At 71.9% G+C, this 54,913-nt stretch carries 56 protein-coding genes (2 of these 56 only partly in view); 20 read left to right on the top strand and 36 right to left on the bottom strand.

Going from position 1 to position 54,913, the window contains the following annotated elements; genetic code table 11:
* The 4 genes in view from IQ210_RS35625 to narI are tightly spaced (at most 1 nt apart) and all read left to right on the top strand, a layout consistent with a single transcriptional unit that may run on beyond the window.
* A protein-coding gene (locus IQ210_RS35625; protein ID WP_194083344.1) for a nitrate reductase subunit alpha crosses the window boundary here: on the top strand, window positions 1-3,374 show its 3' portion. It extends 310 nt beyond the left edge of the window; only the last 3,374 of its 3,684 coding nucleotides appear in the window; the start codon falls outside the window, past its left edge; its stop codon occupies window positions 3,372-3,374.
* A gap of 1 nt (window position 3,375) precedes the next feature.
* Window positions 3,376-4,983, top strand: a complete 1,608-nt coding sequence (narH, locus tag IQ210_RS35620) for a nitrate reductase subunit beta (protein WP_194083343.1) — start codon at window positions 3,376-3,378, stop codon at window positions 4,981-4,983.
* The gene (gene narJ, locus IQ210_RS35615) at window positions 4,983-5,471 is read left to right on the top strand and encodes a nitrate reductase molybdenum cofactor assembly chaperone (RefSeq protein WP_194083342.1); all 489 of its coding nucleotides are present in this window, start codon (window positions 4,983-4,985) and stop codon (window positions 5,469-5,471) included. The genes narH and narJ overlap by 1 nt, the downstream gene beginning before the upstream one ends.
* Window positions 5,471-6,193 (top strand): respiratory nitrate reductase subunit gamma, encoded by a 723-nt coding sequence (narI, locus tag IQ210_RS35610; protein WP_194083341.1) that lies wholly within the window; start codon window positions 5,471-5,473, stop codon window positions 6,191-6,193. Before narJ ends, narI begins: the two co-directional genes overlap by 1 nt.
* Here narI and dnaK read toward each other — a convergent pair.
* The 4 genes from dnaK to IQ210_RS35590 all read right to left on the bottom strand — a co-directional run bounded on the left by dnaK (window position 6,190) and on the right by IQ210_RS35590 (window position 11,273).
* Window positions 6,190-8,055 (bottom strand): molecular chaperone DnaK, encoded by a 1,866-nt coding sequence (gene dnaK, locus IQ210_RS35605; protein ID WP_194083339.1) that lies wholly within the window; start codon window positions 8,053-8,055, stop codon window positions 6,190-6,192. The two genes, narI and dnaK, sit on opposite strands and share 4 nt — an antisense overlap.
* A gap of 150 nt (window positions 8,056-8,205) precedes the next feature.
* Window positions 8,206-8,634 (bottom strand): OsmC family protein, encoded by a 429-nt coding sequence (locus IQ210_RS35600; RefSeq protein ID WP_194083338.1) that lies wholly within the window; start codon window positions 8,632-8,634, stop codon window positions 8,206-8,208.
* 74 nt (window positions 8,635-8,708) lie between these two features.
* The gene (locus IQ210_RS35595; protein ID WP_194083336.1) at window positions 8,709-10,784 is read right to left on the bottom strand and encodes a phage holin family protein; all 2,076 of its coding nucleotides are present in this window, start codon (window positions 10,782-10,784) and stop codon (window positions 8,709-8,711) included.
* Window positions 10,785-10,871: 87 nt separating this feature from the next.
* The gene (locus IQ210_RS35590; protein ID WP_059195269.1) at window positions 10,872-11,273 is read right to left on the bottom strand and encodes a hypothetical protein; all 402 of its coding nucleotides are present in this window, start codon (window positions 11,271-11,273) and stop codon (window positions 10,872-10,874) included.
* A gap of 83 nt (window positions 11,274-11,356) precedes the next feature.
* Between IQ210_RS35590 and IQ210_RS35585 the strand changes: the two genes are divergently transcribed.
* Together IQ210_RS35585 and IQ210_RS35580 are read left to right on the top strand one after the other, a co-directional pair.
* Window positions 11,357-12,130, top strand: a complete 774-nt coding sequence (locus IQ210_RS35585; protein WP_194083335.1) for an MBL fold metallo-hydrolase — start codon at window positions 11,357-11,359, stop codon at window positions 12,128-12,130.
* Between the two features lie 2 nt (window positions 12,131-12,132).
* Window positions 12,133-12,759 (top strand): DedA family protein, encoded by a 627-nt coding sequence (locus IQ210_RS35580; protein ID WP_194083408.1) that lies wholly within the window; start codon window positions 12,133-12,135, stop codon window positions 12,757-12,759.
* A gap of 2 nt (window positions 12,760-12,761) precedes the next feature.
* On the opposite strand, the gene IQ210_RS35575 is transcribed toward IQ210_RS35580, so the two are convergent.
* From IQ210_RS35575 to IQ210_RS35555, 5 genes are all read right to left on the bottom strand, one after another.
* Complete coding sequence (locus IQ210_RS35575; RefSeq protein ID WP_194083333.1) at window positions 12,762-13,178, bottom strand: ankyrin repeat domain-containing protein; 417 nt, start codon at window positions 13,176-13,178, stop codon at window positions 12,762-12,764.
* 50 nt (window positions 13,179-13,228) lie between these two features.
* A complete protein-coding gene (locus IQ210_RS35570) occupies window positions 13,229-14,311 on the bottom strand; it encodes an MBL fold metallo-hydrolase (RefSeq protein ID WP_194083332.1) in 1,083 nt (360 codons plus the stop codon).
* A complete protein-coding gene (locus IQ210_RS35565; protein ID WP_194083330.1) occupies window positions 14,308-15,555 on the bottom strand; it encodes an aminotransferase class I/II-fold pyridoxal phosphate-dependent enzyme in 1,248 nt (415 codons plus the stop codon). The genes IQ210_RS35570 and IQ210_RS35565 overlap by 4 nt, the downstream gene beginning before the upstream one ends.
* 163 nt (window positions 15,556-15,718) lie before the next feature.
* Window positions 15,719-16,327 (bottom strand): hypothetical protein, encoded by a 609-nt coding sequence (locus IQ210_RS35560; protein WP_194083329.1) that lies wholly within the window; start codon window positions 16,325-16,327, stop codon window positions 15,719-15,721.
* A 191-nt stretch (window positions 16,328-16,518) separates the two neighbouring features.
* Window positions 16,519-17,313, bottom strand: a complete 795-nt coding sequence (locus IQ210_RS35555; RefSeq protein WP_194083327.1) for an RNA polymerase sigma factor SigF — start codon at window positions 17,311-17,313, stop codon at window positions 16,519-16,521.
* A 241-nt stretch (window positions 17,314-17,554) separates the two neighbouring features.
* Between IQ210_RS35555 and IQ210_RS35550 the strand changes: the two genes are divergently transcribed.
* A complete protein-coding gene (locus tag IQ210_RS35550) occupies window positions 17,555-19,351 on the top strand; it encodes a thiamine pyrophosphate-requiring protein (protein ID WP_194083326.1) in 1,797 nt (598 codons plus the stop codon).
* A gap of 10 nt (window positions 19,352-19,361) precedes the next feature.
* Here the strand turns inward: IQ210_RS35550 and IQ210_RS35545 are convergent, their stop codons facing one another.
* Window positions 19,362-20,339 carry an ABC transporter substrate-binding protein gene (locus IQ210_RS35545; protein WP_194083324.1) on the bottom strand — a complete coding sequence of 326 codons (978 nt, stop codon included), beginning with the start codon at window positions 20,337-20,339 and terminating at the stop codon, window positions 19,362-19,364.
* A 121-nt stretch (window positions 20,340-20,460) separates the two neighbouring features.
* Window positions 20,461-20,601, bottom strand: coding sequence for a hypothetical protein (locus tag IQ210_RS35540; protein WP_194083322.1), 141 nt, complete (start codon window positions 20,599-20,601; stop codon window positions 20,461-20,463).
* Window positions 20,602-20,732: 131 nt separating this feature from the next.
* Between IQ210_RS35540 and IQ210_RS35535 the strand changes: the two genes are divergently transcribed.
* The 5 genes from IQ210_RS35535 (at window position 20,733) to IQ210_RS35515 (ending at window position 25,455) form a co-directional block, all read left to right on the top strand.
* The gene (locus IQ210_RS35535) at window positions 20,733-21,107 is read left to right on the top strand and encodes a DUF2795 domain-containing protein (RefSeq protein WP_194083321.1); all 375 of its coding nucleotides are present in this window, start codon (window positions 20,733-20,735) and stop codon (window positions 21,105-21,107) included.
* Between the two features lie 509 nt (window positions 21,108-21,616).
* Window positions 21,617-22,120 (top strand): CBS domain-containing protein, encoded by a 504-nt coding sequence (locus IQ210_RS35530; RefSeq protein ID WP_194083320.1) that lies wholly within the window; start codon window positions 21,617-21,619, stop codon window positions 22,118-22,120.
* Window positions 22,117-22,773 carry a diguanylate cyclase gene (locus tag IQ210_RS35525; RefSeq protein ID WP_194083318.1) on the top strand — a complete coding sequence of 219 codons (657 nt, stop codon included), beginning with the start codon at window positions 22,117-22,119 and terminating at the stop codon, window positions 22,771-22,773. Before IQ210_RS35530 ends, IQ210_RS35525 begins: the two co-directional genes overlap by 4 nt.
* Window positions 22,774-22,816: 43 nt before the next feature.
* Entirely contained in the window at window positions 22,817-23,359 is a 543-nt protein-coding gene (locus IQ210_RS35520) for a type 1 glutamine amidotransferase domain-containing protein (protein ID WP_194083317.1), read from the top strand.
* Complete coding sequence (locus tag IQ210_RS35515; protein ID WP_194083316.1) at window positions 23,359-25,455, top strand: catalase; 2,097 nt, start codon at window positions 23,359-23,361, stop codon at window positions 25,453-25,455. The genes IQ210_RS35520 and IQ210_RS35515 overlap by 1 nt, the downstream gene beginning before the upstream one ends.
* 38 nt (window positions 25,456-25,493) lie before the next feature.
* Here the strand turns inward: IQ210_RS35515 and IQ210_RS35510 are convergent, their stop codons facing one another.
* Window positions 25,494-25,772 carry a DUF6158 family protein gene (locus IQ210_RS35510; protein ID WP_194083314.1) on the bottom strand — a complete coding sequence of 93 codons (279 nt, stop codon included), beginning with the start codon at window positions 25,770-25,772 and terminating at the stop codon, window positions 25,494-25,496.
* A gap of 67 nt (window positions 25,773-25,839) precedes the next feature.
* Here IQ210_RS35510 and IQ210_RS35505 point away from each other — a divergent pair, with 67 nt between their 5' ends.
* A complete protein-coding gene (locus IQ210_RS35505) occupies window positions 25,840-26,946 on the top strand; it encodes a baeRF2 domain-containing protein (protein ID WP_194083312.1) in 1,107 nt (368 codons plus the stop codon).
* 13 nt (window positions 26,947-26,959) lie between these two features.
* On the opposite strand, the gene IQ210_RS35500 is transcribed toward IQ210_RS35505, so the two are convergent.
* Window positions 26,960-28,579, bottom strand: coding sequence for an ABC-F family ATP-binding cassette domain-containing protein (locus IQ210_RS35500; RefSeq protein ID WP_194083311.1), 1,620 nt, complete (start codon window positions 28,577-28,579; stop codon window positions 26,960-26,962).
* Window positions 28,580-28,663: 84 nt separating this feature from the next.
* Window positions 28,664-29,329 (bottom strand): histidine phosphatase family protein, encoded by a 666-nt coding sequence (locus IQ210_RS35495; RefSeq protein WP_194083309.1) that lies wholly within the window; start codon window positions 29,327-29,329, stop codon window positions 28,664-28,666.
* Between the two features lie 68 nt (window positions 29,330-29,397).
* Between IQ210_RS35495 and IQ210_RS35490 the strand changes: the two genes are divergently transcribed.
* The 3 genes from IQ210_RS35490 (at window position 29,398) to IQ210_RS35480 (ending at window position 32,040) form a co-directional block, all read left to right on the top strand.
* The gene (locus IQ210_RS35490; protein WP_194083307.1) at window positions 29,398-30,891 is read left to right on the top strand and encodes a bifunctional phosphatase PAP2/diacylglycerol kinase family protein; all 1,494 of its coding nucleotides are present in this window, start codon (window positions 29,398-29,400) and stop codon (window positions 30,889-30,891) included.
* A gap of 114 nt (window positions 30,892-31,005) precedes the next feature.
* Complete coding sequence (locus tag IQ210_RS35485) at window positions 31,006-31,827, top strand: class I SAM-dependent methyltransferase (RefSeq protein WP_194083305.1); 822 nt, start codon at window positions 31,006-31,008, stop codon at window positions 31,825-31,827.
* 42 nt (window positions 31,828-31,869) lie between these two features.
* Window positions 31,870-32,040 (top strand): hypothetical protein, encoded by a 171-nt coding sequence (locus IQ210_RS35480; RefSeq protein ID WP_059195288.1) that lies wholly within the window; start codon window positions 31,870-31,872, stop codon window positions 32,038-32,040.
* A 1-nt stretch (window position 32,041) separates the two neighbouring features.
* On the opposite strand, the gene IQ210_RS35475 is transcribed toward IQ210_RS35480, so the two are convergent.
* The 13 genes from IQ210_RS35475 to IQ210_RS35415 form a co-directional block, all read right to left on the bottom strand.
* A complete protein-coding gene (locus tag IQ210_RS35475) occupies window positions 32,042-32,326 on the bottom strand; it encodes a gas vesicle protein K (RefSeq protein ID WP_059195289.1) in 285 nt (94 codons plus the stop codon).
* Window positions 32,323-32,511: a gas vesicle protein gene (locus tag IQ210_RS35470; RefSeq protein WP_194083303.1), complete on the bottom strand. Its 189-nt coding sequence runs from the start codon at window positions 32,509-32,511 to the stop codon at window positions 32,323-32,325. The genes IQ210_RS35475 and IQ210_RS35470 overlap by 4 nt, the downstream gene beginning before the upstream one ends.
* A complete protein-coding gene (locus IQ210_RS35465) occupies window positions 32,508-33,263 on the bottom strand; it encodes a GvpL/GvpF family gas vesicle protein (RefSeq protein ID WP_194083301.1) in 756 nt (251 codons plus the stop codon). Before IQ210_RS35465 ends, IQ210_RS35470 begins: the two co-directional genes overlap by 4 nt.
* Window positions 33,263-33,589 carry a gas vesicle protein gene (locus tag IQ210_RS35460; RefSeq protein ID WP_194083300.1) on the bottom strand — a complete coding sequence of 109 codons (327 nt, stop codon included), beginning with the start codon at window positions 33,587-33,589 and terminating at the stop codon, window positions 33,263-33,265. Before IQ210_RS35460 ends, IQ210_RS35465 begins: the two co-directional genes overlap by 1 nt.
* Complete coding sequence (locus IQ210_RS35455) at window positions 33,586-34,680, bottom strand: SRPBCC family protein (protein ID WP_194083299.1); 1,095 nt, start codon at window positions 34,678-34,680, stop codon at window positions 33,586-33,588. The genes IQ210_RS35460 and IQ210_RS35455 overlap by 4 nt, the downstream gene beginning before the upstream one ends.
* Window positions 34,677-35,327 (bottom strand): DNA primase, encoded by a 651-nt coding sequence (locus IQ210_RS35450; RefSeq protein ID WP_194083298.1) that lies wholly within the window; start codon window positions 35,325-35,327, stop codon window positions 34,677-34,679. Before IQ210_RS35450 ends, IQ210_RS35455 begins: the two co-directional genes overlap by 4 nt.
* Window positions 35,324-35,587 (bottom strand): gas vesicle protein GvpG, encoded by a 264-nt coding sequence (locus IQ210_RS35445; protein ID WP_194083297.1) that lies wholly within the window; start codon window positions 35,585-35,587, stop codon window positions 35,324-35,326. Before IQ210_RS35445 ends, IQ210_RS35450 begins: the two co-directional genes overlap by 4 nt.
* 9 nt (window positions 35,588-35,596) lie before the next feature.
* A complete protein-coding gene (locus IQ210_RS35440; protein ID WP_194083296.1) occupies window positions 35,597-36,367 on the bottom strand; it encodes a GvpL/GvpF family gas vesicle protein in 771 nt (256 codons plus the stop codon).
* Window positions 36,364-36,795 carry a gas vesicle structural protein GvpA gene (locus IQ210_RS35435; protein ID WP_194083295.1) on the bottom strand — a complete coding sequence of 144 codons (432 nt, stop codon included), beginning with the start codon at window positions 36,793-36,795 and terminating at the stop codon, window positions 36,364-36,366. Before IQ210_RS35435 ends, IQ210_RS35440 begins: the two co-directional genes overlap by 4 nt.
* 61 nt (window positions 36,796-36,856) lie before the next feature.
* Window positions 36,857-37,210 carry a gas vesicle protein GvpO gene (locus IQ210_RS35430; protein WP_194083294.1) on the bottom strand — a complete coding sequence of 118 codons (354 nt, stop codon included), beginning with the start codon at window positions 37,208-37,210 and terminating at the stop codon, window positions 36,857-36,859.
* Window positions 37,211-37,296: 86 nt separating this feature from the next.
* Complete coding sequence (gene ligD, locus IQ210_RS35425; protein ID WP_194083293.1) at window positions 37,297-38,226, bottom strand: non-homologous end-joining DNA ligase; 930 nt, start codon at window positions 38,224-38,226, stop codon at window positions 37,297-37,299.
* A complete protein-coding gene (locus IQ210_RS35420; RefSeq protein ID WP_194083292.1) occupies window positions 38,223-40,070 on the bottom strand; it encodes a transketolase in 1,848 nt (615 codons plus the stop codon). Before IQ210_RS35420 ends, ligD begins: the two co-directional genes overlap by 4 nt.
* Entirely contained in the window at window positions 40,067-41,857 is a 1,791-nt protein-coding gene (locus tag IQ210_RS35415; RefSeq protein WP_194083291.1) for an NAD(P)/FAD-dependent oxidoreductase, read from the bottom strand. Before IQ210_RS35415 ends, IQ210_RS35420 begins: the two co-directional genes overlap by 4 nt.
* A gap of 139 nt (window positions 41,858-41,996) precedes the next feature.
* Here IQ210_RS35415 and IQ210_RS35410 point away from each other — a divergent pair, with 139 nt between their 5' ends.
* Together IQ210_RS35410 and IQ210_RS35405 are read left to right on the top strand one after the other, a co-directional pair.
* Window positions 41,997-42,956 carry an LLM class F420-dependent oxidoreductase gene (locus tag IQ210_RS35410; RefSeq protein ID WP_194083290.1) on the top strand — a complete coding sequence of 320 codons (960 nt, stop codon included), beginning with the start codon at window positions 41,997-41,999 and terminating at the stop codon, window positions 42,954-42,956.
* Between the two features lie 2 nt (window positions 42,957-42,958).
* Window positions 42,959-44,050, top strand: a complete 1,092-nt coding sequence (locus IQ210_RS35405; protein ID WP_194083289.1) for an enolase C-terminal domain-like protein — start codon at window positions 42,959-42,961, stop codon at window positions 44,048-44,050.
* 96 nt (window positions 44,051-44,146) lie between these two features.
* Here the strand turns inward: IQ210_RS35405 and IQ210_RS35400 are convergent, their stop codons facing one another.
* Window positions 44,147-45,175 carry an SDR family oxidoreductase gene (locus tag IQ210_RS35400; protein WP_322657446.1) on the bottom strand — a complete coding sequence of 343 codons (1,029 nt, stop codon included), beginning with the start codon at window positions 45,173-45,175 and terminating at the stop codon, window positions 44,147-44,149.
* Between the two features lie 6 nt (window positions 45,176-45,181).
* Entirely contained in the window at window positions 45,182-45,727 is a 546-nt protein-coding gene (locus IQ210_RS35395; RefSeq protein WP_194083287.1) for a phage holin family protein, read from the bottom strand.
* Window positions 45,728-45,853: 126 nt separating this feature from the next.
* On the opposite strand from IQ210_RS35395, the gene IQ210_RS35390 reads away from it, so the two are divergent.
* Together IQ210_RS35390 and IQ210_RS35385 are read left to right on the top strand one after the other, a co-directional pair.
* Window positions 45,854-46,402 carry a hemerythrin domain-containing protein gene (locus IQ210_RS35390; protein WP_194083286.1) on the top strand — a complete coding sequence of 183 codons (549 nt, stop codon included), beginning with the start codon at window positions 45,854-45,856 and terminating at the stop codon, window positions 46,400-46,402.
* 82 nt (window positions 46,403-46,484) lie between these two features.
* The gene (locus IQ210_RS35385) at window positions 46,485-46,832 is read left to right on the top strand and encodes a VOC family protein (protein WP_059195306.1); all 348 of its coding nucleotides are present in this window, start codon (window positions 46,485-46,487) and stop codon (window positions 46,830-46,832) included.
* A 13-nt stretch (window positions 46,833-46,845) separates the two neighbouring features.
* Here the strand turns inward: IQ210_RS35385 and IQ210_RS35380 are convergent, their stop codons facing one another.
* The 7 genes from IQ210_RS35380 to IQ210_RS35350 form a co-directional block, all read right to left on the bottom strand.
* Window positions 46,846-48,756, bottom strand: coding sequence for a DUF5107 domain-containing protein (locus tag IQ210_RS35380; RefSeq protein WP_194083285.1), 1,911 nt, complete (start codon window positions 48,754-48,756; stop codon window positions 46,846-46,848).
* 40 nt (window positions 48,757-48,796) lie between these two features.
* Window positions 48,797-49,696 (bottom strand): arginase family protein, encoded by a 900-nt coding sequence (locus IQ210_RS35375; RefSeq protein ID WP_194083284.1) that lies wholly within the window; start codon window positions 49,694-49,696, stop codon window positions 48,797-48,799.
* Between the two features lie 8 nt (window positions 49,697-49,704).
* Window positions 49,705-50,259 (bottom strand): GNAT family N-acetyltransferase, encoded by a 555-nt coding sequence (locus IQ210_RS35370; protein WP_194083283.1) that lies wholly within the window; start codon window positions 50,257-50,259, stop codon window positions 49,705-49,707.
* Window positions 50,260-50,278: 19 nt separating this feature from the next.
* On the bottom strand, window positions 50,279-50,521 hold the full coding sequence (locus IQ210_RS35365; protein WP_194083282.1) for a LapA family protein: 243 nt from the start codon (window positions 50,519-50,521) through the stop codon (window positions 50,279-50,281).
* 60 nt (window positions 50,522-50,581) lie between these two features.
* The gene (locus IQ210_RS35360) at window positions 50,582-52,321 is read right to left on the bottom strand and encodes a CocE/NonD family hydrolase (protein ID WP_322657441.1); all 1,740 of its coding nucleotides are present in this window, start codon (window positions 52,319-52,321) and stop codon (window positions 50,582-50,584) included.
* Between the two features lie 117 nt (window positions 52,322-52,438).
* Complete coding sequence (locus IQ210_RS35355) at window positions 52,439-53,362, bottom strand: S66 peptidase family protein (protein ID WP_194083280.1); 924 nt, start codon at window positions 53,360-53,362, stop codon at window positions 52,439-52,441.
* Window positions 53,359-54,913, bottom strand: the 3' portion of a protein-coding gene (locus tag IQ210_RS35350; protein ID WP_194083279.1) for a prolyl oligopeptidase family serine peptidase. The gene runs 410 nt beyond the window's last position; the window shows 1,555 of its 1,965 coding nt (coding positions 411-1,965); the start codon falls outside the window, past its right edge; it ends in the stop codon at window positions 53,359-53,361. The genes IQ210_RS35355 and IQ210_RS35350 overlap by 4 nt, the downstream gene beginning before the upstream one ends.

The raw sequence follows: 54,913 nt of genomic DNA, 5'->3' as shown, positions 1-54,913 counted from the left end.
CCCGGGGCGCCGCGTTCTCCTGGTACACGTACTCCCCCACCCGGGTGCGCTACCCGTACGTCCGCGGTGTCCTCCTCGAGCTGTACCGCGAGGCGCTCGCGAGGACCGGAGACCCGGTCCTGGCCTGGGCGGACATCCAGAGCGACCCCGAGCGCCGCCGCCGCTACCAGCAGGCCCGCGGCAAGGGCGGCCTGGTCCGCGCGACCTGGGACGAGGCGGTCGAGATCGTCGCCGCCGCGCACGTCCACACCATCAAGACGTACGGCCCCGACCGCATCGCCGGCTTCTCCCCGATCCCGGCGATGTCGATGGTGTCGCACGCGGCCGGAGCGCGCTTCCATTCGTTGATCGGCGCCCCGATGCTGTCGTTCTACGACTGGTACGCCGACCTCCCCGTGGCCTCCCCGCAGGTCTTCGGCGACCAGACGGACGTCCCCGAGTCCGGCGACTGGTGGGACGCCGCGTATCTGATGATGTGGGGCTCGAACGTCCCTGTGACGCGGACGCCGGACGCGCACTGGATGGCGGAGGCCCGCTACCGGGGCCAGAAGGTGGTCGTGGTCGCCCCCGACTACGCGGACAACGCCAAGTTCGCCGACGAATGGCTGCACCCGCACCCCGGCACGGACGGCGCGCTGGCCCTGGCGATGGGGCACGTCATCCTCAAGGAGTTCTTCGTCGACCGTGAGACACCGTTCTTCACGGACTACGTCAAGAAGTTCACCGACCTCCCGTTCCTGGTCACCCTCACCGAGAAGGACGGCGCGCACGTCCCCTCGAAGTTCCTGCGCGCCACCGACCTCGGCCAGGAAGGCGAGGGCGCGGAGTGGAAGACGGTCGTACTGGATGCGGCGAGCGGCCGCGCGGTCGTCCCGAACGGTTCCCTGGGCTTCCGCTGGACCGAGTCGGGCAAGGGCCGCTGGAACCTCGAACTCGGCGCTGTCGAACCGACGTTGACCCTGCACGGGCAGAACATCTCGAGCGGCGTCGAGGTCCTGCTCCCCCGCTTCGACACCGAGGGCGGCGAGCACGGCCAGGGCCGCGGCGACGTGGTACGCCGTGGCGTACCGGCGACCCGGCTCGGCGGTCCGGACGGTCCGCTGGTGACGACCGTGTTCGACCTGCTGCTGGCGCAGTACGGCATCAAGCGCCCTGATCTGCCGGGCAGTTGGCCCGCCTCCTACGAGGACGCCGAGGCGCCCGGCACCCCTGCCTGGCAGGAGGTGCACACTTCCGTCCCGGCCGCCAAGTGCGTCAAGATCGCCAGGGAGTTCGCGCGCACCGCCGAGCGCTCCAAGGGCCGCTGCATGATCCTCATGGGCGCCGGCACCAACCACTGGTTCCACTCCGAGACCATCTACCGCGCCTTCCTGGCCCTCCTCCAACTCACCGGCTGCCAGGGCCGCAACGGCGGCGGCTGGGCGCACTACGTCGGCCAGGAGAAGTGCCGCCCGGTCACCGGCTGGGCGACGCTGGCCGCCGCGTCGGACTGGTCGCGTCCACCGCGACAGATGATCGGCACGGCGTACTGGTTCCTCAACACCGACCAGTGGCGCTACGACCACTTCACCGCCGACGTGCTGTCCTCCCCGCTCGGCGAGGGCCGGTTCAAGGGCATGACGGGCGCCGACTGCCTCGCCCTGTCGGCGCGTTCGGGCTGGATGCCGTCGTACCCGACCTTCGACCGCAACCCCCTGGAGCTGGGCGAGACCTTCGGCGACCCGGTGGCCAAGGCGGTGGCCGAACTTCGCGCGGGCACCCTGAACTTCGCCTGCGAGGACCCGGACGCCCCGGAGAACTGGCCGCGCGTGCTGACGCTGTGGCGGGCCAACCTGCTCGGCTCGTCGGCGAAGGGCGCCGAGTACTTCACCCGGCATCTGCTGGGCACGCACTCGTCGTTGAGCGCCCACGAGGCCGAGTCGCACGAGCGGCCCCGGGACGTGAAGTGGCGGGAGGAGGCCCCCGAGGGCAAGCTCGACCTGCTGCTGTCGCTGGACTTCCGGCAGACGTCGTCGACCCTGCTGTCGGACGTCGTCCTGCCGGCGGCGACCTGGTACGAGAAGCACGACCTGTCGTCCACCGACATGCACCCCTACGTGCACTCCTTCACCCCGGCCGTGGACCCGCCCTGGCAGGCCCGCACCGACTTCGACACCTTCAAGGCGCTGGCCGACCGGCTCAGCGAGATGGCGGTCCTGCATCTGGGCACCCGCAAGGACCTGGTGGCGTCGCCGCTCCAGCACGACACCCCGGGCGAGACCGCCCAGCCCGGCGGGGTGGTCCTGGACTGGAAGCGCGGCGAGTGCGATCCGGTCCCCGGGAAGACGATGCCGAACCTCACGGTCGTCGAACGCGACTACACCGCGATCGGCGCCAAGTTCCGGGCGCTCGGCCCACTGGTCGAGAAGCTGGGCCTGCCCTGCAAGGGCATCGCCCTCAAGCCGGACGAAGAGGTGCGGCACCTGGCCGAGTTGAACGGCACCGGCTACGAGGGCCGCCCCTCGATCGACACCGCCGTGAAGGCCGCGAACACCATCCTCGCCCTGTCCGGCACCACCAACGGCCGCCTCGCCACCCAGGGCTTCCACACCCTGGAGGCGCGCACCGGGCAGGAGATGGCCCACCTGGCCGCCGAGCACGAGGGCAAGCGGATCACCTACGCCGACACCCAGGCGGCGCCCGTCCCGGTCATCACGTCACCGGAGTGGTCGGGCAGCGAGTCCGGCGGCCGCAGGTACACGGCGTTCACCCTCAACACCGAGCACCTCAAGCCCTGGCACACCCTGACCGGCCGCCAGCACTTCTTCCTGGACCACGACTGGATCCACGAACTGGGCGAGGCGCTCCCGGTCTACCGGCCGCCGCTGGACATGAACAAGCTGTTCGGCGAACCGCAGCTCGGCCCGGACGGACAGCGGGAAGTGACGGTCCGTTACCTCACGCCGCACAACAAGTGGTCCATCCACTCCGAGTACCAGGACAACCTGTTCATGCTGGCCCTCTCCCGCGGCGGCCAGTCCATCTGGATGGCCCCGCAGGACGCGGACGCCATCGGCGTCAAGGACGACGACTGGATCGAGGCGGTCAATCGCAACGGCGTGGTCGTGGCCCGCGCGGTCGTCTCGCACCGCATGCCGGCCGGCACGGTCTACATGCACCACGCCCAGGAACGCACGGTCAACGTGCCGACGACGGAGGCCACCGGCAAGCGCGGCGGCATCCACAACTCGCTGACCCGGCTGATCCTCAAGCCGTCCCATCTCATCGGCGGCTACGCCCAGTTGAGCTGGGCGTTCAACTACCTGGGCCCCACGGGCAACCAGCGCGACGAGGTGACGGTCATCCGCCGCCGCAGCCAGGAGGTCGAGTACTGACATGCGAGTGATGGCTCAGATCGCGATGGTCATGAACCTCGACAAGTGCATCGGCTGCCACACCTGTTCCGTCACCTGCAAGCAGGCATGGACCAACCGGCAGGGCATGGAGTACGTCTGGTTCAACAACGTCGAGACCCGCCCGGGACAGGGCTATCCGCGCCGCTACGAGGACCAGGAGAAGTGGCGCGGCGGCTGGGAGCTCAACAAACGGGGCGCGCTGAAGCTCAAAGGCGGCGGGCGCTTCCACAAACTCCTCGGCATCTTCTCCAACCCCAAGCTCCCGGAGATCAAGGACTACTACGAGCCCTGGACCTACGACTACAAGAACCTCACCGACGCCCCGCTCGGCGACGACTTCCCGGTGGCCCGGCCGGTGTCGCAGATCGACGGCAAGCCGATGAAGATCGAGTGGTCGTCGAACTGGGACGACAACCTCGCGGGCGCCCCCGCCTACGGCGACCTCGACCCGATGGTCGAGCGCGCCCGTCAACAGGCGGCGGAGAAGGTGAAGTTCGAGTTCGAGCAGACCTTCATGTTCTATCTGCCGCGCATCTGCGAGCACTGCCTCAACCCGTCCTGCGTCGCCTCGTGCCCGTCCGGCGCGATGTACAAGCGGGCGGAGGACGGCATCGTCCTGGTCGACCAGGACCACTGCCGGGGCTGGCGGATGTGCGTGACCGGCTGCCCGTACAAGAAGGTCTACTTCAACCACCGCACCGGCAAGGCCGAGAAGTGCACGATGTGCTACCCGCGCGTCGAGGTGGGCCTGCCGACAGTCTGCTCGGAGACCTGCGTGGGCCGTCTGCGCTATCTCGGCGTGATCCTCTACGACGCCGACAAGGTGACGGCCGCGGCGTCCACGCCCGACGAAAAGGGGCTGTACGAGGCCCAGTTGGGTGTCTTCCTCGACCCGGACGATCCGGCCGTGCAGCGGGCCGCCGAGGAGGCGGGGATCTCGTACGACTGGATGGAGGCGGCCCGCCGCTCCCCCGTGCGCGCGCTGATCAGCAAGTACAAGGTGGCGCTGCCGCTGCATCCCGAGTACCGCACGATGCCGATGGTCTGGTACATCCCGCCGCTGTCGCCGGTCGTGGACGCGCTCACCGAGACCGGGCACGACGGCGAGGACGCCGAGAACCTCTTCGGCGCGATCGACACGCTCCGCATCCCGCTGGAGTACCTCGCGGAGGTGTTCACCGCGGGCGACACCGCGCCCGTGCGGGGCTCCCTGGAGAAGCTCGCCGCGATGCGCGCCCACATGCGGGCGATCAACCTCGGCGAGGACCCCGACCCGGCCGTCACCGAGGCGGTCGGCATGAAGCCCGCGGAGATCGAGGAGATGTACCGGCTGCTGGCCATCGCCAAGTACGACGACCGATACGTGATCCCGACCGCCGCCGTGGGCGACGCCCGCCGCCTGGAGGAGTCGGCGCTCCCGGAAGGTTGCAGCCTCGAGTACGAGGGCGGGCCCGGCATGGACGGCGACGGGCCGTTCGGCCAGGACTCCGGGCAGCGCAAGCTGCTGCCGGTGGTGTCCGTGGAGAACTTCCACGGGCTGCGCCGCCGCCAGACGTCCGACGACCCCGCCGACGCCGAGGAGGTCTGATGCCGTCGTACGCCGTGCTGTACCAGGCAGCAGCGCTCTGTCTGACGTACCCCGACGACGACTTCCGCGCCCGGCTGCCGCTGCTGCGCGAAGCGGCCCCGCAACTGCGGGAGTTCGTCGATCACGCGGCGGTGACCGCGCCGCAGGAGCTGGCCGCGCACTACGTCCAGGTCTTCGACTTCAAGAACCGGCACAGCCTGTACCTGAGTTGGTGGCAGGACGGGGACACCCGGCGGCGCGGGATGTCGCTGGTCCGCTTCAAGGACGTCTACCGGGCGGCGGGCCTGGAGTTCACCGGCGAGGAGTTGCCCGACTTCCTGCCCGCGGTGCTGGAGTTCGCGTCCCGCACCGGCAACACCGACCTGCTCACCGAACACCGGGACGGCCTGGAGCAGTTGCGCTCCCGACTGACCGCCTTCGGAACCCCGTACGCGTCCGTCCTGGACGCCGTATGCGCCACACTGCCGACCTGTACCGGGGTGCGCTGATGACCACACTCCTCTGGGGCGTGCTGCCGTACGTCGCCATCGCCCTGCTCGTCGCCGGACTCGTCTGGCGCTACCGCTACGACAAGTTCGGCTGGACGACCCGCAGTTCGCAGGTCTACGAGTCGAAGCTGCTGAACATCGCCTCGCCCGCCTTCCACTACGGCATCCTCTTCGTGCTGGTCGGGCACGTCGTCGGGCTGTTCATCCCGATGTCGTGGACGGACAAGCTGGGGATCAGCGAGCACACGTACCACCTGTTCTCGCTCTACGGCGGCACCGCGGCCGGCGTCCTCACCGTCGCCGGGATCGTGCTGCTGGTCTACCGCCGCCGGACCCGGGCCCCCGTCTTCCGCGCGACCACCGCCAACGACAAGCTCATGTACCTGGTGCTGCTCGGCGCGATCGCGCTGGGCATGATCGCCAAACTGAGCCACGCCACCGGCGACGGCTACAACTACCGCGAGTCCATCGCCCCTTGGGCGCGCAGCCTGTTCACCCTCCAACCGGACATCGACCGCATGCACGGGGTGCCGGTGCTGTACCAGGTCCACGCGGTGATCGGCATGGCGCTGATCGCGTTCGTGCCGTACAGCAGGCTGGTCCATATGTTCAGCGCGCCGGTGCAGTACCTGTTCCGGCCCTACGTCGTCTACCGGGCACGCGACCCCAGGAGACTGGGGCCGCGTCCGGAACGGCGGGGCTGGGAGCGCGCGAAGTCCTAAGCGGCCCCGCCCTTCTGCTCCCGGTCCTCGTCGACGATCTCCGCGTCCACCACGCCCTCCTCCTCAGGGGGCGTGGTGGTCTGCTGTTCGGTGCCTTGCGGCTCCGACTGCTGGGCCTGCGCGTACATCGCCTGGCCCACCCGCTGGCTGACGGTCGCGAGGTTCTCGACGCCGTTGCGCAGGGCGGCCGTGTCGGCGTTCTGCTCCAGGAGTGTCTTCAGTTCCGCGATCGCCGTCTCCACCTCCGACTTGGTCTCGGCGGGGACGCGTTCGTCGTTCTCGCGGAGGAACTTCTCGGTCTGGTAGACGAGTTGCTCGGCCTGGTTGCGGGTCTCGGCCGCCTCCCGACGTTTGCGGTCCTCCTCCGCGTACTGTTCGGCGTCCCGCATCATGCGGTCGATGTCGTCCTTGGGCAGCGCCGAGCCGCCGGTGACGGTCATCTTCTGCTCGCGGCCGGTCGCGAGGTCCTTCGCGGAGACGTGCATGATCCCGTTGGCGTCGATGTCGAAGGCGACCTCGATCTGCGGGACACCGCGGGGTGCGGGCGGCAGGCCGGTGAGGTCGAAGACGCCGAGCTTCTTGTTGTAGGCGGCGATCTCGCGTTCGCCCTGGTAGACCTGGATGCCGACCGAGGGCTGGTTGTCGGTGGCGGTGGTGAAGATCTCCGAACGCCGGGTCGGGATCGTGGTGTTGCGCTCGATGAGCTTCGTCATGATGCCGCCCTTGGTCTCGATGCCCAGGGACAGCGGGGTGACGTCGAGGAGCAGGACGTCCTTGACGTCACCGCGGACGACACCCGCCTGGAGCGCGGCGCCGAGGGCGACGACCTCGTCCGGGTTGACGCCCTTGTGCGGGTCCTTGCCGGTGAGTTCCTTGACGAGGTCGGTGACGGCGGGCATCCGGGTCGAGCCGCCGACGAGGATGACGTGGTCGACCGCGGCGAGCTTGATGCCGGCGTCCTTGACGGCCTGGTGGAAGGGGGTCTTGCAGCGGTCGAGCAGGTCGGCGGTGAGCTCCTGGAACTGAGCGCGCGTCAGTTTCTCGTCGAGGTGCAGCGGGCCTTCGGCGGAGGCGGTGATGTAGGGGAGGTTGATCGTGGTCTCCGAGGAGCTGGACAGCTCGATCTTGGCCTTCTCGGCGCCCTCGCGCAGGCGTTGCAGCGCCATCTTGTCCTTGCCGAGGTCGATGCCGTACTGCCCCTGGAACTTCTTCACCAGGTGCTCGACCACCCGCTGGTCCCAGTCGTCGCCGCCGAGATGCGTGTCGCCGTTGGTCGCCTTGACCTCGATGACACCGTCACCGATCTCCAGGAGGGACACGTCGAAGGTGCCGCCGCCGAGGTCGAAGACGAGGACGGTCTGCTCCTCGCCGCGGTCCAGGCCGTAGGCGAGGGCGGCGGCGGTCGGCTCGTTGATGATCCGCAGCACCTTCAGGCCCGCGATCTCCCCGGCCTCCTTGGTGGCCTGCCGCTGGGCGTCGTCGAAGTACGCCGGGACGGTGATCACCGCGTCGGTGACGTCCTCGCCGAGGTAGGACTCGGCGTCCCGCTTCAGCTTCTGGAGCACCCGCGCCGACAGCTCCTGCGCCCGGTAGCGGGTGCCGTCGACCGACCCCTGCTCCGGGAAGCGCCAGCCGCCGTCGCCCATGTACCGCTTCACGGACCGGGCCGTCCGCTCCACGTTCGTCACGGCCTGCCGCTTGGCGACCTCCCCGACGAGCACCTCTCCGTTCTTGGCGAAGGCCACGACCGACGGTGTGGTCCTGGCCCCCTCCGCATTGGCGACGACCGTGGGGTCGCCGCCCTCCAGGACGGCCACCACGGAGTTCGTGGTCCCCAGATCGATCCCGACCGCGCGTCCCATCGCTGTCCCCTTCCGCCAGGGCACTTCCCGGACTCCAGCACAAAACTTGAGTGGGCTGTTGTCAATGCCGCGTACCCCGAAAGCCGGGTACCCCGACATGGCGGATGCCGCGCCCCCCTGGGGGACGCGGCATCCGGGGACGTACGGCTGTCAGGCGAGCTTCGCCGACAGGGTGATCGGCACGGCCTTCAGCGCCTGGCTGACCGGGCAGTTCACCTTGGCCTCCTCGGCCGCGGCGACGAAGGCGTCCTCGTCGATGCCAGGGACGGTGCCCTCGACGGTGAGGTGGATGCCGGTGATGCCCTCGCCCGGCTGGAAGGTGACGTCGGCGGAGGTGGTGAGCTTGGTGGGCGGGGTGCCGGCCCCCGCGAGGGCGTGCGAGAACGCCATGGAGAAGCAGCTGGAGTGGGCGGCCGCGATCAGCTCTTCGGGGCTGGTCTTGCCGTTCGCCTCCTGGGCGCGGGAAGCCCACGTCACCGGCTGCTGGGCGATGGCGCCGGAGGAGTCGAAGGAGACGACTCCGTTGCCCTCGAGCAGGTTGCCTTCCCAGACGGTGTGTGCGGAGCGCGTGGTAGCCACGGTCATTCCTTTCATGTGGTCCCGGTTCCGGGGTGTGGACCCCATCCGATCACACTCCGGCGCACCGCACCCGCCTATGCCGCCCGCTGTTCGTCCTGACGTTCCGGCAGCGGCACCTGGGGGCCGTCCGATTCGCTCAGCCACCGGCGCAGGACGCGGTGGACGTGTTCGGCGCCGACGAGTTCCTCCTCGTCCGCGACCGGTGCGGAGAGGGCGACCGGCGACAGCAGGAACGGCCGCCCCTGCGCCCCGCCCAGGCCGCCGTGCGAGCCGATCTGCTCCTCGAAGGCCAGGACCTCGCCCTCGCCCGGGTCGTACCAGGAGTTGACCATGATGTCGGCGGTGTGCGCGAAGCCGTGCGTACGGCGTACGGCGTCGGCGGCGCCCGGCCCGAACGCGGCCAACGGGCCCGGGTTCTCGTCCAGTCGGTCGACCGGGATCTCCGTGCCGAACGGCCCGAGCACCACCCCGCCGTGCTCCTCGCTGCGCACGAGGAGGAAGCCGATGCCGGGATGGTTGGCGAGCGTCGTCAGCAGCGCCGGGTGGCGGGCGTCGATCTCCTCCTTGCTCATCCGGTGCGGCACGTCCGGGAAGGAGACCAGCCCGAGGTTCCCGGAGGCCAGCACGAGCGGCTCGGAGCTGCGCCGCGAGGGGCGGTGCTGCTCGCGGCCCTCCTCGACCGGCCGGCGCAGGGCGGCACGCACGGCCGCGCGGGCCTCGGCGCCGCTGTGGGTGCGCTGCGCCTTGCGCGGCACGGGCAGCCCGCAGCCGGCCCGCACCAGGTCGCCGAGGGTGAGGCCGTAACGGGCCTGGAAGGTCTCGCCGGGGCTCTGGCCGTGGTCGGACAGGACGACGATCCGGTAGGGGCGCGGGGCGTGTTCGGCGACGTTCTCGATCAACGCCAGGGACCGGTCGAGGCGTTCGAGGACCTTCTCGGCGTCCCGGCTCATCGGCCCGGAGTGGTGGGCGACCTCGTCGTAGGCGACCAGGTCGGCGTAGACGGCGGAGCGTCCGGCGAGCATGTCGCCCATCACGGCGGCGACCACGACGTCCCGTTCGACGACGGTCGCGAAGGCGCGGATGAAGGGGTACAGCCCGCCGCGTCGGACGCGCGGCCGGGTCCGGTGGACGCGGCCCCGTGTGGACTGGCCGATCTCCCGCCCCACTTCCGCGACGAAGGAGAGTGCGGTGCGGACGGCGTTGGCCGGGTCGGAGAAGTACGCGAAGTAGCCCGCGCGGGACCGGGTCTCGCGGCTGCGGCGGCGGGTGGCGATGGACAGCACGAGCGCCTGCTCGTCGGCGCCGCCGCTGAAGAGGTTGCCGCGGCTGGCCCCGTCGGCGCTGAGCAGCCCGCCGTCACCGGTGCGCTCGACCGCCCGGCGCTGGAGCTCGGCGGCGCTGGTGGGGCGGTTGCAGACCATCACCTCCCGGCTGTCCTTCTCGTACCAGCGGAACGCCGGCACGTCCTCGTTGCTGCCGTGCAGGATGCCGAGCTGGCTGGCGCCGGTCTGGCTGGACCAGTCGGTGCGCCACGGGGTGAGCCGGTGGGTGCCGCCGTCCAGCCAGCGGGCGAGGGTCGGCATCACGCCCGTACCGACGGCGACCCGCAGGACGTCGTAGCCGACGCCGTCCAGCTGGAGGAAGACCATCCCCGGGGCAGAGGGCGCGGCCGGGCCGCCTCTTCGGCGGCGGTCGGCGAGCCGGTAGAGGCGGCGCCGGTAGGCGTCGTCGTCCCGCACGGCGAGGGCGGCGCCGGTCGCGGAGGCCACGGCCGACATCACGGCGGCGACCACGACCGCGGTCTCCCACGCCGCCGCACCCCGCTCGGTCGGGTTCAGCCGCAGTGCCAGCAGGAGCAGGAAGCCGTTGAGGACGAAGACCAGCAGCCCGAGCACCAGGGCGGGCACGAGCAGTAGCAGGCGTACGAGGAGCGGCCAGACCAGCGCCGACAGGACACCGAAGGCGCCCGCGCCGAGTGCCGCGGTGACCGCGATGTCGGTGGCGCTGTCGCCGTCCGCGGACCGGAGCTGGAAGTCGGGCAGGATGCCGGCGAGGACGAGCATGGTGATCGTGGAGACCGCCCACACCGTGACGCTCCGCCCTGCCTGACTGGCGACCCGCCGCCAACGCCCGCCTCGCACGCCCCGCACACCTCACGTCCCCGGCCCGTCGTCGGTGCGGGCCTGCACCCACCCTGTCACAACGGACGGAGGTTCCCCGGAGTCTTCCCGGAGCGGTCAGCGGCCGTCGTACCCGGCCGTCGGCATCGACAGCCGGCGGTGGATGCTGGCCTTCATCTGGGCGTCGTACGACGGTTCCGCCGACCCCACCGTCTCCACCCGCACCCCGCGGCGGGCGCACTCGGCGAGGAACTCCTCGGTGGAGGACAGGGCGCTGTCCAGGACCCGGCGGCTGGGCGCGACGAAGAGGTCGGTCTCCGGGCGGACCCCGTCCCAGAGTACGCAGTGGTCGGGGCGCAGGCCGCGCACGAGGAGTTCCCGGCTGACGGTGTAGCCCCGCTCGGCGGCCCAGCGGGCGCACATGGCGTGCTGGCTGCGGGAGTCCACCAGGAAGGGGTCGGCCTCCAGCTCCTCCAGCGGCGTCAGACTCGCGATCGCCGTGACGCGGACCGGTCCCATGGCGTCCCCCTCACCTCCGGGTTTCGCCGCCGACCCTACTCCTGCCCGTAGGCTTCGGGGAGTCGCGCGAAGGAGGCAAAGAGGTGCCGGTGGAGATCACCTGGTGGGGGCACGCCACCTGCACGCTCGAGGACTCGGACGTGCGTGTGCTGACCGACCCGCTGTTCGCCCGCCGTCTCGCCCATCTGCGCCGCCGTCGGGGCGCGGTGCCGCCGCCCGGCGCCTGGCGCGCGGACGTGGCGCTCGTCTCCCATCTGCACTCCGATCATCTGCACATTCCGTCGTTGGAGCGACTGGCCCCGGGCACGCGCCTGCTCGTGCCCCGGGGCGCACCTCGTGCGGTGCCCGGGCTCCGCCGGCTCGCCCATCTCCAGGTCAGCGAGGTGGCGCCGGGCGACGAGACGGTGATCGGGGACGTGGTCGTACGGACGGTTCCGGCCCGGCACGACGGGCGGCGGCTGCCGGTCGGACCGCATCGCTCCCCCGCGCTCGGCTATGTCGTCGAGGGCGAGGCGCGCACCTACTTCGCCGGGGACACCGGACTGTTCGACGACATGGCCAAGGAGGTCGGGCCGGTCGACGTGGCGCTGCTGCCGGTGGGCGGCTGGGGCCCGTACCTGGGTGAGGGGCACCTGGACGCGGGGCGCGCCGCGGAGGCGCTGGCCCGGCTGGACCCGGTCAGCGCGGTGCCGGTGCACTACGGCACGTACTGGCCGATCGGGATGGACGCCGTGCGCCCCCATGAATTCCATGCTCCCGGCGCCGAGTTCGTGCGGCTCGCGGCCGAGCGTGCGCCCGGTGTGGCGGTGCATCTGCTGGAGCACGGGGAGAGCGTGCGCCCGGAGGTGGCCCAGTGACGGTGACGTGGCTGGCGGCGGCCGCCCGGAGCGTGCCGCCGGAGTCGACGCAGCAGGCGCTCGGGTATCCGTCGCTGTTCCTGCTGGTGCTGATCGGGGCGCTGGTGCCGGTGGTGCCGACGGGGGCGCTGGTGAGTTCGGCGGCCGTGGTGGCGTTCCATCAGACGGCGCCGTTCGCGCTGGCGTTGGTGTTCGTGACCGCTTCGCTGGCGGCGTTCCTGGGGGACATCGCGCTGTACTGGCTGGGGCGGCGTGGGATGGGGTCGAAGAACGGGTCGCGGTGGCTGGAGGCGATCCGGTCCCGGGCGCCGGAGGACCGGCTGACGCAGGCGCAGGAGAAGCTGGCCGAGCACGGGGTGGCGGTGCTGGTGCTGTCCCGGATGGTGCCGGCGGGGCGGATTCCGGTGATGCTGGCGTGCCTGATGGCGAAGTGGCCGCTGCGGAGGTTCGCGCGGGGCAATCTGCCGGCGTGTCTGGCGTGGGCGGTGACGTACCAGCTGATCGGGATTCTGGGCGGGTCGCTGTTCGACGAGCCCTGGGAGGGTGTGGTGGCGGCGATCGTGCTGACGGTCGCGGTCAGCGCGGCGCCGAGTGTGTGGCGCCGGGTGCGCAGGACGGCGAAGGCCTGAGGTCATCGGGCTCCGGCGGCGATGAGGAGTTCGGCGGTCGCGGGATGCGGGCCGTGGTGCGCCCAGTCGAGAGGTGACCAACCCGTCCCATGGTCCTCACGCAGGTTCGGGTCGGCACCGTGCGCCAGCAGTTCTCGTACGGTCTCGAGGTGGCCCCAGCAGGCGGCCGCGCACAACGGCAGGCCCTGCGAGCCGTCGCCCGCGCTCTCCGTGTCGGGGGCGGCCCCGGCCCGCAGCAGCACGCGCGCGACCCCGGCCTCCCCCTGCACGGACGCCAGATAAAGCGGGGTGGCGCCGTCGTCGTACGGCCGCTCCGGGTCCGCTCCCCGCTTCAGCAGCGCCCGCACGCGGACCGCGTCCCCCGCCAGGGTCGCCTCGAAGAGCTGACGGGAGAGCTTCTTGCGCTGTCGCCTTTTCATGGCGGGCGAGGCTAGCGATCACAAAGCCCGCGCGGCCACCGATATACGACTCAGGCCCGGTCCAGCACCCGCGAGCCGCCCACCGGCAGATCCCACAGGTCCTCCCGTGCCAACCCCGCCTTCTCCCAGGCCGCCCGCACCCGCGTCAGCGGCTCCAGCACCGGCTCCGCCGACAGCACGAACGTGCCCCAGTGCATGGGGGCCATCCGCCGCGCCCCCAGATCCTGGGCCGCCCGCACCGCCTCCTCCGGGTCGCAGTGCACGTCGCTGAGCCACCAGCGGGGGTCGTAGGCACCGATGGGCAGCAGGGTCAGGTCGATGCCCGGGTAGCGGCGGCCGATGCGGGAGAACCAGTGGCCGTACCCGGTGTCGCCGGCGAAATGGACCCGTTGGCCGTCCGGCGCCGTGAGGACCCAACCGCCCCACAGGCTGCGGCAGGTGTCGGTGAGGGTGCGCTTGGACCAGTGGTGGGCGGGGACGAAGTCGAAGCGGACGCCGTCCAGTTCGGCCGCCTCCCACCAGTCGAGCTCGGTGACCTGGGTGAACCGGCGGCGCCGGAACCAGCCGGCGAGCCCCGCGGGCACGAACACCGGGGTGTCGCGCGGGAGTCGGCGCAGGGTGGGGGCGTCCAGATGGTCGTAGTGGTTGTGGCTGATGACGACGGCGTCCACGCGCGGCAGCGCGCTCCAGGCGATGCCGACCGGGGTGATCCGCGCCGGGGTGCCGAGGATACGACGGGACCAGACAGGGTCGGTGAGGACGGTCAGGCCGCCGATCCGGACGACCCAACTGGCGTGCCCCGCCCAGGAGACGGCGACGGTGCGGGCGTCCACGCGGGGCAGCGGCCCGGGTTCGAACGGCAGCTTCGGGATGTCGGCGAGACCCTCGCGGCCGGGCCGCACGGAGCCCTCGCGGGCGAACCGGGCCATGGCCTTGAGGCCGGGAAGCGGGGCGGTGAGCCGGTCGTGGAAGGTCCGCGGCCAGACCCGGCGCTCGCCGAGGGGGCGGGGTTCGGCGAGCGGCGGGAAGGGCGGTGCGAAGGAGGATGCGGCCGTCGGAGCGTCGGTTTCCCGGACGGTCGTGCTGGAACCGGCTGCGCTCGCACCGGCCGTGCTCGTGGACTGCTGCGTCATCGAGGAGGCTCCCATCGCTGAGCGTCGTCGCGGAGATCGTCGAAGACCGACTTCAAAGTGATCAACGCACGGTGCACGTGTGGCAGTTCCAACGGTGTGGTCGAACTGAGGCATTCCTCGAGTTCCCCGTCCGTCCCGGCGAGCAACGCCCCGGTCGACAACCGCACCCGCAGCGCCCCCAGGTCGTCGCCGAAGCGATGGCCGCCGGGAGCCGGCATCCCGAGCCGGGCGGTGAGGAACTCCTCCAGGTCCTGTGCGTCGCCGACGCCGTGCGCGCCGAGCGCGGAGCGCAGCGGGCCCAGGTCGACGTAGAGATGGCGGCCGGCCTGCGGGGGCCGGGCCAGGGCGCCGGCCGAGACGACGGCGGTGTGCGCGGCGGCGGCCACGCGCGCGTGCAGGCGTACGGTGGCGGCGACGCGGTCGGTGACCGGCGCGGGCTCCGGCAGCGCGTAGCAGGCCGCGGCGGCCACCGGGGCGGCCACCCGGGCGCCGAGGGCGGTGAGCACGTCGAGCACGCGCGCGTGGAGGCCGTCACCGACGTCCCCTTCGGGGAAGCGGGCGATCGCGGCGGGCCACCCCGGCGGCAGCAGGGCGCCGGCCAGGTCGGTGACGACGGTGACCCGGTCGGGCAGCATCTCGGCGGGGCTCAGCCACATGGTGTCGTGCGGTGCGTGCACGGTGTCGCGCCAGGTCTCGTCGCTGATCAGGTGCAGGCCTTCGTCGGCGGCGGCCTCCACGGCCTCGTGCAGCACCTCGGGCGGCGCCACGGTGGCGGTGGGGTCGTCGGCCACGGACAGCACGAGCAGCCGTGGGTCACCGCCCTCGTCCCGCACCCGGCGCACGGTCTCCAGCAGGGCGTACGGGTCCGGGACACCGCCGCACTCCGCCGGTGTCGCCACGTGGAAGACGGGTCTTCCCAACAGGCGTGCGTACGGCGCCCACCAGGCCGCGCACGGCCGGGGCACCAGGACGTCGCCGCCGAGGGCAGCGGTCAGCGCGACCAGCAGGGAGGGGGCGCCGGGGGCCGCCACGACACGCTCGGGCCCGGCGGACAGTCCACGCCGGGCCCAGTAGCCGCACGCGGCGTCCAGCAGCCCGGGGCCGCCCCCGACGGGTTCGCTGCCGCCCCTGGCCGCCGCCGCGGCGAGCACGGCCGACAGCTCGGGCAGCACGGGCAGCCCGTCGTCCGGCGACGGCGGGCCGTAGCGGACCGGGCCTTGGCCTTCGGGGTCCGTGCGCCGCATCCGTACCTCCGGGTGAGCTGCTGTGTCGCGGGGCCGTGGGGGTGCTGTCCTTTCGGCGGGTACGGCGGGGGCGTGCGCCCCCGGGTTCCGCGTACCCAGGGTGGCGCATGCCGATGGGGACCCGCTCGGGTTGCTCCGGTCACACCGGCCCTGCGAGGCCGGCTCAGGCCTCCCCGCGGGGCGCCCTGCGGCGCACCCGGTACACGGCGCCACCGAGGGCGCCCGCGATGAGCACACCGCCCGCGACCAGCGCCGGCACGGAGTCGGTGAAGGCCCCGCCGGTACCGGCGTGCACACCCCGCTGGACCGGCGCGCTGGTACTGGCGCACGGCTCGGCCCGCGGCTCGGTGCAGCTGTGCCCGCCGCCGCTGCCACCGCTCACGTCGAAGGTCGCGCTCCACGGCTTCCCCTGCGCCCCGGCCGCCGCCGGACACGTCCCGTCGACGGTCCACGCCGAGTCGTCCCCGTACTCCCCCGCGGACGCGATCCGCGCGGTCCCCCGGTAGGCGGCCCCGGCCGCGGCCTCGTCGTTCCCGGGCACGCGCTGCAACTGCACGGCCCCTTCGTCGAAGGCCTGGGACGCGGCCTCGATGGTGGCGGGCGCGGCACCGCCGACCGCCTCGCAGGAGACCGAGACGGTGACACTCCCACCGGGCTCGGCGGTGGCGGGGCTGACCTCGGCGGCCGGTTCCGCGAACGCGACGGGCACGACACCGCCGAAAGCGGCACCCGCCACAACGACGACGGACAGGGCACGCACGATGCGGCGCATGAGGGGGGCTCCTTAGACCGCGGACAAGTCACTGCACCCATCACAGCCCGCACAAGCGAAGGACGCGCGCGCGGAAGCCCCATTAGCGGGACAGTTTGACGCCGCCCGGGTGAACGCCGCTAAGGGGCGCGGGGAACTGCGCGACCAGCCACAACGAACCCGCACCCGCCCTCGAACCCGCACCCCCACGGTCAAGCCGCGTCCTTCAAAACCTGCTCCCGCACCTTCCCGCAACACCGGCTGATCAGCCGAGACACATGCATCTGCGAGATCCCCAACTGCTCGGCGATCCGACTCTGCGTCATGTCCCCGAAGAACCGCATGTACAAGATCGCCCGCTCCCGCTCAGGCAGCGCGGCGAGCCGAGGCGCGACCGACTCCCGGTCCACCACCGTCTCCAGCGCCGGGTCCGGCGACCCCAGCGCGTCACTCAGCGAGTACCCGTCCTCGCTGCCGGGCAGCTCCGCGTCCAGCGACAGCGCGGTGAAGCTCTCCAGCGCCTCGAGCCCGACGAGCACGTCCTCCTCGCTCATCCGCGCGTGCTCGGCGATCTCCGCGACGGTGGGCCGGCGCCCGGGGATGGTCTGGGAGAGGTCCTGGCTCGCGAACCGGACCCGGTTCCTCAGGTCCTGCACCCGGCGTGGCACGTGCAGCGTCCACATGTGGTCGCGGAAGTGCCGTTTGATCTCGCCGGTGATGGTGGGCACGGCGTAGCTCTCGAAGGCGTTGCCGCGCTCGGGGTCGTAGCGGTCGACGGCCTTGACCAGGCCGAGGGCCGCGACCTGGCGCAGGTCCTCGAAGCTCTCGCCGCGGCTGCGGAACCGTCCCGCGAGCCGGTCGGCCATGGGCAGCCAGGCCTCGATGATCTCGCCGCGCAGGGTGTCGCGCTCGGGACCGTCGGGCAGTCCGGCCAGTCGGCGGAAGGCGTCCGCGGTGTCGGGGGCGTCGTCGTGCGGGTGGTGCTTCGCGCTCGTACGCGTGGACATGATGCGTCGCAACTCCCTTGGTGGTGCGCTGGGTTGCACGGTCACCGTGGGAGGCCGGCCCGGACAGGCACAGCCGTGGCGGCGAGCGGGCCGCTCCCACAGACGTGCCTCCTGTCCGAAGCACTGACAGTGCGCCTGCCCCCGGCCCCCGCCCGCAAACCCGGGCGCAGGTTTTCCCGGGGCCCGTGGGGTGACTCGGAAGGCGCTGCCTGTGCATTTCCGACGTCCGGGAGGTTCCTCCATGAGCACCAAGGTCTCCGACCACATCCTCGAGCGGCTGCGTGAATGGGGTGTGGACCATGTGTTCGGCTATCCCGGCGACGGCATCAACGGGCTGCTCGCCGCGTGGGGCCGGGCCGAGAACAAGCCGCGGTTCGTGCAGTCGCGGCACGAGGAGATGTCGGCGTTCCAGGCGGTCGGTTACGCCAAGTTCAGCGGCCGCGTCGGAGTGTGCGCGGCGACGTCGGGCCCCGGCGCGATCCATCTCCTCAACGGCCTGTACGACGCGAAGCTGGACCATGTGCCGGTGCTGGCGATCGTCGGCCAGACGCACCGCACCGCGATGGGCGGCTCGTACCAGCAGGAGGTCGACCTGCACACGCTGTTCAAGGACGTCGCCTCGGACTTCGTGGAGACGGTGACGGTCCCCGAGCAGCTGCCGAACGTGCTGGACCGGGCGCTGCGCACCGCGTACGCCCGCCGCTCGCCGACGGCGATCATCATCCCGGGCGACGTGCAGGAGCTCGACTACTCGCCGCCCACCCACGAGTTCAAGATGGTGCCCTCCAGTCTGGACCGCAGTTCGTGGACGGCGGTGCCGTCCGAGGAGTCCCTGAACCGGGCCGCCGAGATCCTCAACTCCGGTGACAAGGTGGCGATTCTGGTCGGTCAGGGCGCGGCGGGGGCGCGCGAGGAGGTGGAGCGGATAGCCGAGCTGCTCGGCGCGGGCGTCGCCAAGGCGCTCCTCGGCAAGGACGTGCTGAGCGACGAACTCCCGTACGTCACCGGCTCGATCGGCTTGCTCGGCACGCGTCCGTCGTACGAGCTGATGCGGGACTGCGACACCCTGCTGACCATCGGATCGTCCTTCCCCTACACGCAGTTCATGCCGGAGTTCGGCAAGGCGCGCGGGGTGCAGATCGACATCGATCCGCACATGGTCGGGATGCGTTATCCGTACGAGGTGAATCTCGTCGGCGACGCGAAGGCGACGCTGGAGCGGCTGCTCCCGATGCTGAACGGCGAGGAGCGCGGGCGTCAGTGGTACGACACGGTGTGCGACAACGTCCGGCGCTGGCGTGAGGTGATGGGGCGGCGGGCGGAGCTGTCGGCCGACCCGATCAACCCGGAGTACGTGGCCGCCGCCCTGGACCCGCTGCTGCCGGCCAACGCGATCGTGTCGTCGGACTCGGGTTCGGCGGCCAACTGGTACGCCCGCCATCTGACGATGCGGCCCGGCATGCGTTCCTCGCTGTCCGGGACGCTCGCGACGATGGGCTGCGGGGTGCCGTACGCCATCGGTGCGAAGTTCGCGCATCCGGACCGGCCGGCGATCGCGCTGGTCGGGGACGGGGCGATGCAGATGAACGGTCTCGCGGAGCTGATCACGGCGGCGAAGTACAAGGACCTGTGGGAGGACCCGCGGCTGGTGGTCGGGGTGTTCAACAACCACGACCTCAACCAGGTGACGTGGGAGATGCGGGCCATGGAGGGCGCCCCGTCCTTCCTGCCCTCGCAGGAGATCCCGGACGTGCAGTACGCCGCGTTCGCCCGCTCGCTCGGGCTGACCGGCATCCGGGTGGAGAAGCCCGAGGACGTCGAGGCGGGCTGGCGTGCGGGTCTCGAGGCGGACGGGCCCGCGGTGATCGAGTTCCTCACCGACCCGGCCGTGCCGCCGATCCCGCCGCACGCGACCTGGGAGCAGATGGAGGCGACGGCCGAGTCGATCCTCAAGGGCGACGCGGACCGCGGGTCGATGATCAAGCAGGGTTTCAAGGCGAAGGTACAGGAGTTCCTGCCGGGCCGGGACAAGAAGTAGGCGGCGCCACTTACGAGAACAGCGCCTGGATGTCCGGCTTCTTGTCGCCGAAGAGGCCGTCCTGTTCGCCGAGGGAGGCCAGCTTCTCCAGGGAGGCCGTGTCGACCTCGGCGGGCCAGGCGGGCAGGGTGAGCGTGTCCAGCAGGCCGGCGTCGATCTTGGTGTAGGTGGTGAGGATCTGCCGTGCCTCGTCGGGGTGTTGGGAGGCGTACTTCAGCGACTCGGTCATCGCCTCGGTGAACTTCTTCACCAACTCGGGGTTGCGCTGGGTGATCTGCGTCGAGGTGAAGTACGTCGCCACGGTCAGCTTCGGGTCGGTCTCGGCGAACGGGGACGCCACGATACGGGCGCCCTGCTGCTCGGCGATGGACTTCGCCGGGTCGCCCATCCAGGCGGCGTCGACGCGTCCGCCGTCGAGGGCGGCAGGCATCTGGTCGAAGGGGATCTCGACGAACTTCACCTTGTCGGGGTCGCCGCCCGCCTTGCGCACGGACTCCCTGACCGTCGTACTCCCGATGTTCTGAAGGGTGTTGACGGCGACCGTGTGTCCCGCCAGGTCCTTCGCCGACTTGATGGAGCTGTCCTTCTTCACGAGGACGCCGGTGACGTCGGCGCCCACCTTGCCGTTGGACGCGGCCCCGTTGACCACGGACTTGACCGGGACGCCCTTCGTCTGGGCGATCATCAGCGACGTGGTGTTGCTGAACCCGAACTGGAACTGCCCGCTGACCACGCCGGGGATGATCGCGGCGCCGCCCTGCGCGGTCACCGTCTTCAGCTCGATGCCGCGGTCGGCGAAGAAGCCCTTCTTCTGCCCGAGATACAAGGGCGCCACGTCGATGATGGGGATGATGCCGACCGTCACCTGCGTGGTCCTGCCCCCGCCGGCGGGGGAGGCCACGTCGCTGCCGGAGTCGGAGGAACCGCAGCCGGCGGCGCCGACGACCATCGCCGCGGTGAGAAGTCCGAGTGTGCGCCGCCGTTGCATGGGCTCCCCCTGGAGACTCGGACGGTCGAACCACCAATGGTGCGCAGATTCTTGACGCCCGCAATCTACACGCCCACCTTGACCGTGTCAGTCCCCTGGACCGAGGTGAACCGCGCGGAGTTCAACTCTCCCGTGGCTTGGTGAGCGGTACCAGCTCCGTCACCTCGTCCCGCTTCTCGGGCAGCAGCAGCTCCTCGTAGCGGCCCAGTGCCAGCACCACGCCGAGCATGAGGAGCGGGATCAGCACAGCGAGCATCGCCATGGCGGTTCCCTCCCCGGGATCGCGTGGGGGGCGTTCCGCCGGGTCTCCCCTGAACCGGAACGCAAACCCCCGTGTCGGGGACGCGTCCTCGGGTACGCGGTGGCCACCCCCGAGGATCTGGAGGGAGAGTCATGCAGCGAGGCAGCGACCGGTTGAGCCGCCACCGCGACGACGAGATGAAACACGAGCTCCAGGGGCTGCTCCGATCCGGGCACCCCACCCGTACCGAGGAATGGCACGACCCCGAGCCGACCGCCGACGACGATCCCCAGCTCGCCGGCGGCCCGGTGGCACCTGACGGCGCCTCCCTGGGCACGGTCCGCCAGGAACTGGCCCGCCACCTGACCCGCAGCGCCTTCCCGGCACCCCCACGCCACCTGGCCGGCACCCTGCGCCGCGCCTACGCCCCGGACACCCTGGTCGAGGCCGTGGAGCAATTGCCGTCAGGCCAGCGCTACGGCACCGTCCAGGAACTGGCCGAGGCACTGGTACGGGAACAGGCGTAGGACGCGGCGAGACCGATGCGGGGTGCGGCGCCGAGGGGCCGGACGACGCAGGACACCGGCTGCCCTCGCCGGCGGCGCTCAGGGCCTCCTGGGCGGGGCCCCGGACACCGGCCAGCACGCCCAGGCAGGCCCACGGACGCCGCGAACCCGCATCGGCCAGCGCGCCCAGGGCGACCGGGCGAGACCACAAAGCGCCGCAAGCCCGCACCGGACAACGCTCGGATCCCGACCGGACGCCAGCGAGCGCCGCGAGCTCCGGCCGAGAGGCGCCCACAAGGGCCTGCAGCGAGCAGAGCGCGCCCTGCGACGCGCTCGTGAGCCCCGGGTAGGCGCAGGACGCCGTGAGCCCCAGCCGATCGGCGCGCGTCACGGCCCGGCCGACGGACCGCACCGCGAACCCCGGCAGCGGAACGCGCATAGGCCCCCGGCCCAGGGGTACTGCGGGCGGCGTCGGGTCGGCTACGGCCACGGTGGCCCCGTGGGCCGGAAACGGAGGAAGGTCCCCAGTGATGGCTGAATTCGTGAGGGACGTCATGACACCGGGGGTGGTCGCGGTCCGCCCCGACGCCTCGCTCGTCGAGGCGGCGCAACTGATGCGTGCGCAGGACATCGGCGATGTCCTGGTGGCCGACGGCCAGGAGGTCGTCGGGATGCTCACCGACCGTGACATCACGGTGCGGGCGGTCGCCGAGGGCGCCGATCCGCTGACGACGAGCGTCCGCTCGGTGTGCAGCGCCGAGCCGGTGCTGGTCGCCCCGCAGGACCCGGTGACGGCCGCGTCGGCGCTGATGCGGGCGCATGCCGTACGCCGGCTGCCGGTCGTCGAGGACGGGCTGCCGGTCGGCATGGTGAGCCTGGGCGACCTGGCCGAGGCGGAGGACCCGGCCTCGGTACTGGCCGACATCAGCCGAGCCGACCCGGACAGCAGGCCGGGCACCCATGGCGAGCCCGAGGGCTACGGCGACAGCCCGCCCGGCCCCTGGCCCGAGGCACCTGGTCGGGGTGGACTGTGAGCCGCGACCAGGCCGCACGGATCAGTGCCTACGGCAGCGCCGTGGACGTTCGCGAGGTCACCACCAGGTATCTGCTCTACGGGCTGCTGCCCGGCTGGTTCGTGCCCGGTCTCGCCGACTGGGTCATGCACCGGCGGACCCGCATCGAGGACACCGCGGGCACCAAGGAGTCGCTGATCCACTCGCTGATGATGGCGGAGGTCGGCATCCCGATCGCGGCCACCCTGCGTTACGAGGTCAACCCGGCGCTGCTGGCCGTGCAGTTGGGCGGCGCCGCGGTGCACGAGGCCACCGCGCTGTGGGACGTACGGACCGCCGTGCGCAGCGAGCGCGAGGTCAGGCCGGTCGAGCAGCACATCCACAGTTTCCTGGAGTCGCTGCCGTTCGGTGCGCTGGCCTCCCTGATGTGTCTGCACGCCGACCAGGTGCGGTCCCTGCTGCGCGGCGGCCGGGGCGATCCGGACGCCTGGCGGCTGGTGCCGCGCCGCCCGCAGCTGTCCCGCGGCTACATCGCGGGCATCACGGCCGCGATCGGCGCCTGTGTGCTGCTGCCGTACGGAGAGGAACTGCCGCGCTGCCGACGCGCGGCGAAGCGGAGCAAGAAGCGCGCGACGAGCGACGAGGCTCACTGGCGTGCCACGAAGGAACGTTGAGGCACCGCTGAGACGGGGTGCCACGAAAGGACGTTGAGACATCATGCGCATCGCATTCCTGACCGCACCCGAAGGCGTCGAGCAGATCGAGCTCACCGACCCGTGGAAGGCCGCCGTGGACGCGGGGCACGAACCCGTGCTGGTGTCGACCAAGTCCGGGAAGATCCAGGCGTTCGAGCACCTCGACAAGGCGGACACCTTCCCCGTGCAGGAGGTCGTGGGCGAGACGTCCGCCGACTCCTTCGACGGACTGGTGCTGCCCGGCGGGGTCGCCAACCCGGACTTCCTGCGGACCGACGAGAAGGCGGTCGGTTTCGTACGGGACTTCTTCGACCAGGGCCGGCCCGTCGCGGCGATCTGCCACGCCCCGTGGACGCTGGTCGAGGCGGACGTGGTCCGGGGCCGGGTGCTGACCTCCTGGCCGAGTCTGCGGACCGACATCCGCAACGCGGGCGGCAGTTGGGTCGACGAGCAGGTCAAGGTCTGCGACCACGGCCCGAACAAGCTGGTCACCAGCCGTAAGCCGGACGACCTGAAGGCGTTCTGCGAGACGTTCCTTGAGGTCTTCACGAGGGAGGCCGCCTGATGACGGACCGCAAGCAGCAGCAGCGCGACGGATTCCGTGCGGACGACCCCACGGCCGGCCCGCTCACCACCGACCAGGGCGTGGAGGTCGACCACACCGACGACTCGCTCGCCGCCGGGGAGCGCGGCCCGACCCTGATGGAGGACTTCCACTTCCGGGAGAAGCTCACCCGCTTCGACCACGAGCGCATCCCGGAGCGGGTGGTGCACGCGCGGGGCGCGGGCGCCTACGGGTACTTCGAACCGTACGAGTCCTGCGCGGAGTTCACCCGCGCGGCCTTCCTCCAGGACCCGGCCGTACGGACGCCGGTCTTCGTGCGGTTCTCGACCGTGCAGGGCCCGAAGGGCTCCGCGGACACCGTGCGGGACGTGCGCGGCTTCGCCACCAAGTTCTATACGTCCGAGGGCAATTACGACCTGGTCGGCAACAACTTCCCGGTCTTCTTCATCCAGGACGGCATCAAGTTCCCGGACTTCGTGCACGCGGTGAAGCCGGAGCCGCACAACGACATCCCGACCGGTGCCTCGGCCCACGACACCCTGTGGGACTTCGTGTCGCTCCAGCCGGAGACGCTGCACGCGATCATGTGGCTGATGTCGGACCGGGCGATCCCGCGCAGCTACCGCATGATGCAGGGCTTCGGCGTGCACACCTTCCGGTTCGTGAACGCCGAGGGGCGCGGCACGTTCGTGAAGTTCCACTGGAAGCCGAAGCTGGGCGCGCACTCGCTGGTGTGGGACGAGGCGCAGGAGTGCCAGGGCCGCAATCCCGACTTCAACCGGGGTGACCTGTGGGACGCGATCGAGGCGGGCGAGTACCCGGAGTGGGAGCTGGGCGTCCAACTCGTGCCGGAGGAGGACGAGTTCGCCTTCGACTTCGATCTGCTGGACGCCACGAAGCTCATCCCGGAGGAGCAGGTGCCGGTCCGGCCGATCGGCCGGATGGTGCTGGACCGCAACCCGGAGAATTTCTTCGCCGAGACCGAGCAGGTGGCCTTCCACACGGCCAACGTGGTCCCCGGCATCGACTTCACCAACGACCCGCTGCTCCAGGCCCGCAACTTCTCCTATCTGGACACGCAGTTGATCCGGCTGGGCGGCCCCAACTTCGCGCAGCTGCCGGTGAACCGGCCGGTGGCACCGGTGCGGACGAACCAGCGTGACGGGTACGGCCAGAGCAAGATTCACAGCGGCACGAACTACTTCCCGAACTCCCTCGGCGGCGGCTGCCCGGCGCACGCGGGCGTCGACGGCCACGCCTACACGCACTACGCGGAGCGCGTCGACGGCGCCAAGATCCGCCGTCGCAGCCCGAGTTTCCAGGACCACTACAGCCAGCCCGCCCTGTTCTGGCACAGCATGGCGCCCTGGGAGCGGCAGCACATCGTGGACGCCTTCCGGTTCGAGCTCGGCAAGGTCGACGCGATGAGCGTACGAGCCCGTACCGTCGAGCAACTGGCCCACGTGAACGGCGAGTTGGCGGCCGCGGTGGCCGAAGGCGTCGGGGTGCCGGAACCGGCCCCCGCCGAGGCGGCCCCGAACAAGGTGCTCTCCCCCGCGCTGAGTCTGGACTCACTGCGCGGCGACGGCTCGATCCGCACCCGGCAGATCGCGGTGCTGGTGGCCGACGGCGTGGACGGCGAGCAGGTGACGTCGGTGAAGGAGGCGCTGACCGCCGAGGGCGCCATCGTCGAGGCGCTGGCTCCGCGGGACGGCACCGTCACGGGCGCCGACGGCGAACCGTACAAGGTCGACCGCGCGCTGCCGACCGTGGCCTCCGTGCTCTACGACGCCGTCCTGCTGCCCGGCGGTCCGGTGGGCACCCCGCCGACCGTCTCCGACCAGGACGCGATGCGCTTCGTGCGGGACGCCTACCGGCACGGCAAGCCGGTCGGCGCGCTCGGCTCGGGGGTCGGGGTGGTGACGGCGCTGGAGCCGGAGGGGGTGCGGCTGTCCGCGGAGTTCCATCAGGTGGTCGCCGACCAGGGCGTGGTCACGGACACCTCTCCCGGCCCGGCGAGCGAGGAGTTCCTGCGGGCCTTCGTCACGGCCGTCGCCGCCCACCGCCACTGGGACCGGCCACCGGCCCGCTGCTGAGGCGGGCCCATGGCGGCGGCCGGGACGGGTCGACCGGGTCAGACGCGGGGCGTCTCCGCGGCCCCGCGGCCCCGCTCCCGGGCCCCCGCCCGCGTGCGGCCCGCGGCGACCGGGCGCTGCGGGTTGCGCCGCAGGTACTCGCCCTCCAGCTCGGCCATCCGGCCGTTGTGGGCGCGCAGCGCGTCGCTCGACCCGTAGAGCAGGGTGTCGTGGCGCGTGCGGTGGATGTTCTCCAGCTCTTTCATGAGCTGCTGATCGTCCAGGCGGCTGGGGTCGACTCCGGTCATGGCGGTGTCCCACTCTTCGTGTTCGTTCATGGGGTTCGGGTACCCGCCCGGTGAGCACTACTGAGCACTGCCTCCGAGCGGAATCCGGGAGAGAACCATGGATCTCGCCTATCTGCACCCACTCTACGAACATCCGGGCCCCTGGGCCTCCGTATACGTCGACACGTCCCGGCACGCGGAAGACACCGCGCACGCGCTGCACCTGACGGCCGCCGCGATGGCCCGCGAGCTGGCCGGGCAGGGCGCGGACGACGCCACCTGCCGGGCCGTGGAGAGCGCGATCGAGGATCTGCGCCACTCCCCCGACCGGTACGGCAGGGCCCTCTTCGCCCGGGCGGGCGAGGTGGTCCTCGATCCCGTGCTGGCCCAGGAACCACCGGGCGACAGCACCGCCCACTGGGCGCCGCTGCCCCGTACGGCACCGCTGCTGGAGCTGGCCGGGGAGAACCCGGTGTGCGTCGTCGCCTACGTCAACCGCAGGGGCGCCGACTTCGAGCTGCGCAGCGCGGTGGAGCGGCGGCCGGCCGGGGCGGTGGCGGGCCGGCAGTGGCCGGTGCACCGCACGAGCACGGTGGACTGGTCCGAGCGGCACTTCCAGCTGAAGGTGGAGAACACCTGGGAGCACAACGCGGCGGAGATCGCCGACGCGCTCACCGTCTGCCAGGAGGAGACCGGCGCCGACCTGCTGGTTCTCGTCGGGGATCTGCGCGAGCGCCGTGAGGTGCACGAGCGGCTGCCGCAGCGGATCAAGGACCTCGTGGCGGAGACCGAGCACGGCACCGGCAGCCGGCTCCTGGACGACGACGTCGAGGAGGTCCGCGCCGATCATGTACGCCGGCGTGCCGAGGCGGAGCTGGAGCGCTTCCTCGGGGCCCGCACCCCGGACGAGGCGGGCCGCGCCGGTGCCGTCGAGAGCCTTCCCGAGCTGGTGGAGGCGGCCCGTGAGCACCGGATCGCGGAGCTCCTGGTCCGCCCGGGCGGACCCGACCTGCACCGGGACGTGTGGATCGGCGAGGACCCCGACCAGCTGGCCACCCGCCGGACCGAACTGAAGATCCTCGGCGAGCAGAACTCGTGGGCGGCCCGCGCGGACGACGCCCTGATGCGGGCGGCGGTCACGACGGACGCCACGGCGCTCGCGCTCACCGAGCCGGGCGACGAGGTGCTCCCGGGCGGCATGGGCGCGCTGCTGCGCTGGAAGTGACCGCCGCGCCGGGCTAGCGCACCCGCTCCACCCGCCGCTCGTCCCACACCGGCTCCGGTGTCTCGCGGACGCGGCCGTCGCTGCCGAAGACCAGGTAGCGGTCGAAGGAGCGGGCGAACCAGCGGTCGTGGGTCACCGCGAGGACGGTGCCGTCGAAGGCCTCCAGGCCCTCCTGGAGGGCCTCGGCGGACTCCAGGTCCAGGTTGTCCGTGGGCTCGTCCAGCAGCAGCGCGGTAACGCCCTGGAGCTCCAGCAGGAGGATCTGGAAGCGGGCCTGCTGGCCGCCGGAGAGGCGGTCGAAGCTCTGCTCGGCCTGGTTCGTCAGCTCGTAGCGGCGCAGCCGGGACATCGCCGCGCCCCGGTCCTGGGAGTGCTCGGTCCACAGGATGTCGAGCAGCCCCCGGCCCAGGAGCTCGGGGTGCGCGTGCGTCTGGGCGAAGTGCCCGGGCACGACCCGCGCGCCCAGCTTCCACTGCCCGGTGTGCGCGACCTCCTCCCCGGCCAGCAGCCGCAGGAAGTGCGACTTGCCGGAGCCGTTGGAGCCGAGGACGGCGACCCGCTCGCCGTAGAAGACCTCCAGGTCGAAGGGCTTCATCAGGCCGGTGAGCTCGAGTCCCGCGCAGGTGACGGCCCGTACGCCGGTACGGCCGCCCTTGATCCGCATCTTGATGTCCTGCTCGCGCGGCGGCTCCGGCGGCGGGCCCGCCTCCTCGAACTTGCGCAGCCGGGTCTGGGCGGCCTGGTAGCGGGAGGCCAGCTCATGGCTGATGGAGGCCGCCTGACGGAGATTCAGCACCAGCTTCTTCAGCTGGGCGTGCTTCTCGTCCCAGCGGCGGCGCAACTCCTCGAAGCGGGCGAAGCGTTCCTGCCGTGCCTCGTGGTAGGTGGCGAACCCGCCGCCGTGCACCCAGGCGTCGGCGCCCGCGGGCGAGGGCTCCACGGAGACGATCTTCTCGGCGGCGCGGGCGAGGAGTTCGCGGTCGTGGGAGACGAAGAGGACCGTCTTGCGGGTCTCCTTCAGCCGCTCCTCCAGCCAGCGCTTGCCGGGCACGTCGAGGTAGTTGTCCGGCTCGTCGAGCAGGAGCACCTGGTCGGTGCCGCGGAAGAGCGCCTCCAGCACGAGCCGTTTCTGCTCACCGCCGGAGAGCGTGCGCACCTCGCGGAACTGCGCCTTCTCGTACGGCACCCCGAGCGCGGCCATGGTGCACATGTCCCACAGCGTCTCCGCCTCGTACCCGCGCACCTCCGCCCAGTCGGCGAGGGCCTGCGCGTACTTCAGCTGGGCGGCCTCGTCGTCGACGGTCATGATCAGGTGCTCGGCCCGGTCGACGGCCTGCGCGGCCTCCCGGATGCGCGGCGACGCGACGGACACGAGCAGGTCGCGCACGGACGTCTCGTCGCGTACGGAGCCCACGAACTGGCGCATCACACCGAGGCCGCCGCTGACGGTGACGGTGCCGCCGTGCGGCTTCAGCTCGCCGGAGATCAGGCGCAGCAGGGTGGTCTTGCCGGCACCGTTGGGCCCGACGAGGGCCACGGCGGCCCCTTCGCCCACCCGGAAGGACACGTCGCCGAGCAACGCCCTCCCGTCAGGGAGGTAGTACTCGAGGTGCGCGGCTTCCAGATGTCCCATGAGGCCGCATTGTGCGGGGCGGGGCGCACGCCGGGCAAACCGTTATCGACGGCGTCGAAGACCGTTGCCCCGCCTCGGGAGCCGTTATTCGACCTCGTCGAGAGGCCTGCCCGCGGGCCCGGCCTCGGTCGCGGGGCCGGTGCTCGCCACGACGGCGCCCGCCCAGGTCAGGGCCTTCCAGCCGTCGGCGGGCGAGCCCTCCAGGACCACCACGCCGGTGTTGTCCAGGGGGCGGGCGGCGGCGAAGTCGACGTCCACGTTGTCGGCGCGAGCCGCGACCCACATCCGGATCGCCGCGCCGTGGCTGACCAGGGCGACGGTCCCGGCGCCGCTGCCGGCGGCCTCGGCGATCACGGAGTCGTAGCGGGCGAGGGCCTCCACGCCGTTCTCGCCGCCGGGCATGCGGCGCGCGGTGTCCCCGGCCGACCAGGCGAAGACGGTCTCCATGTACGTCCGGCCCGCCTCGGACCAGCCGTCCAGCATCTCCAGGTCCCCGGCGGAGATCTCCCGGATGCCGTCGCGGACGAGGACGTCGAGGCCGCGGGCGGCGGCCAGCGGGGCGGCGGTGAGCTGGGTGCGCACCAGGGTGGAGGCGTAGAGCGCCTCGATGTCCTCGTCGGCGAGGGCCTCGGGCAGCGCCGCCGCCTGCTGCTCGCCGAGCGGGGTCAGGGCCGCGCCGGGGATCGCGGTGTCGAGGAGGAAGTCGACGTTGGACGGGGTCTGGCCGTGCCGGACGAGGAGCAGTCGCATGCGGTGAGCCTCCGTTGTCGTGACCGCCCCGGGACAAGAAACGGCCACTTCAGGGTACCCGGCAGCGCATGACCCCTGACGTGGACCTCACCGCCCCGAAGCCCGGCCGGCACGCCGTGCGCGACGCGCTGCTGGCCCTCGACTGCCGGCTCTTCGAGTTCGCCGCCGAGCGGAACTGGCCGCTCGCCGAACCCGTCCTGCCGCGGCTGAGCCGGAGCGCGAACCACGGTGTGCTGTGGTTCGCGGCCGGCGCCGTGATGGCGGCGAGCCGCACCCCGCGCGCCCGCCGGGCCGCCGCGCGCGGCCTGGCCTCGCTGGGCCTGGCCTCGCTGACGATCAACACCCTCGGCAAGCGGTCCGTACGCCGCCCCCGGCCGGTCCTGGACCCGGTGCCGCTGGTGCGGCAGCTGAAGCGGCAGCCGATCACCACGTCGTTCCCGTCCGGGCACTCCGCGTCAGCTGCCGCGTTCGCGACGGGCGTCGCGTTGGAGTCACCGTCCTGGGGCGCGGCGGTGGGCCCGGTCGCCTGGTCGGTGGCGCTGTCCCGCGTCTACACCGGCGTGCACTTCCCGAGCGATGTGCTGGCGGGCGCCCTGCTGGGTGCGGGCGCCGCGTTCGCCGTACGGGGTCTGGTGCCGACCCGCGCACAGATCGGTACGCCGCCCCGGCCGCGCGCGGAGGTGCCGGCGCTGCCCGAGGGCGAGGGGCTGGTCGTGGTGGCGAACAGCGCCGCGGGCACCTCCGAGCGGGTGCGGGCGCTCCAGGCCGCGCTGCCGCGGGCCGAGCTGGTCGAATGCCAACCCGCTGACATGCTCGCGGAGTTGGAGAAGGCGGCGGCGCACGCGCGGGTGCTCGGCGTGTGCGGCGGCGACGGCACGGTGAACAGGGCCGCCGAGGTCGCCCTCCGCCACGGTCTGCCGCTCGCGGTGCTGCCCGGCGGCACGCTCAACCACTTCGCCTACGACTTGGGCGTGGAAGGCGTCAACGATCTGAGCCGGGCCGTCCAGCGCGGCGAGGCGGTACGCGTGGACGTGGGCCGCTTCCGCTGTGCCGGGACGCGCGGCATCTTCCTCAACACGTGCAGTCTGGGTGTGTATCCGGAGCTGGTGCGGGTGCGGGACCGCTGGTCGCACCGGATCGGCGGCTGGCCGGCCGGGGTGCTCGCCGCCCTGCGCGTGCTGCGCACCGACCGGCATCCGCTGGAGGCCGAGTTCCGCGGCCGCACCCGCCCGCTGTGGCTGCTGTTCGTCGGCAACGGCACCTACCACCGGGTGGGCCTGGCCCCGGGCCGCCGCCTCGACCTCGCGGACGGACAGCTGGACGTACGGGTCGTGCACGGCGGCCGGCGTCCCGCGACCCGGCTGCTCGCCGCGGCCCTCGCCGGCCCGCTGACCCGCTCCCCCGTCCACGCGGCCGTCCAGGTGAGCCGACTGCGCCTGGCGGGCGTGACACCGGGCACGCTCCTCGCCTACGACGGCGAAGTCACCGAAGTGGCGGGCGAGGTGACGCTGGAGAAGCTCCCCGAGGCACTAACGGTGTATCGCCCTCTGTCCGGCTCCTGATCATCCGTCAGTCCACATAGTAAAACGTGGGTCTCATCATTCGACATGCGCGCGTACGGTGAAGACGTACCGATCACCCGGTACCGGCACCGTGTCGAACAGGGGAGTTCAGCCATGTCGAAACCGCAGGAGACCGCCGTCTACACGCACGGACACCACGAGTCGGTGCTGCGCTCGCACACCTGGCGCACCGCCGCCAACTCCGCGGCGTACCTGCTCGGTTCGCTGAAGCCCCACATGAAGATCCTGGACATCGGCTGCGGTCCGGGCACCATCACCGCCGACCTGGCGGAGCTGGTCCCCGACGGCCATGTCACCGGCGCCGACCACGCCTCCGGCATCCTGGACCAGGCCCGTGCCACGGCGGCCGAACGCGGCCTGACCAACGTGGACTTCGCGGTCGCCGACGTGCACGCCCTGGACTGGCCGGACGACACGTTCTGCGTGGTCCACGCCCACCAGGTGCTGCAACACGTCGGCGACCCCGTACAGGCGCTGCGCGAGATGAAGCGGGTCACCAAGCCGGGCGGCTTCATCGCGGTCCGCGACTCCGACTACGCGGCCATGACCTGGTACCCGGCGTCCCCGGGGATGGACGACTGGCAGGACCTGTACCAGCGGGTGGCCCGCGCCAACGGGGGCGAGCCGGACGCCGGGCGGCGGCTGAAGTCATGGGCGCTGCGGGCGGGGCTGACCGACATCACCGCGACCTCCGGCACCTGGACCTTCGCGACCGCCGAGGAGCGGGCGTGGTGGAGCGGCCTGTGGGCCGACCGCACGGTGGCGTCGGCGTACGCGGAGCGGGCCACCGCGGGCGGGCACGCCACGGCCGCGCAACTGGCGGCGATCTCGGACGCCTGGCGGGAGTGGGGCAAGCAGGAGGACGCGTGGTTCAGTGTGCTGCACGGAGAAATTCTGTGCCGAAAGGACGCCTGAATCTCCGTTTCCGGGAAACCCGGAATTCAGGAGGTTCACATTATGGTTGCCATCCTTCTGGTGCTGCTTCTGGCATTGATTCTCTTCGGTGCCGGATTCGCGGTGAAGATTCTCTGGTGGATTGCGCTCGCGGTACTGGTTCTCTGGCTGCTGGGATTCCTGATGCGGGGCACAACCGCAGCCGGAGGCCGGGGCCGCTGGTACAGGTGGTGAATTAGTCCCGGGGCAGCAACGGTCCCAGCGGCCCGAGGTCCAGGTTGAGGTCCTCGGGCCGCAGTCCGTACCGCTCGCGCAGTTCGGTCATGCGCTCGTCGAGCAGCATCAGGGTGAGCCCGATGCGCTCCTCCTGCTCCTCGGTCAGTCCCCCGTCGTCGAAGCGGCGCAGCGCCTGGCGTTCCATGAGCTGGCGCAGCAACTCGACGACCGTCAGGACGAGTTTGACCAGGTCGCGTTCGACGGTGTCCGGTTCGAGGTCGAGCCGGTTGCGGGCACGGGTCACGTCGACTCTCCCCAGGGTGAGGGCACGTTCTCGTTCACGGAGCTGATCAGGGCGTTGAGGTCGATGCGGACGAGGTCGACGTCCGCGATGCGCAGGGTGATGTCGCCCGTGATGACGACCCCGCCGGCCAGCAGCCGGTCGAGCAGGTCCACCAGGGCGATCTCTCGGCGTTCGACGACGGTCAAGGTTTCTCCCCCGCGAAGGAATAGGCGGCCCACGGGCCGGTGAGTTCCACTCGGAAATCGGTTGTCTCGTCCTTCGTCCGGTCGACGAGTTCCACGAATTCCTCGGACCGCGACCGCGGCACCAGATAGGCCGCATTCAGCACGTTGCGGCCCGCCACACCGGAGAGCGTGGCGTTCTGCGGCGGATGCAGTCGCGAATCCTCGGCGACGGCGGAAAGTGTTTCGTGCAGCCGGTTCGCGAATTCCTCGGCCCGCTGCCACAGATCCTCGTGGGCGCGCACGCTGGACCGCCGCTGCCGCAGATAGTCCCGGCCCGTCGCGGGCTTGTCGGCCGGTGCGCCGGTGTCCGCGGGCGGCTGGTCGGCGTAGAGCTTCACCCCCCACTCCACCCGCCCTTCGAGCCGGTCGAGGGTGCGCCGGAAGTCGGCCTCCCTGGCCTGGAGCATCGTGCGGACGCCGCTGTCGTCGCGGAAGACGGTGGCGAGCCGCAGCGGCAGCGGGGTGGTGACGACGGTGAGGGCGTCGATCACGCCCTGGTGGGCACGGGCCGTGGCAGTCAGCCAGTCCAGGTCCTCCAGACGGGACCGGAGCGGCTCCTCCGCGAAGTCCCGCTCCGGCACATGGCTGACGACGGCGACGAGGCCGTGGTGGGTGAGCAGTCTGGGCGGATCACCGGCCACGCCGGTCAACTCGGCCTGCAACGGCGTGCCGAAGGGGCGGCAGACGGCGTACACATAGCGCAGCCCGGTCATCAGGCCTCCTTCTCCTGGCCCCGCCCGGGGTCGAGTTGCGCGATCCGCTCGCGCAACTCGGCGTTCTCCCGGGCCAGTTCCTTGCGACGGGCGCCGGAGGACAACGCGGGGTCGTCCTCCCACCAGTCGATGCCCATCTCCTTCGCCTTGTCGACGGACGCGACGATGAGCCGCAGCTTGATGGTGAGGAGTTCGATGTCGAGCAGGTTGATGCGAATGTCGCCGGCGATGACGATGCCTTTGTCGAGCACCCTCTCCAGGATGTCGGCGAGGTTCGCGCTGCCGTCACGGCCGTAGGGTTCGGGCAGCCGGCCGGGGGTCGTCATCGACGGCTCCCGCCCTCGGCGTACTCGTACTCCTCCTCGTCGGCCCCTTCGTCCTCGTCCTCGTACTCGCCCTCGGGCTCCTCGTCCTCCTCGGGCTCCTCCTCGTCCTCGTACTCCGCCCTCTCGTCCTCCTCCTCGGCGTACGGACCGTCCTCCTCCTCAGCTTCCTCTTCCTCGCCCTCGTACGCCTCCTCGTCCTCCCGCTCGTCGTCCTCCTCGGCCACCGCGTCCTCGTGGCTGCGGACGACCTCGCCGTCGCGGATCTCGCCGCGCCAGCCGTCCTCGGCCTCTCCCTTGAGGGTGACGAAGCGGACGTAGTTCTTGAGGTCGAGACGGGCCCGGCGGCCCTGGGCGCGCCAGATGTTGCCGGTCTTCTCGAACAGGCCCTTCGGGTAGTACTCGATCACCAGCAGCACCCGCGTCAGGCTGTCGGCGAGCCGGTGGAAGGAGACCACGCCCTTCGTGGTGCCCTTGGCGCCCTCCGACGTCCAGGCGATGCGGTCGTCGGGGACCTGCTCGGTGGTGTGCGCCTTCCAGCTGCGGCTGGACCAGAAGACCTTCAGCTGCCAGTCGGAGGTCGTGTCGTCGGCGCGGTTCGCGCTCTTCACGCCCTTGGCGAAGGTGCTGAAGTCCTGGAACTGCGTCCACTGGTCGTAGGCCGTGCGCAGGGGGACGCCGACATCGACGTACTCCATGATCACGGTGGGCTTCTTGCCCGCCCCGCCCTTGCTCTTGCCCTTGCCGCCCCCCAGGTTCTTCAGCGCGCCCATGACGTTCTCCTTGGCGCGGGAGGCGCCCACCTCCAGGGCGGAGCGCAGTGGTCCCTTGCCCTCGGCGAGCTTGCGGCCACCGTCGAGGGCGAGCTTGGTGAAGCCGGGGCTCTTGCCGTCGGCGATGTCGTTCAGTTTCACGGTGGTCTCGCCCAGCTTGCGGCCCGCGCCGATCAGCAGGCGCTGGGCCTGGGCGGCGAGGTATTCCTGCGCCTCGGCCTTGAGCCGGTCGGCGGCCTCGCTGCGGGCGACCCCGCCGAGCGGGCCCGCCTTCGCGGCGCCGCCCGCGGCGGAGGCCGCGGATCCGACGGTGTCGGTCATCGGTCACCGCCTCCCTTCGAGACACGTGAGCGGGCGCCGCGGGCGGTGCCGCGGGCCGCGGCCGTCTTCTTGGCCGCGGTCTTCTTGGTCCCGGCCGTGGCCTTCTTGGCGGGAGCCTTCGCCGCGCTCTTCTTGGCGGGAGCCTTCTTGGCGGCCGTCTTCTTCGCGGGTGCCTTCTTGGCCGCCGCCTTCTTCCGGGGCGGCTCGGGCTCCTCCCGCTCAGGCTCCTCCTGCTCGGGCTCATCCTGCTCGGGCTCATCCTGCTCGGCCTCGGGCTCGTCGCCGTTCTCCTCGTACCCCTCGTCCTCGTCGTCCTCGGCGTCCGGCAGCACGCCCGCGATCTGGTCGCGCACCTGGGCGGTGCGGCCGTGCAGACGGTCGGCGAGGGCGTCGATCTGCCGCTCGACCATGGCGCCGGAGGCCGCCTTCCCGACCCCGCGCAGGTCCTCGCGGAGCTGGTCGCCGATCTCCTTGAACTGCGGGTTGTCCCGCAGCTGTCCGGAGACGAGGTCGGCGAGCGCGCGCGGGCTCAGCTGCATCCGCTTGCCGGCGACCAGGGTGCCGACGGCGAAGGCCAGTTTCAGCTTCTTGGTACGCCCGAGGACGTATCCGGCCCCTACCGCGAGGCCCAGTCCCACTCGGTTCATCGGCTCGTCCAGTCGTTGGTTCCCGCGCTCGGGCGCGGGCCGGTCTCCAGCCGGTCGAGGAGCTCGTCCTCGAGCCGGTCGAACTCCTCCTCGTCGATCTCGCCCGCCTCCAACCGCTCTTCCAGTCGGGCGAGTTCGGCCCGGACCGTGGCCGGGTCGTAGTAGATGCGCTCCGCCTCGCTCAGTACCTGTCTGATGACCCAGGCGCTGCCGCGCACGGGCGCGAACGGCAGCAGCAGCACCTCTCCGATCAGTCCCACGTCCTCACCTCACTCCCCGGAGCTCTCGGCGCCGGCCGTGCTGCCCGCGGGCTCCGCGGGGCCGGGCTCGACGAAGCTGTACGGCGGCAGCGGGCCGTTGACCCGCAGTTCGAGGTGGGGATGGCTCTTGCGGACCTGCTCCACCGCCGCGAGGAACGTCTCGGCCCCGTCGCGGTCCACCAGGAACGACACGTTGGCGATCCAGCCCGTGGACTCGGGCCCGGCGCTCACCGCCGCGGCGCTGGACTCCAGGCCCTGGCGCACCTCGGTGGCGTCCTCGGCCTCGCGCGCCTTGACGGCAGCGACCACCATCTCGCCGAGCCGCAGCTTCTCCTCGTAACTGCCGCCGCCCGCCCGCCGGTTGGCCTCGGTCAGGGACCGCAGCTCGGGGTTCTCGGCCATCACGCGATGGAGTACGGCCTCCTCGTCGTGGGTGGCCTTGACGTTGTACTCGACCTTGCCGTCCAGCGCCCGCAGACGTTCCCTGTAGTGCTCGGCGCGTTCGGCGAGCACCGCGGTGACGGTCTCGTCGTCGGGTGCCACGCTGCCGAACCGCATGGGCAGCACACAGCCGCCCGCGCCGGCCTCGGCGAGCACGTTCTGGTGGGCGAGCAGGTCCTTGCGCTTGGGCCGCAGCCCCTCGGGCGCGTCACTGACGACGGCCGCGAGACCGCTCTCCTGGAGGATGCGCACGGGCCGCTGCGGGTCGCCGACGCCGACCATGTCCTCGGGCAGCGAGGAACGGGAGCCGTCGATGATGCCGTACACGTACGTGCTCACTCCTGCTCCTCCTTCCTGCGGGCGGCCGTCGACTTACGGGCGCGCGGCCGCTGCTGCTGTTCGGGCTCGCGCTCCTCACGCGCCTGCTTGAAGGCGTTGGAGACGGTCTCCGCGGCGCCGGACAGCGCGCCCTTGGACTTGCCGCGGGCGCCGGACTCGGTGATCTCGCCGACGAGGTCGGGGACACCGGGGCTCTTGCGGGGTCCCGCTTCCAGGTCGAGGCGGTTGCACGCCTCGGCGAAGCGCAGATACGTGTCCACGCTGGCCACGACGACCCGGACGTCGATCTTGAGGATCTCGATACCGACCAGGGAGACCCGCACGAACGCATCGATGACGAGACCCCTGTCTAGGACTAGTTCCAGAACGTCGTAGAGGCCACTGCTGCCGCCTCCGCCACCGCTCTGCTGTGCCGGGACAACGGTCATGCCGACCGCGCCTCCTTCTCTGCCTTGGCTGCTGTGTCTGGTGGGACGTCGGTTCGGCGGCCTACCGGCCGCCGGACCTGTGTGCGTCGGCACGTCCGCGTTCGTAGCGGCGGACGCGCCGGTAGCCCGTGAGCTGGCCTTCGGGGTCGAGGTCGACCTGGTAGCTCGCCATCAGGCTCATCGTGTCGGGCACGCGGGCGAGTTCGAGGACCTCGACCTCCAGCGACCAGCCGTCCTCCGTCTGCTCGAAGGACGACACCGTCTCGGCGGCCATGCCGGTCAGCTCCGCGAGCTGGGTGCGTGCATGGCGCAGCACCTGCATGGGGCTCGGCCGGTCTTCCGCCGTGTCGCTTTCCGCCCGCTTGGGGGCTTTCTGTGAATCCTGCGTGTCTGATGTGTTTTTTGTGTTCGTCATGGCCACCTCCTGCTCCGGGTGGCCGCATGTCCGCCGGCCAAACCTTTGAGGTGCGCGGACCTGGGACGAGGCCCGGCGGGCGGCCGTCAGCCCCGCATCGCGTTCAGCCTGCGCCGGGCCGGGCCGAGGGCGCGGCCCTTGCTCAGCACACCGGCCCAGGGGTTGGTGCGGGCCTGGTCGACGGCGTCGGCGATGGTCCAGCGGCGGGCGTCGAGGCCGGGGTCGTCCAGCTGGGACCAGGACAGCGGGGTGGCCACGGGGGCGCCGGGCCTGGCCCGCACGGTGTAGGGCACGACCGCGGTCTGGGCGTAGGCGTTGCGCTGGACGTCGAGGTAGAGGCGGTCGCCGCGGTCCTTCTTGCGGGCGGCGGTGGTGAACCGGTCGGGATGCCCGGCGACGAGGAGGTCGGCGACGTCCTTGGCGAAGTCGCGCACCTCGTCGAAGTCGTCGTGGCCGTTGACCGGCACCACCACGTGCAGCCCGCGGGAGCCGGTCGTCATCGGCACCGACGGCAGTTTCAGCCCGTCGAGCAGTTCCGCCAGCAGCGTGGCCGCCGCGTGCACCGGGGCGAAGTCGTCGCCCTCCCCGGACGGGTCGAGATCGAAGACCATCCGGTCGGGGCGCTCCAGCCGTCCGACCCGGGACAGCCAGCGGTGCAGGGTGAGGCTGGCCTGGTCTGCGAGGTACACGAGGGTGGCGGAGTCGTCGCACACGGTGTGGCAGACGGTGCCGCCCTCCTTGGCCACCTCGACGCGGGTGATCCAGTCCGGGTAGTTCTCCGGGGTGTTCTTCTGCATGAACCGGGGGCCGTCGAGCCCGTCCGGATGCCGTTCCAGCATCAGCGGGCGGCCGCGCAGGTGCGGCAGCATGAAGGGGGCGACGGCCCGGTAGTACTCGACGAGATCGCCCTTGGTGTACTCCTTCGTCTCCCCGCTCCCCGGGAAGAGCACCTTGCCGGGCCGGTGCACCTCGACCGTGCGGCGTCCGGCCCGCACCTTCCGCACGTCGTCCGTCATCGCACGATCGCCTCTTCCACCAGCAGCTTCGCGGCCGCCGCGATGCCGTCGGCGTCGATGCCCGCGGTGTGCAGCTGCTCCTCGGGGGACGCGGAACCGGGCATCGTCCGGACGCCCAGGCGCACCAGCCGCGGTACGGGCCGCCCGTCGAGGAACGCGTCGAGGACGGCGTCGCCGAGGCCGCCCTCCTCGTGGTGGTCCTCCACGGTCATCAGACAGCCGGTCTCCTCGGCGGCCCGGCGCAGGGTGAGCCGGTCGACGGGCTTGACGGAGTACAGGTCGACGACCCGGACCTGGACGCCGTCCCGCGCGAGGGCGTCGGCGGCGGCCAGCGCCTCGTGCACGGTGACACCGGCGGCGACGACGGTCAGCCTGTCCTGGTCGGAGGAGCGCAGCACCTTGCAGCCGCCGACCGGGAACTCCTCGTCGGGGCCGTAGATCACCGGGCTCTTGCCGCGCGAGGTGCGCAGATAGCGGATGCCGTCCAGGCCGGCCATGGCCGCGACGAGCTGCGCGGTCTGCTGGGCGTCGCACGGGTACAGCACGGTCGAGCCGTGCACGGCCCGCATCATCGCCAGGTCCTCCAGACCCATCTGCGAGGGCCCGTCCTGCCCGATGGCGACGCCCGCGTGCGAGCCGACGAGATTGATGCCGGCGCCGCTGATCGACGCCATGCGGACGAAATCGTGGGCCCGGGTGAGGAAGGCGGCGAAGGTGGCCGCGTACGGCACGAAGCCGCGCGCGGCGAGTCCCACCGCGGCGGCGACCAGCTGCTGCTCGGCGATGTAGCACTCGAAGTAGCGGTCCGGGTGCTCCTTGGCGAAGAGCTCGGCGCGGGTGGAGTCGCCGACCTCGCCGTCGAGGGCGACGACGTCGCCGCGCGCGGTGCCGAGCGCGGTGAGGGCGTGTCCGTAGGCGTCGCGGGTGGCGATCTCCTCGCCCAGGTCCCAGGTGGGCAGGTCGAGGTGCCCGGCGCGTACGGCGTGCAGCATGCGGGCGGCGGGCGGCTCGCGCACCTCGATGCGCAGGTCGCGGGGGCCGCCGAGCTCGGCGATCGCCTCGTCGGCGTCGGGCAGCGGCTTGCCGTGCAGTCCCTCGCGGTCCTGGACGGCCTCGACGCCCTTGCCCTTGAGGGTGCGGGCGAGGATCGCGGTCGGCTGTCCGGTGGTGGACAGGGCCTCGCCGTACGCCCGGTCGACGGCGTCCACGTCATGGCCGTCCACCTCGACGGTGTGCCAGTCGAAGGCCTGGAAGCGGCGGGCGTAGGCGTCCAGGTCGTGGCCGTGCCGGGTGGGGCCGCGCTGGCCGAGCCGGTTGACGTCGACGATCACGGTGAGGTTGTCGAGGTGCTCGTGGCCGGCGTGTTCGGCGGCCTCCCACACCGAGCCCTCGGCGAGCTCGCTGTCGCCGCACAGTACCCACACCCGGTACCCGGTGCGTTCCAGCCGCTTGCCGGCCAGCGCGATCCCGACCCCGACCGGCAGCCCCTGCCCGAGCGACCCCGTGGCGGTCTCGACCCACGGCAGCCGCCGGGGCGTGGGGTGCCCTTCGAGCCGGCTGCCCAGTTCCCGGAAGGTGAGCAACTCCTCGTCGTCGATGGCGCCGACGGCCTTGTAGGCGGCGTACAGCAGCGGAGAGGCGTGTCCCTTGGAGAGGACGAAGCGGTCGTTGCCGGGGTGGGCGGGACGGTCGAAGTCGTAGCGGAAGTGGTGGGCGAGGAGTACGGCCATCAGGTCGGCGGCGGACATCGACGACGTCGGATGCCCCGACCCCGCGGCATCGGCCGCGCGCACGCTGTCGACGCGCAACTGCTGGCCCAGGTCGGCGAGTTCGGCGGACTTCATGAGTCTCCTTCCGCGGGGGTGTCGGGGCGCTTGACCGGGCCGGGCGGCTCGGAGGGCTCGGCGCCGGGTTGGTTCTTGGCGGGTTCACCGCCGGGTTGGCTCTTGGCCGGCTCGCCGCCCGGCTGGTTCTTGGCCGGCTCGGCGCCGGGCTGGTTCTTCGCGGGCTCGCCGCCCGGCCGGTTCTTAGCCGGCTCGCCGCCGGACTGGTTCTTCGCGGGCTCGCCGCCCGGCCGGTTCTTGGCCGGCTCGGCGCCGGGCTGGTTCTTGGCGGGCGCATCGGGCTCGTCCGGCGGCGTCGAGGCGTCTGCCGTATCCGTCGCGTCGGTCGTGTCCGCCGCGTCGGCCTCGACGGCCGCCCCCGGCCCCGAGCCCACCCCGCTGCTCTCCCTCTCCCTATCCTTCTCCCTCTCCCTCTCCCTCTCCCTCTCCCTCTCCCTCTCCCTCTCCCTCTCCCCCTCCTTCTCCTTCTCTCGCCGTTCCGATCCCCCCGGCACCCGTGCCAGTTCCGGCGACGACGTGTCCAGCGGTACCGACCAGGACCGTACGAGGCCCAACTGGACGGCCTGGCGCGGCAGTACGGCGTCCAGCAGCCAGTCGGCCGCCACCCGGACGCGGTTGCCGGGCATCGCGGCGAGGTGGTAGCCGCGGGCGACCGGCCCCGCCAGCGGACCGGGCAGCGGCACGCCCAGCGGGTTCGCCGCGGCCTTCGCGCCGCCCAGGTCGACGACGAAGCCCAGGTCCCGGTGCCGGTAGGCGCGCCGCTCGCCGATACCGAGCGAGGCGGCGACGTTGCGGGCCGCGACCTGGCCGTGCCGCCAGGCATGCTGGGCGGTCATCGGCGTGAAGGAACCGGGTTTGTTCAGGTCAGGCACGGCGGCCGCGTCCCCGCACGCGAACACCTCGGACCTGCCCGGCACTTGGAGGTACGGGTCGACGATCAGCCGCCCCCGCTCCAGGGGTTGGCCGACGCTCTCGACGAGCGGGTCGGGCCGGACGCCGACGCACCACACCAGCGTGCGGGTGCGGACGAACTCGCCGTCCGTCAGCAGGACTCCGTCGTGGGTGGCCTCCTTCACGGAGGTGCCCATCCGGACGTCGACGCCTCGCTCGCGCAGCACTCGGTCGGCGGTGCGGGAGAGCCGTTCGTCCATCTCGGGCAGGACGCGCGGCGCGACGTCCAGGAGCATCCAGCGCGGCCGCACGCCCTCGCGCAGCGGCTGCCTGCGGACCTGGGCGTCGGTGTACATCTGCCCGTGCGCGGCGACCTCGGTGCCGGTGTACCCGGCGCCGACCACCACGAAGGTGCAGCGGGCGGAGCAGCTCTTGGGATCGTCGGCCGCGGCGGCGAGCTCCATCTGCCGGGTGACGTGGTCCCGCAGGTACAGCGCCTCGGGCAGCCCGCGGAAGCCGTGCGCGTGCTCGGCCACGCCGGGGATCGGCAGCAGTTTGTTGACGCTGCCGACAGAGATCACCAGCCGGTCGTAGGGCAGGGTGCCGGTCTCGCCCTCGGGGTCGGTGTAGTGCACGGTCCGCCCGTCCAGGTCGATGCCGTCGGCCTCACCGAGCACCAGCCGCACCCGGGGCAGGGTGCCCGACAGGGAGACGGTGACCCGGCGTGGTTCCAGGATTCCGGCGGCGACCTGGGGCAGCAGGGGCAGGTACAGGAAGTAGTCGGTCGGGTTGAGCAGGGTGATGTCGGCCTGGTGCCGGGTGAGCCTGGACAGGGTGCGGGCGGTCCGGTACCCGGCGAAACCGGCGCCGACGATCACGATGCGGGGTCGACTCACGGTGCGCCTCCGGGGCTGTCGCGTACCTCGGGAGCCTTCCGCGTCCCCCTGGTCAGGGTGGCCAAACGTCCGCCGGTTTCCGGCGGCGCCGCCGGGTACCCGGAGCGTGCCGTCGTACCGCAGTCGTTGGAGGTCCCCCATGCCCGAGTACGGCTATTTCCTGTCCTGCGAGGAGTTCGGTCCCGCGGAGCTCGTCGAGCAGGCGCGCATGGCCGAGCAGGCCGGGTTCCGCGCCCTGTGGATCTCCGACCACTACCACCCGTGGAACGACGCGCAGGGCCAGAGCCCGTTCGTCTGGTCGGTGCTCGGCGCGCTCTCGGAGGCGGTGTCGCTGCCGGTGGAGACGGCGGTGACCTGCCCGACCGTACGCACGCATCCCGCGGTGATCGCCCAGGCCGCGGCGACGACGGCGGTCATGACCGAGGGCCGTTTCCGGCTCGGCGTGGGCAGCGGTGAGGCGCTCAACGAGCACATCCTGGGCCATGTGTGGCCGCCGGCGAGCGTACGCCTGGAGATGCTGGAGGAGTCGATCCAGATCATGCGCCGACTGTTCACCGGCGAGGAGGTCAGCCACCACGGCACCCATTACACGGTGGAGAACGCCCGCCTCTACACGGTCCCCGACGAGCCCGTGCCCATCGACATCTCGGGCTTCGGCCCGGCGGCGACCGCGCTCGCGGCCCGGGTGGGCGACGGCTACATCACGATGATGCCGGAGGCGTCGATGGTGGAGCAGTTCCGCAAGGGCGGCGGGGGCGCGAAGCTCGTGAGCGGCGGGACGAAGGTCTGCTACGGCACGGACCGCGACGAGGCGATACGCACCGTGCACCGGCTGTGGGCCAACCAGTTCCTGCCCGGCGAGCTGGCCCAGGTGCTGCCCTCGCCGAGCCACTTCGAGCAGGCGCAGACCCTGGTCACCGAGGACATGGTGCGTGAGAAGGCGGTGTGCGGCGACGACGTCGACGAGCATGTGGCGGCCCTGTCCGCCTTCGCCGACGCGGGCTTCGACCGGATCTACGTCAACCAGATCGGCCCCGACCAACGCGGCTTCTTCGACTTCTACCGTACGAAGGTGCTGCCGCAGCTCGCGCAGGACTGACGATGAAGCTGCACCGTCCGGCGGTGTCGGTCTACACGGTGCCGACCGACGCGCCCGAGGCCGACGGCACCCTGGCCTGGGACTCCACGACGATCGTGATCACCGAGGTGACGGCGGGCGACGCGACCGGCACGGGCTGGACGTACGGCCCGCAGGCGGTCGGCGACTTCCTGCGCGAGCACCTCGCCCCGCTGGTGGAGGGCCGCAGCGCGCTGGACATCCCGGCGACGCACGAGGCGATGTGCCGATCGGTCCGCAACGCGGGCCGCCCGGGCATCGCCGCCTGCGCGATCTCGGCGCTGGACATCGCCCTGTGGGACCTCAAGGCCCGCCTCCTGGAACTCCCGCTGGCCCGCCTCCTGGGCACGTTCCGCGAACGGGTCCCGGTGTACGGCAGCGGCGGCTTCACGACGTACGACGACTCCCATCTGGCCGCACAGTTGGGCGGCTGGGTGCACGGGCAGCAGATCCCGCGCGTGAAGATCAAGATCGGTGAGAGCTGGGGCCGCTCGGTCCAACGCGACCTGGCCCGCGTCCGCGCCGCCCGCCAAGTGATCGGCGCCCAGGCCGAGTTGTACGTCGACGCGAACGGCGCGTACACCCGCAAGCAGGCGGTCCGGGTCGGCGGGGCGCTCGCCGAGCTGGGCGTGAGCTGGTTCGAGGAGCCGGTGTCGTCGGACGACCTGACGGGCCTGCGCCTGGTCCGGGACGCCCTCGTCTGCGACGTCACGGCGGGCGAGTACGGCTACGACGTCCCCTACTTCGCCCGCATGATCGCCGCCGGCGCGGTCGACTGCCTCCAGATCGACGCGACGCGCTGCGGCGGGCTGACGGAGTTCCTCCGCGCGGCCGCGCTGGCCCAGGCCCACGGCTTGGACGTCTCCACCCACTGCGCACCCCACGTCCACGCCGCGGCGGCCGCCTCCCTCCCCAACCTCCGCCACATGGAGTGGTTCCACGACCACGTCCGCATCGAGGACATGCTCTTCGACGGCGCCCTGGACCCGACGGGCGGCACGATCCACCCCACGACAGGCATAGGCCACGGCCTGACCCTACGGGCCGAGGAGGCCTTGGAGTTCAGGGTGGCGTGATGGATGCACGACGGAGTTCAGGGTGTGACGGATGTACGACGGAGTTCAGAGTGGCGTGATGGATGTACGACGTGATCACCGCCCCCGACCAGTCGACTAACCCCGTCGCTTGACCGCCCGGGCGGTCAGGACCCCCGCTCCCACCACGAGCGCGGCGCCTGCCCGTCCGCGGTTGCGGGAGAGCCATTCCTGTGAACTCCCCGGCAGCGACTCCTCGTCGAACCGCCCGTGTGCCCCGAAGTCCCGCCCATGAGGACCGTCGGCCGGGCTCCACAGGTTTCCGGACCCGCCCTCCGCCGAACCGTCCTGCTGCGCCTCGAACGCGTTGCGTGCCAGATAGCGGTCCAGCAGTCCCGGCGCCACCGCGTTGGCGAGCAGCGTCGCGACCGTCGAACCCCCGACCCAGTACTCCCGCCGCCGTCCGTGCGCGGCGGCATGCACGATCGCCCTCGCCGCCACCTCCGGCTGGTACACCGGCGCCACCGGGCGGGCACGCCCGGGCATCCGGCTCAACACCCAGTCGAACTGCGGAGTGTTGACGGCGGGCAGCTGCACCATCGTCGTACGGACGCCGCTGCCCGCGTGCAGCAGCTCGCAGCGCAGCGACTCGTTGAACCCCTGGATGGCGTGCTTCGCGCCGCAGTACGCGGACTGCAACGGAATCCCGCGGTAGGCGAGCGCCGAGCCGACCTGCACCACGGTCCCCCGGTCCCGCGGCAGCATGTGCCGCAGTGCGGCCCGGGTGCCGAACACGCAGCCCAGGTACGTCACTTCGGTCACCCGCCGGAACTCGTCCGGGGTGACCTCGGTGAACGGCGCGAAGACCCCGGCGAAGGCGTTGTTGACCCAGACGTCGATGCCGCCGAACGTGTCGGCGACCTTCTGCGCCGCGTCATCGACGGCCTTGGCGTCGGACATGTCGACGGGGACGACGAGCGCCTCACCGCCGGCGCGCTGCACCTCGTCCGCCGCCGCGGCGAGACCTTCGCGGCCCCGGGCCAGCAGGGCGACCCGGTCGCCCCGGGCGGCGAAGGCCAGGGCCGTGGCCCGCCCCACGCCGCCGCTGGCCCCGGTCACCACGACGGCCCTGCCGTGCCGGGAGAGCGCGCTCCAAGGCCGGCCCACCGCGCATCACGCCCGGTGGTGCGGCTGCTCGGGGTCGATGTCGTCGGGCCGCGGCGCCGCGCCGCTGCCGGGAGTGCCGGTCGCCGGCGTGCCCGCACCGGGTGCGCCGGTCGCGCCGCCGACCCCACCGGGCGCGGCGGGCGGCATCGGCGGATACGGCATGCCGAGCCCGCTCGGCGGCGCGCCGGGTGCCGTACCGCCCACGACCCGGTCGCGGCCCGCGGCGAGCTCGGCCTCGCGCTCCGGGGTGGGCCGGGAGGCGGACGGCCGGGCCATGCCCCGCAGTACGAACGCGACGACCCCGAGGATCGCCGCGGTGATCAGCGCGGCGGCCCAGTCGGGCAGCCCGAGGGCAAGGACCAGGCCCAGCGTGAGGGCGAGAGCCGCGCCCGCGTACAGGGCGACGGCGCCGGACGCGGCGTACAGCATGGCCCTGCGGCGCTGCTTGCGAGTCTGTTCGCGCAGTTCGTCGCGCACGGTCTCGCGCGCCACCTGCGCCAGCTCGTCGACGAGATGCTTGTCCAGGTGCTCAAGATGATCCAAGCGGTCCATGCCCGCCGGGTACCCGCACACCCGTACGCATAACGCGGTCCGTCACGGCCGATTACCGCCGCGTAGGGCCCGGGGCGCCGGGTACCCGCCCCGCTCGCAGTCCCCTATCGGAGAGAAGAGAAGAGGATGACCGCAAGCACCGACGTAGTGGAGCTGCTCAAGGGGCAGCACGCACGGATACGGGAACTGCTCGACGAGGTGGCGGCCACCAAGGGCGACGAGCGGAAGCGTGCCTTCCATGATCTCGTCCGCCTCCTCGCGGTGCACGAGACCGCGGAGGAAGAGGTCGTCCATCCCTTCGCCCGCAAGAACATCGACGGCGGTGAGCTCGTCGTCAAGGACCGTGTCGAGGAGGAGGAGCAGGCCAAGCGGGCGCTGTCGCGCCTGGACGACATGGACCCCGACTCCCCCGAGTTCCTCGACCAGTTCGCGGCGCTGCGGCAGGACGTGCTGGCGCACGCCGACAACGAGGAGCGCTACGAGTTCGCGCACTTCAGCCGGGTCGCCGATCGCGGCAGGCTGGAGAACCTGGCCCGTGCGGTGCAGGCGGCCGAGGCCCTGGCACCGACCCGCCCGCACCCGGGCACCGACACCGCCCTCAAGAACGTGGCGGTGGGCCCCGTCGCGGCCGTCGTCGACCGTACCCGGGACGTCGTCCGCAAGGCCATGGGCTGATCCATGTGCCGTGAGCGGCCGGGGCGAGGAGATCAGGTGAAACGATCTCCTCGCCCCGGCCGCCCCGACTAGGCTCGTCCGCATGGACATTCTGGGAGCCACGCTGCGCGTCTGCGTCGACGACCTGGAGACCGCGGTCCCCTTCTACGAACGGCTGGCGGGCGGCACCGCGCTCCGCTTCGAGCGCGGCGGTGTCCAGGTGGCCGCCGTCGGCTGCTTCCTCCTGATGAGCGGCCCCGAGGCCGAGTTGGAGATCCTGCGCAAGGTCGCGGCGACGATCGCGGTCAAGGACGTCGACGAGGCCCATGCGGTCCTGACCGAGCTGGGCGCGCGCGTGATCGCGGGGCCGGTGGGCACTCCGGCGGGCCGCAATCTGATCGCCGTGCATCCGGACGGGGCGGTGTACGAGTACGTGGACCGGCGGGTCTAGGTCCTGGGTCCGGTCACCGCATGCGGAAGTCGTAGCGGGCGGGCAGCGGTTCGCCGCTGATCCGCTCCCACAGCCGCCCGACGGCCTCCGCCCCTTCCCGAAGGTCCGCGACCTCGAAGCCTTCCTCGAACACGGCCCGCGCCTCGTCGCGCCTCCCCTCCGCGCACAGCAACTGGGCCTCGACGAACCGGAATCGACCGCGCTCCCGCGTCGCGGGATGCAGCCGTTCCCACACCGACCGCGCCTCCGCCGTGCGCCGCACCGCGAGCAGCGCCTCGATCGCCTCGCGGCCCAGCGCGGCCGTGGCCGCGGTCCACCGCTCGCCCGCGTCACGCCGCTCCCGGCACAGGTCGTCGAAGGCCTCCCCGTACCGGTCGGCGGCCCGCTCGTGGTCGCCGATCTCCCGGTCGGCCACCGCGAGGCAACGCAGCAACGGCCAGACGGACGGCGCGAGTTCGAGGGCCCGCTCCCAACTGCGTACCGCCTGCGCCCGGTCCCCGGCGTGCCACTGGGCGATGCCGAGGTAGTACTCGGTGAGCGGGGTGGCGGGCGCGGTCTCCAGCATGTCCCGCCAGTGCGGGGCGACCAGACTCCCGCCGGGCGGCCGCACCCGGCGCGGCTCGGGAAGCGCCCCGACGCGGAGCAGATGCAGCCACGGCTCCTGCTCCTCGCCGAGGGTGCTCTCGTCGAAGGGAGTTCCGGGCAACTTCCAGTCGGCACGCAGCACTTCGAGCGCGCCCCAGCCGGAACCGGTGGCGAGGGTCTCACCGGGTTCGGTGTCGGCGTACGGCTTCCAGGCGGCGTACGCGGCTTCGACCTCGGCGCGCGGCAGCACGGCTTCGAGCCGCGCCTCGGCGTCACCGACCTCGGGCGCGCAGCTCAGCGGCCCGTACGCCTCCAGCCACGCCACCTCGCTCTCCGGCTCCAGCCGCACATGCTCCAACTGCGTGCGAGCGAGCCCCGCTTGGATCTCGCAGTAGCCATCGGTACCCGGTTGGGTCAGCCACTCCTGCCAGCGCCGCCCGCCCCTTCCCGCACCCCAGATGAACAGCTTGCGCCCGCGCAGCGCGTCGGTGGACGTCTGCACCAGCCCGTGCCCGTCCGCGTCGAGGGCGGCGATCCAGCGGCGCCGGCCGTCGGGAAGGTCGTAGAAGTAGTCGGCCGCGTACGGGTGTTGCCGTAGTTCCTCGTACGACGGGACCGGCACCCGGCGCAGCCGGCGCTCGTACCCGAAGTGGTAGGCCTCGTCCGCGGGCGCCAGCACCCGGCGCTCCTCGGGTACGGCGATGTTGGACCACCAGTAGGTCGGCACCGGCCTCTCGTGCGGATTGCGGACGCGGACCCCGACGTACAGGAAGTCGGAGCCCTCCGGCAGCCACAGGTCGACCTGGAAGGGCAGGTCGCGCAGCCGTTCCCACTCCCACAGCCGCAGCATCTCGCCGCCGTCCGGGGCAGCGACGCGGGCGGCGTGCAGGGGGGAGCAGGCGAGGGTGGTGTGGCCGGTGGCGCCGATGTTCCATTCGATGCCTCCGGAGAACCAGGCGCCGTTGAGGGCGAAGTCGGCGGGCTGGAACACCGGGTTGCGGTACAGCAGTTCGCGGCCGGTCGGCTTGTGAAGCAGGGAGGCGACCCGGCCGCCGAGGCCCGGCAGCACGGTGGCCCGCAGCCGGTCGTTCTCGATGACGAGCGTGTCGATCGCGCGGGGCTCGCGCACCCGCTCGTAGCCGTCCCGCACGGGGACGGGCAGCAGGCTGCGCAGCGGCTCGTACCCGATCTGGCGGGCCATCTCGCGCGGCAGGCCGTCGCGGTCCTCGACGCGGTGCAGTTCGTCGAGCGGCCGGAGCGGAGGCAGGGGGTTGTCGGGTCCCAACTCCGCGGCGGGCAGCGTCAGTACGTCACGTCGGATCGTCGTCACGATCACCATGGAAGCCGCTCGCCGGGGAGCTGAACAGGGGCGCTACCGGTCAGGATTGGGCAAAGGCGGACACCACGATGTCCGCGAGGAGGGCGCCCGCCGTGCCGTCCGGGTCCAGGTCGGGGTCGTAGATGGTGACGTTGAGGCCGACGCAGTGCGGGGACGCGAGCAACGGCCGGAGCAGGGAGACGAGTTCGGCGGGCATCAGCCCGTCCGCGTCGGGGCTGTCCACTGCCGGCATCACGGACGGATCGAGGACGTCGGCGTCCAAGTGGACCCAGAAACCGTCCAGTTCGGGAATCGCGAAGGCCTCGGCGGTGGCCCGCGCCAGCGCCTCCGCGCCCCACTCCCGGATGTCGCCGACAGTGACCACCGGGATCTTCAGGGCCGCGAGTTCGGCACGGTCGTCCTCGAACGCGTCCCGGTTGCCGAAGAGCCGTACGTCCTCGTCCCGCAGATAGGGCTTGAGCCCCTCCAGGTTCGTGAGGTCGTCCTGTCCGCGCCCGGTGCCGAGGGCCACCTCCTCACCTCCGGCCGCCCCGATCCGGTCGGAGTTGCCCGGGTGCCGGAAGTCGGCCGAGGCGTCCACGGCGACCAGCCCATAGCGGCCCAGGCGGCGCAGCGCGAGGGAGGCGCCGAGCTGGATCGAGCAGTCACCGCCCAGCACCACCGGGAACTCCCCGGCCCGCACATGCCGCTCGAGGCGGTCGGCGAGCTTCACGGTGTAGGCCGCGAGGGCGGCCGCGTTGAAGACCCCGTCGCCCTCCTGCCAGTCGCCCCGGTCGTAGCGCGGCGGCACGACCACACCGCCCTCCAGGGCGCCCAGCCGCTGCACGATCCGCTGCTCGCGCAGCGCACCGGCCAGCTTGTAGCAGCCGGGGACGGTGCCGGGCGCGGGCGGCCGCAGCCCGAGGTTGGAGGGGGCGTCCAGGACCACGCGGGTACGCATCGTCGCCGTCACCTCGCCTTCCGGATCATCTCGGCGGTGATGGCCCACCGCTCGTGGTCCCGCCAGGCCCCGTCGATGTAGAGCATGTCCGGCGAGAAGCCCTCCAGGCGGAAGCCGCAGGAGCGGGCGAGGCCGATCGAGGCGGCGTTGGCGGGCTGCACGTTGATCTCCAGCCGGTGCAGCCGCATCCCGCCGAAGGCGTAGCGCACGACGAGCCCGAGCCCCTCCCGCATCAGCCCCCGCCCGGCGGCATGGGCGAAGGCCCCGTACCCGAGCGCCCCGCTCAGGAACGCTCCCTCGACGATGTTGTTGATGTTGATGTATCCGGCGATGGCCCCGCTGTCCTTCTCACAGACGAGGAACCCCACCTTGGTCGGGTCCTCGATCAACCGCTGCGCGAACGTGGCGAAGGCACTGGCACTGTCCGGCGGGAACAGCCACGGCTGGTGCAGTTCCTTGCTCTCCCGGGCCCGTGCGGTGAACTCGGCACTGTCCTCGTAGGTGATGTGGCGTATGCCCACGCGGGGGCCCTCGGCAAGGAAACGGGATGAGGTGTGCGGCATCCCGTCACCCTACGTCCGGCTAGCTTCTGCGCCTCATGAAATACGCCCCGCACAGGGCGCCGATCACGCCCGTGGCCAGCAGCGCCGTCCACAACGGCATGGTCACCTCGGGGATCAGCAGTCTGATCTTGGTCTCGCCAGTGTTCTCGAAGATGAAGATGAGGGCGAGGACGGCGAGCAGCAGGACGACGATCCTCGCGGGCGTCACCGCGCTGTGCTTGCCGCCGGCGGTGCCGCCGCTCGCGGAGGTCTTCGGGCTCATACCGACCAGCGTGGGCCCGAAGGGGCTCTGCCGCCCGGCGGGCGCCGCCCACCGGGTGACTCAGCCGCCGGCCACCGGCAGCTCCAGCACCCCGGTGTCGCCGGGCGCGCTCACCACGGTCACCGGCTTGATCCCCCGGTTGCCGAAGTAGGCGTCGTCGCTCGCCGCCACCACGAACCGGAGCCGGTGCCCCTGCTCGTACCGGTGCACGATCCCCGGCAGCGTCACCGTGAAGCTCCGGGTCACGTCGGGCACCCTGACCGGCGCGACCAGCCGGTGCACCAGCGTCTGGGTGCCGTCGGGCGCGACGTCGTACAGCTTGGCGAACAGCACGAGCTTGTCGGCGGCGTTCCCGGAGTCCTGGGTCCGCTCCGCCTTGGGCGAGACGACCTTCAGCGTGGCCTTGGGCGCGCCCACGACGTCGGTGGCGCGGGCGAGCGGCTCGCTGGTCCAGCCGAGGTAGGTGCCCGCGGTGTCGTACGGCGCCGGGTCGGGCAGTCCGACGAGCCCGGCCAGCGAGCTCTCGGAGTGACTGGTCGGCACGAGCCAGTTGCTGTACGTCCGGCTGCCGCGCGTCACCTTGCCCCGGTTGTCGACGAGTCTGCCGTCCCCGGACAGGTACAGCTTCTGGCTGAGCACGGGCAGGCTGCCGGCGGTGGCGTAGGTGCCGTTCGGGTCGGTGATCCAGTCGCGGTAGTAGGCGAACGCCGGTCCGGTGTCGGTGTTCTTCTGCTTGCGCAGATAGCGGTCGAACCAGGCGAGGACGCGCTTGCCGACGTAACTTGACTCCAGGTTGCCCTGGCTCAGGTTGAGTTCACCGGCCACCTGGCCCCCGCTGTGTCCCCAGGACTGCCAGATCATCTTCGCGGTCGTGCCCTGCGCCTTGAGCGTCTTGTACGTCGCTGTCGCCTCGTTGAGGTTGAAGAGGCTGTCGGCCTGTCCCTGGACCAGGAGCGTGGGCGCCTTCACCCGGCTCAGATAGCTGACCGGGGAAACGCTGCGGGCGTAGGCGAGCAGCTCGGCGGTGTCGGCAGCGGGGTAGCTGCCGGAGTTGAGGGTGCGGACGGTGTCGCAGGCGTCGGTGACGAAGTGCAGACAGCCGAGGGAGTTGATGCGGGACGGGTCGAGGTTCACCGTGGTCAGGGGCTGGCTCTCGCCGATGAGGTAGAAGCCGTTGGTCCACTGCCACTTGAAGGCGCCGGGCACCGCGCGGGCGGCGTTGTTCGGGTCCAGGGAGTACGCCAGGTCGTTCCAGGTGATCATCGGCACGAGCGCGTCCACGCGGTGGTCGACAGCGGCCGTCGCCAGCTGGATCGCGCCGCCGTAGGAGCCGCCGATCATGCCGACGCGCGGGTCGCCCTTGCGGTCGAGGGTGACGAAGTCGGCCTTGGTGCCGTCGTCGGCGGCCCGCTTCCCGGCGAGGAAGTCGATGAGCCCGGACGCGGCCCGGCCGTCGATGTCGGGGTCGTCGAGGGAGATCAGACAGCCGGAGTTGCCGAAGCCGAGCCCGGAGTAGACGAGCGAGACATAGCCGCGTTCGGCGAAGGCCCTGCCGATCACGTCGGTCGAACCGTCGGACTTGCTGCCGCCGAAGCCGTTGGTGGCGAGCACCGCGGGCGCCCGGTCGACGCCGGTGGGCCGGTACAGGTCGGCATCGATGGTGCATGCGCGACCGCCGGCCTGGACGGTGAACTTCAGGGCCGTGACGGTGTACTGCCCTGTGGCGGGGGCTGGTGTGGCGAGTGTGGCACCGAGCAGGAGAGCGAGCGGAACGCTGTAGCCGAGCACACGACGGGACACGAGACCTCCACGCTGAGGACAACCCGACCTACCGACCGGTAAGTACCGGCCGGAAGTCATGGTGTGACACGTGTCAGACGCGGTCAATCACCGTGACGAGTGTTTCTTGACAGAAATTCAGCGGAGCGCCGGTTCCTCCAGCGTCAACGTGCCCGAGTCGGCGTCGAGTTCGGCCGCGACACCGAACGGGATCGTCAACGCCCCTTCGCAGTGCCCGAATCCGAACTCCTCCACGACCGGCACTCCGAGCCCGCCGAGCCGGTCGACGAGCAGCGCCCGCACCTGCGGGTACGGATCGCAGTCCTTCCAGGACCCGAGCAGCACCCCGCGCACCCCGTCGAGCCAGCCCGCGCGCAGGAGTTGGGTGAGATAGCGGTCGAGGCGGTACGTCTCCTCCCCCACGTCCTCCAGACAGAGCAGCCCGCCCCGCGCGGAGGTCCGGGCGTGCGGGGTGCCCAGGTCGGCGGCGAGCAGGCAGAGGCAGCCGCCCAGGGTGACGCCCCGCGCGCGGCCGGGGACCAGGGCCGTGCCGCCGGAGGTGATCGTGCGGACGGTCTCCGGTGCGAAGAGGGTGGCTCTCAAGTGCTCCTGTGCCCGCGCGTTCTTGATGAAGTCGATCCCGGCGGCCATCGGCCCGTGCAGCGTGACGAGGCCGAGCCGGTTCGCGAACGCTTCGTGCAGGGCGGTGATGTCACTGAACCCGACGAACACCTTCGGCCCCGCCGCCCGCATGGCGTCCCAGTCGAGCAGGTCGGTCATCCGCTGGACGCCGTAGCCGCCGCGGGCGCACAGCACCGCGTCCACGGCCGGATCGCACCACGCGGCCTGGAGATCGGCGGCCCGGTGCGCGTCGGTGCCCGCCAGGTAGGTGAACTCGCCGTGCCGGTCCAGCACATGGGGTGCCACGACCGGGTCGAGGTCCCAGCCACGCAGCACATCGAGCCCGGCCTGCAACCGCTCCTCGGGCACGGGCCCACTGGGCGCGACGACGGCGACACGGGCTCCGGGGGCGAGCCGGGCCGGCCGGACGAGTTCTTTCACTTGCTGAGCTCCAGGGTCGGGATGCCGGGCGGGTTGAGGACGAAGACCTGGGCGTACAGGGAGAGTTCGGCCTCCAGGGCCCTGATCATGGTGTCCGCCCGCCGGAACCCGTGCCCCTCCCCCTCGAAGGCGATGTAGGCGTGCGGCACCCGCCGCCCCTCCATCCGGGACAGGAACCGCTCGCACTGGGCGGGCGGGCAGATCACGTCGTCCAGGCCCTGAAGCAGCAGGAAGGGCGCGGTGATCCGGTCGGCGTGCTCGGTGGGCGACCGCTCCGCGTACCGCGCGGGCACCTCGGCGAGCGGTCCGACGAGCGTCTCCAGGTACTGCGACTCGAAGTCGTGGGTCTCCCCCTCGCCCCAGCCGGCCAGGTCGAGGATGGGATAGACGATCGTGCCGCAGGCGTACACGTCGGTCGCGGTGAGCGAGGCCGCCGCGGTCCAGCCACCCGCGCTGCCGCCGCGGATCGCCAGCCGGTCCCGGTCGGCGGTGCCCTCGTCGGCGAGGGCCAGCGCGACGGCGGCGCAGTCCTCGACGTCGACGACGCCCCACTGCTCGCGCAGCCGGTTGCGGTACTCCCGGCCGTGCCCGGTCGAGCCACCGTAGTTGACCTCGGCGACGCCGATGCCCCGGGAGGTGAAGTAGGCGATGGACAGGTCGAGGACGAGCGGCGCCCGGCTCGTCGGACCACCGTGTGCCCACACGACGTACGGCGGCAGCTCGTCGCCCGGCGCGACACAACCGGGGTGGTGGGGCGGGTAGATGTGGGCGTGGATCTCGCGTCCGGCGGGCCCGGTGAAGGTGCGGATCTGCGGCTCGGGGTAGTACGCGGGGTCCACGGAGTCGTCATGGCCGGCGCCGATCACGCGCGCCCTGCCGGTGCGGGTGTCCAGCTCCACCACCTCGTAGGCGCTGCGCGGGCTGGCCCCGACGGCGACGACCCGCTCGCCGTGCACCGCGAGAGTGGGCGCGAACTCGGTCCAGGGGCCCGCCGCGTCGACGACCTCCCCGGTCTCCGGGTCCAGTATCCCGAGCGCGGTGGCACCCCGCCCGTGCACGACGGCGATCAGGCCGCTCGCCAGCGGCGCGAACCAGCGCTGTCCCAGCTTCCACAGCGGCCCGCCGAACTCCTCCTCGCGCGGGCACACCGGCTCGCCGTCGCGGTAGAGGTTCCACCAGCCGGTGCGGTCGCTCGCGTACAGCAGGGCGCCGTCCCGGTCCCAGTCGACCTGGGCGATGGACTCCTCGGGGCCGCCGGCGACCGTACGCGGTTCCCGCAGGGCGCCGTCGTCGGCCACCGCGGCGAGGACCAGCTCCGTGCCGTCCCACGGCATCCGCGGGTGGTCCCAGCCGAGCCAGGCCACATGGCGCCCGTCGGGCGAGATGCGCGGTCCGGTCACGAACCGGTGCCGGGCGTCGGTGAGTTCGCGTACGGCGTCCCGGTCCTGGGCGGCCGAGCCGTCCAGCGGCACCGCGGCGAGGACACGGCGGACGTCGGTGGGGCCGTCGCCGGTGAACTCCTCCAGGACACACCACACTTCACCGAGGTCG

Origin of the sequence: Streptomyces justiciae (genome assembly GCF_015163075.1) — a bacterium.
In the GTDB taxonomy this organism is placed as follows: Bacteria; Actinomycetota; Actinomycetes; order Streptomycetales; family Streptomycetaceae; genus Streptomyces; species Streptomyces justiciae.
This window is presented reverse-complemented; position numbering and strand designations above follow the sequence as displayed.

Bases quoted from the DNA above. Each gene is read 5' to 3' on its own strand.
- IQ210_RS35545 (WP_194083324.1), bottom strand. From the start codon at position 20,339: ATGCAACGGCGGCGCACACTCGGACTTCTCACCGCGGCGATGGTCGTC.
- narH (WP_194083343.1), top strand. From the start codon at position 3,376: ATGCGAGTGATGGCTCAGATCGCGATGGTCATGAACCTCGACAAGTGC.
- dnaK (WP_194083339.1), bottom strand. From the start codon at position 8,055: ATGGGACGCGCGGTCGGGATCGATCTGGGGACCACGAACTCCGTGGTG.
- IQ210_RS35375 (WP_194083284.1), bottom strand. From the start codon at position 49,696: ATGCGTACCCGCGTGGTCCTGGACGCCCCCTCCAACCTCGGGCTGCGG.
- IQ210_RS35385 (WP_059195306.1), top strand. From the start codon at position 46,485: ATGGACATTCTGGGAGCCACGCTGCGCGTCTGCGTCGACGACCTGGAG.
- IQ210_RS35370 (WP_194083283.1), bottom strand. From the start codon at position 50,259: ATGCCGCACACCTCATCCCGTTTCCTTGCCGAGGGCCCCCGCGTGGGC.
- IQ210_RS35560 (WP_194083329.1), bottom strand. From the start codon at position 16,327: ATGCGCCGCATCGTGCGTGCCCTGTCCGTCGTCGTTGTGGCGGGTGCC.
- IQ210_RS35555 (WP_194083327.1), bottom strand. From the start codon at position 17,313: ATGTCCACGCGTACGAGCGCGAAGCACCACCCGCACGACGACGCCCCC.
- narI (WP_194083341.1), top strand. From the start codon at position 5,471: ATGACCACACTCCTCTGGGGCGTGCTGCCGTACGTCGCCATCGCCCTG.
- IQ210_RS35485 (WP_194083305.1), top strand. From the start codon at position 31,006: ATGTCGAAACCGCAGGAGACCGCCGTCTACACGCACGGACACCACGAG.
- IQ210_RS35495 (WP_194083309.1), bottom strand. From the start codon at position 29,329: ATGCGACTGCTCCTCGTCCGGCACGGCCAGACCCCGTCCAACGTCGAC.
- IQ210_RS35575 (WP_194083333.1), bottom strand. From the start codon at position 13,178: ATGAAAAGGCGACAGCGCAAGAAGCTCTCCCGTCAGCTCTTCGAGGCG.
- IQ210_RS35435 (WP_194083295.1), bottom strand. From the start codon at position 36,795: ATGACCGTTGTCCCGGCACAGCAGAGCGGTGGCGGAGGCGGCAGCAGT.
- IQ210_RS35590 (WP_059195269.1), bottom strand. From the start codon at position 11,273: ATGGGACCGGTCCGCGTCACGGCGATCGCGAGTCTGACGCCGCTGGAG.
- IQ210_RS35380 (WP_194083285.1), bottom strand. From the start codon at position 48,756: ATGGTGATCGTGACGACGATCCGACGTGACGTACTGACGCTGCCCGCC.
- IQ210_RS35410 (WP_194083290.1), top strand. From the start codon at position 41,997: ATGCCCGAGTACGGCTATTTCCTGTCCTGCGAGGAGTTCGGTCCCGCG.
- IQ210_RS35540 (WP_194083322.1), bottom strand. From the start codon at position 20,601: ATGGCGATGCTCGCTGTGCTGATCCCGCTCCTCATGCTCGGCGTGGTG.
- IQ210_RS35535 (WP_194083321.1), top strand. From the start codon at position 20,733: ATGCAGCGAGGCAGCGACCGGTTGAGCCGCCACCGCGACGACGAGATG.
- IQ210_RS35570 (WP_194083332.1), bottom strand. From the start codon at position 14,311: ATGACGCAGCAGTCCACGAGCACGGCCGGTGCGAGCGCAGCCGGTTCC.
- IQ210_RS35365 (WP_194083282.1), bottom strand. From the start codon at position 50,521: ATGAGCCCGAAGACCTCCGCGAGCGGCGGCACCGCCGGCGGCAAGCAC.
- IQ210_RS35430 (WP_194083294.1), bottom strand. From the start codon at position 37,210: ATGACGAACACAAAAAACACATCAGACACGCAGGATTCACAGAAAGCC.
- IQ210_RS35450 (WP_194083298.1), bottom strand. From the start codon at position 35,327: ATGAACCGAGTGGGACTGGGCCTCGCGGTAGGGGCCGGATACGTCCTC.
- IQ210_RS35390 (WP_194083286.1), top strand. From the start codon at position 45,854: ATGACCGCAAGCACCGACGTAGTGGAGCTGCTCAAGGGGCAGCACGCA.
- IQ210_RS35505 (WP_194083312.1), top strand. From the start codon at position 25,840: ATGGATCTCGCCTATCTGCACCCACTCTACGAACATCCGGGCCCCTGG.
- IQ210_RS35515 (WP_194083316.1), top strand. From the start codon at position 23,359: ATGACGGACCGCAAGCAGCAGCAGCGCGACGGATTCCGTGCGGACGAC.
- IQ210_RS35420 (WP_194083292.1), bottom strand. From the start codon at position 40,070: ATGAAGTCCGCCGAACTCGCCGACCTGGGCCAGCAGTTGCGCGTCGAC.
- narJ (WP_194083342.1), top strand. From the start codon at position 4,983: ATGCCGTCGTACGCCGTGCTGTACCAGGCAGCAGCGCTCTGTCTGACG.
- IQ210_RS35465 (WP_194083301.1), bottom strand. From the start codon at position 33,263: ATGACCGGGCTGCGCTATGTGTACGCCGTCTGCCGCCCCTTCGGCACG.
- IQ210_RS35500 (WP_194083311.1), bottom strand. From the start codon at position 28,579: ATGGGACATCTGGAAGCCGCGCACCTCGAGTACTACCTCCCTGACGGG.
- IQ210_RS35530 (WP_194083320.1), top strand. From the start codon at position 21,617: ATGGCTGAATTCGTGAGGGACGTCATGACACCGGGGGTGGTCGCGGTC.
- IQ210_RS35565 (WP_194083330.1), bottom strand. From the start codon at position 15,555: ATGCGGCGCACGGACCCCGAAGGCCAAGGCCCGGTCCGCTACGGCCCG.
- IQ210_RS35405 (WP_194083289.1), top strand. From the start codon at position 42,959: ATGAAGCTGCACCGTCCGGCGGTGTCGGTCTACACGGTGCCGACCGAC.
- IQ210_RS35510 (WP_194083314.1), bottom strand. From the start codon at position 25,772: ATGAACGAACACGAAGAGTGGGACACCGCCATGACCGGAGTCGACCCC.
- IQ210_RS35490 (WP_194083307.1), top strand. From the start codon at position 29,398: ATGACCCCTGACGTGGACCTCACCGCCCCGAAGCCCGGCCGGCACGCC.
- IQ210_RS35395 (WP_194083287.1), bottom strand. From the start codon at position 45,727: ATGGACCGCTTGGATCATCTTGAGCACCTGGACAAGCATCTCGTCGAC.
- IQ210_RS35480 (WP_059195288.1), top strand. From the start codon at position 31,870: ATGGTTGCCATCCTTCTGGTGCTGCTTCTGGCATTGATTCTCTTCGGT.
- IQ210_RS35460 (WP_194083300.1), bottom strand. From the start codon at position 33,589: ATGACGACCCCCGGCCGGCTGCCCGAACCCTACGGCCGTGACGGCAGC.
- IQ210_RS35520 (WP_194083317.1), top strand. From the start codon at position 22,817: ATGCGCATCGCATTCCTGACCGCACCCGAAGGCGTCGAGCAGATCGAG.
- IQ210_RS35550 (WP_194083326.1), top strand. From the start codon at position 17,555: ATGAGCACCAAGGTCTCCGACCACATCCTCGAGCGGCTGCGTGAATGG.
- IQ210_RS35455 (WP_194083299.1), bottom strand. From the start codon at position 34,680: ATGACCGACACCGTCGGATCCGCGGCCTCCGCCGCGGGCGGCGCCGCG.
- ligD (WP_194083293.1), bottom strand. From the start codon at position 38,226: ATGACGGACGACGTGCGGAAGGTGCGGGCCGGACGCCGCACGGTCGAG.